Source organism: Dellaglioa sp. BT-FLS60 (assembly GCF_054941065.1).
The window spans coordinates 1-57,671 of sequence record NZ_JBSOLI010000028.1; the positions used below are offsets into that span (position 1 = coordinate 1).

At 36.9% G+C, this 57,671-nt stretch carries 49 protein-coding genes and 1 riboswitch (1 of these 50 running past the window's edge); of the genes, 11 read left to right on the forward strand and 38 right to left on the reverse strand.

Annotated features, from left to right (window positions below; genetic code table 11):
* Nucleotides 1-374: 374 nt before the first annotated feature.
* The 8 genes from serS to ACVQ8P_RS01870 form a co-directional block, all read right to left on the reverse strand.
* Nucleotides 375-1,643 carry a serine--tRNA ligase gene (gene serS / locus ACVQ8P_RS01835; protein ID WP_462297169.1) on the reverse strand — a complete coding sequence of 423 codons (1,269 nt, stop codon included), beginning with the start codon at nt 1,641-1,643 and terminating at the stop codon, nt 375-377.
* Nucleotides 1,644-1,920: 277 nt separating this feature from the next.
* A complete protein-coding gene (locus ACVQ8P_RS01840; protein WP_462297171.1) occupies nt 1,921-2,661 on the reverse strand; it encodes a M15 family metallopeptidase in 741 nt (246 codons plus the stop codon).
* A gap of 8 nt (nt 2,662-2,669) precedes the next feature.
* Nucleotides 2,670-4,100: an amino acid permease gene (locus tag ACVQ8P_RS01845; RefSeq protein WP_462297172.1), complete on the reverse strand. Its 1,431-nt coding sequence runs from the start codon at nt 4,098-4,100 to the stop codon at nt 2,670-2,672.
* A gap of 124 nt (nt 4,101-4,224) precedes the next feature.
* A riboswitch (Lysine riboswitch) is annotated at nt 4,225-4,407 on the reverse strand.
* Nucleotides 4,408-4,450: 43 nt separating this feature from the next.
* Complete coding sequence (gene budA, locus ACVQ8P_RS01850) at nt 4,451-5,164, reverse strand: acetolactate decarboxylase (protein WP_462297174.1); 714 nt, start codon at nt 5,162-5,164, stop codon at nt 4,451-4,453.
* A gap of 26 nt (nt 5,165-5,190) precedes the next feature.
* Nucleotides 5,191-6,870: an acetolactate synthase AlsS gene (alsS, locus tag ACVQ8P_RS01855; RefSeq protein WP_462297176.1), complete on the reverse strand. Its 1,680-nt coding sequence runs from the start codon at nt 6,868-6,870 to the stop codon at nt 5,191-5,193.
* A 137-nt stretch (nt 6,871-7,007) separates the two neighbouring features.
* The gene (locus ACVQ8P_RS01860; protein ID WP_462297177.1) at nt 7,008-7,541 is read right to left on the reverse strand and encodes an Rrf2 family transcriptional regulator; all 534 of its coding nucleotides are present in this window, start codon (nt 7,539-7,541) and stop codon (nt 7,008-7,010) included.
* 81 nt (nt 7,542-7,622) lie between these two features.
* Nucleotides 7,623-8,144: a GNAT family N-acetyltransferase gene (locus ACVQ8P_RS01865; RefSeq protein WP_462297179.1), complete on the reverse strand. Its 522-nt coding sequence runs from the start codon at nt 8,142-8,144 to the stop codon at nt 7,623-7,625.
* Nucleotides 8,145-8,164: 20 nt separating this feature from the next.
* Nucleotides 8,165-8,797, reverse strand: coding sequence for a phosphatase PAP2 family protein (locus ACVQ8P_RS01870; RefSeq protein WP_462297181.1), 633 nt, complete (start codon nt 8,795-8,797; stop codon nt 8,165-8,167).
* A gap of 187 nt (nt 8,798-8,984) precedes the next feature.
* On the opposite strand from ACVQ8P_RS01870, the gene ACVQ8P_RS01875 reads away from it, so the two are divergent.
* Genes ACVQ8P_RS01875 through ACVQ8P_RS01885 form a run of 3 tightly spaced genes read left to right on the forward strand, consistent with a single transcriptional unit; the run spans nt 8,985 to nt 11,304 of the window.
* Nucleotides 8,985-9,827, forward strand: coding sequence for a sulfite exporter TauE/SafE family protein (locus ACVQ8P_RS01875; protein ID WP_462297182.1), 843 nt, complete (start codon nt 8,985-8,987; stop codon nt 9,825-9,827).
* 1 nt (nt 9,828) lies between these two features.
* On the forward strand, nt 9,829-10,200 hold the full coding sequence (locus ACVQ8P_RS01880; protein WP_462297184.1) for a DUF1634 domain-containing protein: 372 nt from the start codon (nt 9,829-9,831) through the stop codon (nt 10,198-10,200).
* A 21-nt stretch (nt 10,201-10,221) separates the two neighbouring features.
* A complete protein-coding gene (locus ACVQ8P_RS01885) occupies nt 10,222-11,304 on the forward strand; it encodes an LCP family glycopolymer transferase (RefSeq protein WP_462297186.1) in 1,083 nt (360 codons plus the stop codon).
* 87 nt (nt 11,305-11,391) lie between these two features.
* On the opposite strand, the gene ACVQ8P_RS01890 is transcribed toward ACVQ8P_RS01885, so the two are convergent.
* The 3 genes from ACVQ8P_RS01890 to ACVQ8P_RS01900 form a co-directional block, all read right to left on the reverse strand.
* Nucleotides 11,392-11,592, reverse strand: coding sequence for a cold-shock protein (locus tag ACVQ8P_RS01890; RefSeq protein WP_112251328.1), 201 nt, complete (start codon nt 11,590-11,592; stop codon nt 11,392-11,394).
* Between the two features lie 166 nt (nt 11,593-11,758).
* The gene (locus ACVQ8P_RS01895) at nt 11,759-12,172 is read right to left on the reverse strand and encodes a helix-turn-helix domain-containing protein (RefSeq protein WP_462297188.1); all 414 of its coding nucleotides are present in this window, start codon (nt 12,170-12,172) and stop codon (nt 11,759-11,761) included.
* Nucleotides 12,173-12,226: 54 nt separating this feature from the next.
* Nucleotides 12,227-12,919: a VIT1/CCC1 transporter family protein gene (locus tag ACVQ8P_RS01900; RefSeq protein ID WP_462297189.1), complete on the reverse strand. Its 693-nt coding sequence runs from the start codon at nt 12,917-12,919 to the stop codon at nt 12,227-12,229.
* A gap of 207 nt (nt 12,920-13,126) precedes the next feature.
* On the opposite strand from ACVQ8P_RS01900, the gene ACVQ8P_RS01905 reads away from it, so the two are divergent.
* Nucleotides 13,127-13,654 (forward strand): hypothetical protein, encoded by a 528-nt coding sequence (locus ACVQ8P_RS01905; RefSeq protein ID WP_462297191.1) that lies wholly within the window; start codon nt 13,127-13,129, stop codon nt 13,652-13,654.
* 31 nt (nt 13,655-13,685) lie between these two features.
* On the opposite strand, the gene ACVQ8P_RS01910 is transcribed toward ACVQ8P_RS01905, so the two are convergent.
* The 7 genes from ACVQ8P_RS01910 to ACVQ8P_RS01940 form a co-directional block, all read right to left on the reverse strand.
* On the reverse strand, nt 13,686-14,072 hold the full coding sequence (locus tag ACVQ8P_RS01910; RefSeq protein ID WP_462297192.1) for a DUF956 family protein: 387 nt from the start codon (nt 14,070-14,072) through the stop codon (nt 13,686-13,688).
* A 108-nt stretch (nt 14,073-14,180) separates the two neighbouring features.
* Complete coding sequence (locus ACVQ8P_RS01915) at nt 14,181-15,098, reverse strand: PTS system mannose/fructose/sorbose family transporter subunit IID (RefSeq protein WP_462297194.1); 918 nt, start codon at nt 15,096-15,098, stop codon at nt 14,181-14,183.
* A gap of 24 nt (nt 15,099-15,122) precedes the next feature.
* The gene (locus ACVQ8P_RS01920) at nt 15,123-15,929 is read right to left on the reverse strand and encodes a PTS mannose/fructose/sorbose transporter subunit IIC (RefSeq protein WP_462297196.1); all 807 of its coding nucleotides are present in this window, start codon (nt 15,927-15,929) and stop codon (nt 15,123-15,125) included.
* Between the two features lie 38 nt (nt 15,930-15,967).
* The gene (locus ACVQ8P_RS01925) at nt 15,968-16,951 is read right to left on the reverse strand and encodes a mannose/fructose/sorbose PTS transporter subunit IIA (protein WP_462297197.1); all 984 of its coding nucleotides are present in this window, start codon (nt 16,949-16,951) and stop codon (nt 15,968-15,970) included.
* A gap of 554 nt (nt 16,952-17,505) precedes the next feature.
* Nucleotides 17,506-21,246: a helicase-exonuclease AddAB subunit AddA gene (addA, locus tag ACVQ8P_RS01930; RefSeq protein WP_462297198.1), complete on the reverse strand. Its 3,741-nt coding sequence runs from the start codon at nt 21,244-21,246 to the stop codon at nt 17,506-17,508.
* Nucleotides 21,239-24,808, reverse strand: coding sequence for a PD-(D/E)XK nuclease family protein (locus tag ACVQ8P_RS01935; RefSeq protein WP_462297200.1), 3,570 nt, complete (start codon nt 24,806-24,808; stop codon nt 21,239-21,241). The genes addA and ACVQ8P_RS01935 overlap by 8 nt, the downstream gene beginning before the upstream one ends.
* A gap of 462 nt (nt 24,809-25,270) precedes the next feature.
* On the reverse strand, nt 25,271-26,239 hold the full coding sequence (locus ACVQ8P_RS01940) for a ribose-phosphate diphosphokinase (protein WP_462297202.1): 969 nt from the start codon (nt 26,237-26,239) through the stop codon (nt 25,271-25,273).
* Between the two features lie 198 nt (nt 26,240-26,437).
* Between ACVQ8P_RS01940 and ACVQ8P_RS01945 the strand changes: the two genes are divergently transcribed.
* A complete protein-coding gene (locus ACVQ8P_RS01945) occupies nt 26,438-27,799 on the forward strand; it encodes a hemolysin family protein (RefSeq protein ID WP_462297204.1) in 1,362 nt (453 codons plus the stop codon).
* Between the two features lie 216 nt (nt 27,800-28,015).
* On the opposite strand, the gene ACVQ8P_RS01950 is transcribed toward ACVQ8P_RS01945, so the two are convergent.
* From ACVQ8P_RS01950 to ACVQ8P_RS01975, 6 genes are all read right to left on the reverse strand, one after another.
* Nucleotides 28,016-28,408, reverse strand: a complete 393-nt coding sequence (locus tag ACVQ8P_RS01950) for an LPXTG cell wall anchor domain-containing protein (RefSeq protein WP_462297205.1) — start codon at nt 28,406-28,408, stop codon at nt 28,016-28,018.
* 98 nt (nt 28,409-28,506) lie between these two features.
* Nucleotides 28,507-29,190 carry a WxL domain-containing protein gene (locus tag ACVQ8P_RS01955; protein ID WP_462297207.1) on the reverse strand — a complete coding sequence of 228 codons (684 nt, stop codon included), beginning with the start codon at nt 29,188-29,190 and terminating at the stop codon, nt 28,507-28,509.
* A gap of 49 nt (nt 29,191-29,239) precedes the next feature.
* Nucleotides 29,240-29,905, reverse strand: coding sequence for a WxL domain-containing protein (locus ACVQ8P_RS01960; RefSeq protein ID WP_462297209.1), 666 nt, complete (start codon nt 29,903-29,905; stop codon nt 29,240-29,242).
* A gap of 47 nt (nt 29,906-29,952) precedes the next feature.
* A complete protein-coding gene (locus ACVQ8P_RS01965) occupies nt 29,953-30,669 on the reverse strand; it encodes a WxL domain-containing protein (RefSeq protein ID WP_462297210.1) in 717 nt (238 codons plus the stop codon).
* A gap of 21 nt (nt 30,670-30,690) precedes the next feature.
* Nucleotides 30,691-31,311: a WxL domain-containing protein gene (locus tag ACVQ8P_RS01970; protein WP_462297212.1), complete on the reverse strand. Its 621-nt coding sequence runs from the start codon at nt 31,309-31,311 to the stop codon at nt 30,691-30,693.
* A gap of 229 nt (nt 31,312-31,540) precedes the next feature.
* Nucleotides 31,541-33,055: a hypothetical protein gene (locus ACVQ8P_RS01975; protein WP_462297214.1), complete on the reverse strand. Its 1,515-nt coding sequence runs from the start codon at nt 33,053-33,055 to the stop codon at nt 31,541-31,543.
* 249 nt (nt 33,056-33,304) lie between these two features.
* Here ACVQ8P_RS01975 and ACVQ8P_RS01980 point away from each other — a divergent pair, with 249 nt between their 5' ends.
* From ACVQ8P_RS01980 to ACVQ8P_RS01995, 4 genes are all read left to right on the forward strand, one after another.
* The gene (locus ACVQ8P_RS01980) at nt 33,305-34,747 is read left to right on the forward strand and encodes an amino acid permease (RefSeq protein ID WP_462297216.1); all 1,443 of its coding nucleotides are present in this window, start codon (nt 33,305-33,307) and stop codon (nt 34,745-34,747) included.
* 127 nt (nt 34,748-34,874) lie between these two features.
* Nucleotides 34,875-36,626, forward strand: coding sequence for a pyruvate oxidase (spxB, locus tag ACVQ8P_RS01985; RefSeq protein WP_462297218.1), 1,752 nt, complete (start codon nt 34,875-34,877; stop codon nt 36,624-36,626).
* 113 nt (nt 36,627-36,739) lie between these two features.
* Nucleotides 36,740-38,548 carry an oligoendopeptidase F gene (pepF, locus tag ACVQ8P_RS01990; protein ID WP_462297219.1) on the forward strand — a complete coding sequence of 603 codons (1,809 nt, stop codon included), beginning with the start codon at nt 36,740-36,742 and terminating at the stop codon, nt 38,546-38,548.
* Nucleotides 38,549-38,668: 120 nt separating this feature from the next.
* Nucleotides 38,669-39,502 carry an undecaprenyl-diphosphate phosphatase gene (locus ACVQ8P_RS01995; RefSeq protein WP_462297220.1) on the forward strand — a complete coding sequence of 278 codons (834 nt, stop codon included), beginning with the start codon at nt 38,669-38,671 and terminating at the stop codon, nt 39,500-39,502.
* Between the two features lie 63 nt (nt 39,503-39,565).
* Here ACVQ8P_RS01995 and ACVQ8P_RS02000 read toward each other — a convergent pair whose 3' ends face one another.
* The 6 genes from ACVQ8P_RS02000 to ACVQ8P_RS02025 all read right to left on the reverse strand — a co-directional run bounded on the left by ACVQ8P_RS02000 (nt 39,566) and on the right by ACVQ8P_RS02025 (nt 46,957).
* Nucleotides 39,566-40,270, reverse strand: a complete 705-nt coding sequence (locus tag ACVQ8P_RS02000; protein WP_462297222.1) for a hypothetical protein — start codon at nt 40,268-40,270, stop codon at nt 39,566-39,568.
* A gap of 113 nt (nt 40,271-40,383) precedes the next feature.
* On the reverse strand, nt 40,384-42,819 hold the full coding sequence (locus tag ACVQ8P_RS02005; protein ID WP_462297223.1) for an L-type lectin family protein: 2,436 nt from the start codon (nt 42,817-42,819) through the stop codon (nt 40,384-40,386).
* Nucleotides 42,820-43,063: 244 nt separating this feature from the next.
* A complete protein-coding gene (locus ACVQ8P_RS02010) occupies nt 43,064-43,666 on the reverse strand; it encodes a pentapeptide repeat-containing protein (RefSeq protein ID WP_462297224.1) in 603 nt (200 codons plus the stop codon).
* Nucleotides 43,667-43,687: 21 nt separating this feature from the next.
* Nucleotides 43,688-44,620, reverse strand: coding sequence for an alpha/beta hydrolase (locus tag ACVQ8P_RS02015; protein ID WP_462297226.1), 933 nt, complete (start codon nt 44,618-44,620; stop codon nt 43,688-43,690).
* Nucleotides 44,621-44,744: 124 nt separating this feature from the next.
* Nucleotides 44,745-45,497, reverse strand: a complete 753-nt coding sequence (locus tag ACVQ8P_RS02020) for a DUF4811 domain-containing protein (RefSeq protein WP_462297228.1) — start codon at nt 45,495-45,497, stop codon at nt 44,745-44,747.
* Complete coding sequence (locus ACVQ8P_RS02025) at nt 45,497-46,957, reverse strand: MDR family MFS transporter (protein WP_462297230.1); 1,461 nt, start codon at nt 46,955-46,957, stop codon at nt 45,497-45,499. Before ACVQ8P_RS02025 ends, ACVQ8P_RS02020 begins: the two co-directional genes overlap by 1 nt.
* A 182-nt stretch (nt 46,958-47,139) precedes the next feature.
* On the opposite strand from ACVQ8P_RS02025, the gene ACVQ8P_RS02030 reads away from it, so the two are divergent.
* Complete coding sequence (locus tag ACVQ8P_RS02030) at nt 47,140-47,595, forward strand: MerR family transcriptional regulator (protein ID WP_462297246.1); 456 nt, start codon at nt 47,140-47,142, stop codon at nt 47,593-47,595.
* 87 nt (nt 47,596-47,682) lie between these two features.
* Here ACVQ8P_RS02030 and ACVQ8P_RS02035 read toward each other — a convergent pair whose 3' ends face one another.
* Entirely contained in the window at nt 47,683-48,792 is a 1,110-nt protein-coding gene (locus ACVQ8P_RS02035; protein ID WP_462297231.1) for an NADH-dependent flavin oxidoreductase, read from the reverse strand.
* A gap of 188 nt (nt 48,793-48,980) precedes the next feature.
* On the opposite strand from ACVQ8P_RS02035, the gene ACVQ8P_RS02040 reads away from it, so the two are divergent.
* Complete coding sequence (locus ACVQ8P_RS02040; RefSeq protein ID WP_462297233.1) at nt 48,981-49,991, forward strand: DUF1002 domain-containing protein; 1,011 nt, start codon at nt 48,981-48,983, stop codon at nt 49,989-49,991.
* Between the two features lie 67 nt (nt 49,992-50,058).
* On the opposite strand, the gene ACVQ8P_RS02045 is transcribed toward ACVQ8P_RS02040, so the two are convergent.
* The 7 genes from ACVQ8P_RS02045 to ACVQ8P_RS02075 all read right to left on the reverse strand — a co-directional run.
* A complete protein-coding gene (locus ACVQ8P_RS02045) occupies nt 50,059-52,470 on the reverse strand; it encodes an L-type lectin family protein (RefSeq protein ID WP_462297234.1) in 2,412 nt (803 codons plus the stop codon).
* 225 nt (nt 52,471-52,695) lie between these two features.
* Nucleotides 52,696-53,292 (reverse strand): hypothetical protein, encoded by a 597-nt coding sequence (locus ACVQ8P_RS02050; protein ID WP_462297235.1) that lies wholly within the window; start codon nt 53,290-53,292, stop codon nt 52,696-52,698.
* A gap of 124 nt (nt 53,293-53,416) precedes the next feature.
* Nucleotides 53,417-54,187, reverse strand: coding sequence for an ABC transporter permease (locus ACVQ8P_RS02055; protein WP_462297237.1), 771 nt, complete (start codon nt 54,185-54,187; stop codon nt 53,417-53,419).
* Complete coding sequence (locus tag ACVQ8P_RS02060) at nt 54,187-55,083, reverse strand: ABC transporter ATP-binding protein (protein WP_462297248.1); 897 nt, start codon at nt 55,081-55,083, stop codon at nt 54,187-54,189. Before ACVQ8P_RS02060 ends, ACVQ8P_RS02055 begins: the two co-directional genes overlap by 1 nt.
* Nucleotides 55,084-55,227: 144 nt before the next feature.
* Nucleotides 55,228-56,253: a hypothetical protein gene (locus tag ACVQ8P_RS02065; protein WP_462297239.1), complete on the reverse strand. Its 1,026-nt coding sequence runs from the start codon at nt 56,251-56,253 to the stop codon at nt 55,228-55,230.
* 34 nt (nt 56,254-56,287) lie between these two features.
* Nucleotides 56,288-57,355, reverse strand: a complete 1,068-nt coding sequence (locus tag ACVQ8P_RS02070; protein ID WP_462297241.1) for a hypothetical protein — start codon at nt 57,353-57,355, stop codon at nt 56,288-56,290.
* A protein-coding gene (locus ACVQ8P_RS02075) for an ATP-binding cassette domain-containing protein (protein WP_462297243.1) crosses the window boundary here: on the reverse strand, nt 57,355-57,671 show its 3' portion. 577 nt of this gene lie beyond the right edge of the window; 317 of the gene's 894 nt are visible here — the last part of the coding sequence; its start codon lies beyond the right edge, outside the window; the stop codon is at nt 57,355-57,357. The genes ACVQ8P_RS02070 and ACVQ8P_RS02075 overlap by 1 nt, the downstream gene beginning before the upstream one ends.

Here is a 57,671-nt window from a genome sequence, read left to right on the forward strand (position 1 = left end):
TACTTGGTTGCTTTTGACAACTTTTATATCATATCAACCACGTCATGATTTGTCAAGATTTATTTTGAATAAATATTCATTTCATCTCGCCGTATCAATCAGCTTTATTAATATACCATCTGGTATACACCGTGTCAATACTTCATTGCATATAAATTAAAATAATTAAATTTACTTAGTTTTAATTATAAAAAAAGTATCTGTCTCATCATTAATGCATTATAAATATCTGTTGTTACTTACATTATTATGTCTTAATAAAGCCTTATAAACTAGTAATATACATCATTTTGAAAATTTAGAACACTAAAAAAGCATTGCCATAAAATGACAACACCTTCATATAATTTTTCAACAACAGTTTTGATAAAATCTTATTTAATAATAGCTAATCCACCCATATATGGTCGAAGAACTTCCGGAACTGTAACTGATCCATCTTCATTCTGATAATTTTCAAGAACTGCTGCCAATGTACGACCAACTGCTAGCCCTGATCCATTCAATGTATGAACAAACTGTAGTTTTCCATTATCATCCCTATATTGAATGTGTGCTCTGCGTGCTTGGAATGCCTCAGTATTAGAACAACTTGAAATTTCACGGTACATATTTTGTGCAGGTAACCAAACTTCTAAATCATGTGTCATTGCTGCTGAAAATCCCATGTCTCCAGTTGATAAAGTAATCACATGATAGGGTAAGCCTAATTTTTCCATGATTCGTCCTGCATCACTTGTCATTTTTTCTAGTTCCGCATATGAGTCTTCTGGTTTAGTATATTTTACCATTTCAACTTTGTTAAATTGGTGCAATCTAATTAGTCCACGTGTATCTCTCCCAGCACTTCCTGCTTCAGATCTAAATGATGGTGAAAGAGCCGTGAAATAAACTGGTAATTTTTCTGCTGGAATAACTTCATCTCTATAGTAATTAGTGAGCGGTACTTCTGCCGTTGGGATCAATGTTAGATTTTCATTTGTAATCTGGAAAACATCTTCCTTAAATTTAGGGAATTGTCCTGTTCCATACATTGACTCATCATTCACAAGGTAAGGCGGAATAATTTCTGTATACCCGTCAACAGCATGTTCATCAAGCATAAAATTATATAATGCACGTTCTAAACGAGCCCCCCAACCTTTGTAGTATAAGAAGCGACTACCTGATACTTTAGCGCCACGTTCAAAATCTAAAATATCTAAATTTTCACCGATTTCCCAATGTGCTTTTGGTTCGAAATCAAAAGTTCTTGGCGTTCCGACTTTTCTCAATTCAACGTTTGATTCTTCATCAGGTCCAACTGGAATCGTTTTGTTTGGCATATTAGGCAAGCGCGATGCCATATCTGTAACAGCTTCATCTAAAGTTTTTAATTGGTCATCAAATGCTTTAATGGCATCCCCAACTTTTTTCATTTCTTCAATTTGAGTATCAGCATTTTCTTTATTACGTTTTAATTGTGCAATAGCTTGTGACACATCATTTCTTTGTTTCTTCAATGTTTCTGTTTGAACAATGATATCTCTACGTTTACGATCTTTTCCAACCATTTCATCAATAAACTCCGGTTTTACCCCACGATTACCTAATTGTTCCTTCACTTCATCGACATTTTGACGAATCATTTTAATATCTAACATGTTCTATTCCTCCTTTTTTTGTATAAAAAAAGCCCACTCATCCACTAATTGGGACGAAAGGCTTATTTTCGCGGTACCACCCAAGTTCGACAAATAAACATTTGTCACACTCAAATTGATAACGGTCTCCCGTGTGGCATTACCCACCCACTTGTTCACGCCGGATTTTCAGCTTCGTAATTCTCACCACCATTACGTCTCTTAAGTGCCTACTTATAACGTTTTCCGTGTTTATTTATTATCTTAATAATAATCGTTGCTTCATTAAATTGCAAGTTTAATTCTTACCCTTTTCATTAAGCAAAGCGACGTACTCTTCCAATGAGAGATTATGCTTAACCATATACTTGGCATTCACTTTACCTACATAACGGAAATGCCATGTTTCATAATCAATTTTTGTTGATTTTTCTTTATCTTTTGGGAATCTCAAAATAAAACCATAGTCTACCGCATGATTTATTAACCATTTTTGGCCTTTATCTTTTGCGCTACTATTATCTAAATCACCATGTTTGGCATACCAATTTGATGACATTATATCGACTGCCAAACCGGTATGATGTTCACTTGATCCCGGTGCTGCTACATACTCTTTTGTTAATTTTTTAGCTTCAGTAACCGATTTCCCTGCTTTTTCATAACTTTTAATTGAATCTGAATAGACTTCTTTTTGATAACTGATTGACCTGTATCCAGAAACTAAGGATGCCTTATAACCAGCTGCACTAGCTGCCGCCGCAAATTCATTCAATGCATTCTCTATTTTTTTATTCACAACAACATTACCGTCTATTACCTGTGTAAATCCCAGCTCTTTTGTTAATTTATGATCAGAATTAACCAAGACTAAATTCCAATCACTAGCTTTCACATTTTTAGGTAAGTCGCTTTTGTGACTCTTTTTGGTAACTTTCACTTCTTGATGACTGGGTGCCGAATTTTCTTTCTTACCACACGCACCTAATAACAACACACACATAGCCAATGCTGTCATCATCCATTTTTTCTTAGTCAAAATGTACCTCATTTCTTTGATAAATTAACATCTTTCAACGGAATTAATTTGGTTTTATAACGTATTTTATAATATGTGTACAAAATAACGAACAATGGAATACTCATGTAACTGACTGAAATAGCTTCCCAGTCAAAATTCTTGAACGACTGAATATCTTGTCCAAGAATAACCAAAATACAAAGTACAAATGCTAGAATTGGACCGACCGGGAACCATTTTGCAGAGTATTTCAATTCTGACACGTCATGTCCTTGCGCCTTGAATGCTTTTCTAAATCTATAATGTGAAATTGCGATTCCTAACCAAGCAATAAACCCAGTTAACCCACTGGCACTCAATAAGAACACGTAGACTCTTGATCCAAAAATGCTTGCCAAAAATGTGAGTAACCCAATAAATGTTGTTCCCAACAATGCTGCCATTGGAATTCCACGACTATTTGTTTTCTTGAATTTTTTTGGTGCATAACCTTGTTGCGCAAGCGAATGTAACATCCGAGTTGATGCATACATCCCTGAATTGGCAGCTGAAAGCACTGATGTCAAGATAACTGCATTCATCACACTTGCTGCCGAAGCCAACCCGGCTCTTTGGAACACTAATGTAAACGGACTAATTGAAATATCTGAAGCACTTGACCCTAATAAATCTGGACTCGTATAGGGAATAATCGCTGCAATGATAAAAATAGCAAAAATATAGAATAAAAGAATTCGCCAAAAGACCTGTTTAATTGCCTTTGGAATACTTTTTTCAGGCGTTTCTGACTCACCAGCTGTGATTCCAATTAACTCAGTCCCTTGGAAAGAAAATCCAGCAACAACGAACACACTCAAAATCATTGGAATACCACCAACGAATGGCGCTTTTTTCATTGTGAAATTTTCAAGTCCAGTTGCGTGTCCACCTAAAATACCAAATATCGTTAAAACACCGACAATTAGGAAAACAATCACTGTTACCACTTTGATAATAGATAACCAATATTCCGTTTCACCAAATGATTTAACAGATAGCGCATTAATTGCGAAAATAATGACTAACGAAATCGTACTAAAAATCCAGCCCGGAACATTCGGTAGCCAAAATTGCATAACCAATGCGGCTGTACTAATATCGACGGCCAATGTAATGGCCCAGTTAAACCAATAATTCCAACCCATTGCAAATCCCATTGCAGGATCAACAAAGCGTGTTGAATAAACGGCAAATGAACCTGATACGGGTAAATAGGTTGCCATTTCACCTAAGCTAGTCATTAAGAAATAGACCATAATGCCAATTCCAACATAAGCTAGCAACGCACCACCTGGACCTGCCTTTGAAATTGCTGAGCCACTCGCAACAAATAATCCTGTTCCAATACTTCCACCTAAGGCAATCATTGATAAATGCCTTGTTTTTAATTCTCGGTGCATACCTTCTTGTTCTGCCATTTGAAATCCCCCCTATATTATAGAGGAGCACTCGTGATTTTTAAAATTGAGAAAAGAAAAGAGCCTTTTTGCACAACACTATTACGCGTTATACAAAAAGACTCAGATTAATAGACTCAGTCAAATCGTTATAAGCGCCCCGTAGCCTTTAGTGACCACGACAGTCCCTGACCTGTTAAGCCAAAGCCCAGCGGTTGCTAAAGTTAAGTTAGCTTCTGCTTCGGCAGTTCACCCTTTCTGTTTAATTCTTCAGCACTTAATTGCTTCATTAAACATAATGATGAGAACTGCATCCTCTTCTTTCGATAAGTCCTACTATAATCAATTCACTGAAACTTTGCAAGTCAAATCTAGTTTTCAGCTAAATTAATTGCGTCCTGTAATTTTTTAACATTCATTTCATTCTTTAGGAAATCTTCATTTTCAATTGGCAGGTGTTGTTCAATTGAACTAAATGGTTGCAACTCAACTGTTCCGTTTTCCAAATGATAGTCCAAAATATGTCCACCCATCTCTTTTTTATCAGATAAAAAATGAAGATGGAACCCTGCTGCACCAATTCCTTGGAACAAACTAGGCGTGAAATAACCAACAATTGTGCCGTTAATTTTTTCTTCACTAAATTCTGCTTGTTTGTCTGTTACAGTAGTCAATTCTGGGTAGGGTTTACTTTGCTTAGCTACCGAACGTGTATGCATTTTGCTAAACGTTCCTTTAATGACAATGCTAAAAAATAAGTTTTGATAAGGATATAATTCTAGCAATTGTTCTTCTAAGACGTTACCTGCCACATTTTCAAATTGAATAGCCACCTCTGGCTGATTAAAATGTACTGTCGCAAACGGTACAAGAACGTCATCAGTAAGTTGATTGATCTGACCTTCTGATGTGATTTGAAATGCTTTTCCATCTATCACAATCATTTCACCATCCAAATCACCAACCGTTCCAATACCATAATTGCCATGTTTCAATAACGTTTTAACCGGCAACGTTCCTTCATACAATCCTTCAATTAATGCTGCTAAAGTACCGTGTTGATAAACTGTATTTTTATCTTGCATTTGGCTAAACTCCTTTCGCAATTATTCTAGTATAATTGATCCATTAAAATTGATTGGCCTAATTCTTTGTTATCTTTGTAATCAACCGGTACATCAACAATCACTGGACCATCAGTTGCAAATGCTTCATCTAACGTCTTAGCTAAGTCTTGCGCTTTTTCAACACGCAGACCCTTTGCACCAAAACTTTCAGCATATTTTACAAAATCAACCGGACCAAAGTTAACCCCAGCAGATTTACCATATTTCATTTCTTCTTGAAATTTAACCATGTCATAGTGGCCATCATTCCAGATAATGTGGACAATATTCAAATTCAATCGAACAGCTGTTTCCAAGTCCTGCGCTGAGAATAAGAAACCACCATCCCCAGAAATAGACACAATTTGTGTATTTGGTCGAACTAATGCTGCAGAAATCGCCCAAGGTAGTGCGACACCTAACGTTTGCATCCCATTACTAAATAGTAAATGGCGAGGTTCATAACTTCTAAAGTGGCGTGCAATCCAAATATAGAAACTCCCCACATCAACAGTCACGGTCATTTCATCTGAAACACGTTTTTGCAATTCTTGAATAATGCTGAGTGGATGATTGACCAACGTTTCGTTTGTCACGACAGGTGCTTCATCTCTGGCTTGTAATTTTTCTTGCAATTCATCCAAATAGTCACGTGATTCAGTAGCCATTTGATACCCTTTCATGTAAGGCAATAAAAATTCAAGTGTTTGTGCAATATCGCCGACTAACTCTTTTTTAGGTTGAAAATTATGATCGATTTCTGAACGCATATCATCGACAACGACAATATTAGCTGTACTTTCAGCATTCCAGTTACGTGGTTCATATTCAATGGGATCATAACCTATCGTAATCACTAAGTCACTTTTCTTTAGTAATTGATCACCAGGTTGATTTCTGAATAAACCCACACGGCCAAAGAAATCACCAACTAATTCTCGTGAAATCACACCAGCAGCTTGGAATGTTTCGACAACAGGTAAATGTGTTGCTTCAACTAAGTTGCGAATAGCCTGCGTCACTTCAGGTGATGAAGCGCGCATACCCACAAGTAACACAGGTAATTTTGCAGTTTTAATTTCTTGCGCCAATAACGTACTTTCAACTGGACTAGCTGGTCCTAATTTAGGAGCCATCATTGGTTGAATGACTTTTGTCTTCACTTCTGAATCTGTTACATCTTGTGGCACACTAACGAAACTTGCACCTTGTTTGGCTGCTTCTGCTTCTTGATAGGCATTAGCAATCACTTCTGAAATATTCTCAGGTTCTTGCACTTCTGCACTATATTTTGTAATAGGTTCAAATAAAGCTGTATTATTCATGCTTTGATGCGTTAATCTCGTTAAATCTGATCGTTTAACTTGGCCAGAAATAGCAAGAACAGGATCGCCTTCTGCTGTAGCAGTCACAACCCCAGTTGCCAAATTACTTGCACCAGGACCAGAAGTTGTTAAAACAACCCCCGGTTTACCTGTAATACGACCAACACCAGCAGCCATAAAAGCGGCATTTTGTTCATGACGCGTAATAATTAATTGGGGTGATTTAGGATTTGTTGGGTGTTCTAATTTTTCAAAAACACGATCAATCTTTGCACCAGGAATTCCAAATACATATTTCACATCATGGTTAATTAAACTATCTACAATGGCGTCTGCGCCGTAATATTTTTTATCTGACATTATGTTCCCTCCGAATTTGTTTGACTACTTTTCATGATAGCATTTTCATAAAAAAATAACTATATTTTTAACTTACAAATTGTAAGTTTATACAAAAAAAGGCGTTATCTCACCCATTACGGTTAATAACGACCCATTTATTTATGATTTCCTGTCACATTTGCGACAATTTTTTGAATAATTAATTTACGTTGGCCACCGATATCTTCTTCATTCCAATTAATCAACGGAATTTCAGTTTCGCCAAACGTTGCGGAAATAAGTTGATAGACTGTTTGTGATTCTAAATAATTAGACCAGCGTTTGTCCGCTTCGGCAAAAACATTATTAATCACAACGGTTGCTTTTTCTGTATCTGGTTTAAATTCACGGAACACACGACCGATGAACCCAAAGTTCGGATAGGTTTCAATCTTACCTTCAGTAGCCACCACAATTTCTAACAAATTGATGTCTTTCGCATCCCTTGCTAATGTAAACCCACCATTATTACCCGAAACAGATTTTACAAGGCCTGCAACAACTAACTTACGCATAATTTTGCGTAGATATGTTTGTGAACCACCAAGTCGGACATTAATTACTTCCGACGAAATTGGAACGCCCCTGTTCTGTGTCGCTAACAAAGAAATAATGCAAGCTGCTTGTTCAAATCCTTTTGTTAATTGCATATTAGCCACCTCAATTGATTTTCAAATAGTTATGTTACAACGCATTAAGGATACCATATGTCGCTAATAATTGGTACTCCTTTATTTTAAATCAATTGCATATACCATTTCGCTAATTAACTTAGTTGGGCTAAACAGAAATGGCACTTCTCTTTTTTCAATAAATTGAAATTGTGACCGTTTTAAAACCTTGATAGAAGCCTCGTTTTCGGCAGTCGTAACACCAATCACGCGTTTCAAAGGTAGCTCACGAGCAACTAACAATAATCCTTGAACGGCTTCCGTCATTAGTCCTTGATTTTGGAAAGCAGGATTCAAGGCATAACCGATTTCTTTTACTGTCAGACTTGATTCTTGATTCTCATCAATCACTTCATACAAGCCAATATTGCCGACCACTTTTTGAGTATCCTTAAGTTCTATCGCAAAAATCCCTTGTTTTTGCAACGTTGCAATAAAGAGACTCGCTTCAACTAGTGAGCTCACTGGTACAAAACCAGCCAGTTGCCCCACATGAGCCAACTGAGTATATTCATAGATATCATCGACATCCGAATCACGTAATGGACGTACAATTAATCGGTTCGTTTCATATTGATTCATTTTTTTAGCCTCGATTTAAATTATTCAGATTTCTTTAGATGATTTAGAAAAGGATAAATACTCCGTGCAATCACAATCCAAGTTGTTGCTAAAAGAACTGATCCCACAGTATCTGTTGGGAAATGTGCTCGCAGATAGATTCTTGAAATGGCAATCATGATGACCCATAACACTAATAAACAATTAAGTAACCTATGTCGACTGGATTTAAATTCTAATGCCATAATACTCGTGACCGTTAAACAAAATAGCGCCACACCAAATGTGTGTCCGCTCGGAAAACTGAATCCACCGATGGACCCATGCCCCATTGGCCGCGGTCTCTGGACACTATTTTTAATTAATTTAACCAGCAAAGCGCCACTTAACATTGTCATCCCAGCCCAAATAGCAGGTAAAAAGCCACGTAGCCCACCTAAAGTAACAATTAAAATGACCGAATACATAAAAATCAGCGTCGGACTGCTTAGCCAACTGATTGCCCACATGATTTTCTGTAACTGCACTGTTGGTTGAAATCTGACCACTGCTACCACACTATTATCAATATAATGAAGGACAGCACTTTGGTTCAGCACTAACCAGGTCAGTATAAGGAATAGGCCACCACATCCAATCGCTAGCCAAATAAGCTTCTTTTTCTGATTAATCATCTCTATGCCAACTCCTTAATGACCGTCTATTTCATTCTCACAATTTATCATATTTCCTAATTCAATTAAAGTCGAAAATGACAAAGTTTAAATATTTATTCAGAAATCAACCGGACACTCACTTTTAAATAAGTTTGTGGTAAAATAAGACATCTTTATAAATTAAGAAAAGGGTTGGAAATAAATAATGAATACGCTACTACTCATGCTTGTCGCTGGTCTTGTCGCTGGGGCATTAGGATCCATCTTAGGGTTAGGCGGCGGAATCATTGTCACTCCCGTTTTAACTTTAATGATGGGTTTAGATATTAAATACGCAATTGGTGCCAGTATTATTGCTGTTATTGCAACAAGTTCAGGTGCCACAATTGCTTTTTTAAAAGATGACGTTTTAAATCTACGAGTTGCCATGTTTTTAGAAATCGCAACAACAATTGGTGCCGTTGGTGGCGCCATGTTATCAGGTGTCTTTAACACCTCAGTACTTTTCATCTTATTTGGCGCTTTCTTACTGCTTTCCGTTTACAATATGATCAAAAAGATTTTTGTTGGTGAAGAAGTTTTAAAATCAGCTGAACCAGATCGTTTATCAACAAAATTCAAATTGAACAGTTCTTACTATGATAAGCAGCTGAAAAAGCAAGTTGATTATCAAGTCGAAAATGTACCAGGCGGTATGGCAATTATGCTTGGCGCCGGTGTTGCTAGTGGCTTATTAGGAATTGGCTCTGGTATTTTCAAAGTTATGGCAATGGATACTGCAATGAAAATGCCATTAAAACCCTCAAGTTCCACAAGTAACTTAATGATGGGTGTTACCGCTGCTGCCAGTGCTACTGTCTACTTCTTCAACGGCTCAATCAGACCGGATATCGCGGTTCCATTAGCCCTGGGTATTTTGGTTGGCTCATCAATTGGCTCACGTGTCATGCAATATTTACCCGCAAAAATAATTCGTTTAATTTTCGTACCTGTTCTAATCTATGTCAGTGCTCAAATGATTCTAAAAGGATTCGGGGTGTCTATCTAATATGACTGAACACAATACCACATCAGCTGAAATGGCTAAAATTGAATTAATGATTGGTCAGATATTAAGAATCGGGGTCTTCGTTTCCGCAACTATCATGATTATCGGACTTATCTTATCATTAGTTACCGGTTCAACTGGCTATCCCGGCAATACTTTTCCAACTTCTTTTTCTGCCATTTTTTCAGGAATTGGCGCTTTGAAACCTTACGCAATTATGATGCTTGGCCTATTTTGTTTAATATTGACGCCAATTCTCCGAGTTGTCATTTCAATTTATGCATTCTATAAAGAAAAAGATTATTTATACGTTAGGATTACTGTTATTGTTTTAGTTATTTTAATCGCTAGCTTTTTCATTGGCGAACACTAATTAATAAAGGGGAACATTTTCATGTCAAGTCGTCGAGAAGAATACCAAAGGTCTCAAACTGAACAACCACATCTACGCGCAAATGATCAAGCGCCATTGCCAAAACGTGAAAGAAAAAGCAATCATAAAAATCCTCGTCGTCGCCGTTTAATTTGGCTCATTATTTTAATTCTTGTCATTTTCGGTGGTATTTATGCCTACAAAAAATACGCAAATGCTAAAAATGCGGCTGACAAAGTTTACACATCAGCCCAAATTACCAAAGCTAGAAACGTTTCAGACGTCTTAAAAAAAGGCCGTCCTATTTCAATCTTACTTTTAGGTTCCGATGATGGTGCCGTGGGACGTTCTAATAGCGGTGGTAGAACGGATACCTTAATTGTCGCTACACTTAATCCTAAAACAAGTTCCATGACTTTAGTGAGTTTACCACGAGATGCTGAAGTTGCTGTCTCAGGTTATGAATCAAACTTTCCAAGCAAATTAAATTCAGCTTATGCTTACGGCGGTATCGCAACTTCCGTTAAAACTGTTGAAAAGTTCTTGAACGTACCAATTGATTTCTACGCAACAATCAACATGGGTGGTTTAGAATCATTGGTTGATGCTGTGGATGGTGTGGATGTGAAGTCCCCATTGACTTTTACCTATGATAAGGCAAGTTTCAAAAAAGGCGTTAAAACTCACGTCAATGGTAAACAAGCCCTTGCCTATGCCCGTATGCGTCACGAAGATCCTTTAGGGGATTACGGTCGTCAAACGCGTCAACGTCAAATTATCATGGCTGTTGCCTTAAAGAGTACCAAGCTCCAAAACTTATTAAGCGAAAAGTTCCTAGACACAATGTCATCTCAAATGAAAACAGATTTAACATTCAATGATCTCGCTGTTTTGGGTACAAATTATCGCAAAGCCACACATCATTCTAAATCTGATCATTTACAAGGGACTGGCACAATGATTAACGGCGAATCTTTTGAAGTCGCCAATGAAACTGAAAAACAACGCATCACTGATAAATTACGAGCTTCACTTGATTTAGTCCATGCAGAAACTGGAAATACATTATTAAAAGATCAAAAAATCAACACAACTCGTAACTAATACAAAAAAAGGGTCGTCAATTAATTGACGACCCTTTTTCATATAAAAAACAACTCACCAAAACGGTAAACAGTTCATTTTTTTAAATTAGTCTTTGTTTACGTTTACTGCTTGGGGTCCACGGTCACTATCTTCAACGTCAAAAGTTACTTTTTGACCTTCGTCTAATGTTTTAAAACCGTCGCCTTGGATTGCTGAGAAATGTACGAATACATCGCTACCATCTTCGCGAGTAATAAAACCAAAACCTTTATCTGCGTTAAACCACTTTACTGTACCTTGTTCCATGAATAAAATCCTCCTTGTGCCTATTTGACACGTTTTATTTATGACTCTCGAATCGTCCCAGTTGGTATCGTTTCCGAAGACACTCACCAACTTCATTTGATTCGAGAAGCCACCTAAATTATATCACGTCCAATTACAAAAATAAATTCAAAAACACCACTTATCCTTAATTATTTTCATCTTCAAGTGGTAAGGCTAAATCATCATTTTCTTTCAAATGACGTGGTTGATATTTGCCCATTAAATAGCCCTGTATCAGTTGCATGACTTCGTAACGGTCATTTCCTGACAAAACTTTATCGCGATATGAGAGTGTTGCCGTCCGTGCGAATAAATCTTCAAGATCAACCATTTCATTACTCGTTTGACCTACTAAAAAATCAATTGAAACGTGAAAAAAATCAGCTAATTTTCTAACTTCCAAATATGAAGGCGTATTAATACCACGCTCCCAACTCCCAATTTGTGGGCCAGAATTCAAATTCTGCGTCGATTTTTGCGATTGATTCAACCCAACAGCTAATTGCGTCAATGTTAATCCACTACCTCTGCGCAATGCTTTCAGCCTTTCCGGAAACATAAACAACACCTCTTTTAGTTAAGCATACCTCTTTTTCAAAAAAAATGTCGGCTTTTACCCAAATAAACCACCCACATAATAGGTCACAACCATCGTAATTAACCCTACAACGACGTTTCTTAACATTGCATGTCGAATATTGTTATGCCCTAATATGCCACTCGTTGCACCCGTTAAAAGCAAGGCTAAAGCAACGCCTATAACGGTCATTGGAATCATAAATCTCGTGGGCAATAAGGTAATCAGGAGTAACGGTACTAATGAGCCAACCACAAATGAGACCATTGATGACATTGCCGCATGTCGTGGATTTAAATACTCGCCAACATCAATGTTGTTAACTTCTTTGCAATAATTTTCTAATTCATTTTGAGCCATTAATTCATTAACCGCGTCTGTTGCAACCACTCGTGATAGACCCTTAGCTTGATAAATATCAATTAAACGTTCAACCTCAAGTTCACGATTTTCTTTCAATTTTTTGGCAGCTAATTCAATCACTGATTTTTGTGTATCTCTTTGTGCAGAGACCGAAACGTATTCACCACCGGCCATTGAAAAAGCACCTGCAAACATGCCTGCTAATCCCGCTAAAACAAGATAGTATTTTCCTTGACTGGCACCTGCCATCCCCAGAATAACCCCCGCAACTGAGATAATGCCATCATTGGCACCTAAAACGCCCGCTCTTAAAATATTTAATTTAGTTGATAAAGCCATTCCGACTTTGACTGCGCGACTATCCATCAATTTATCCACTCCATTTCCAATAAATTAAGTATATGCCAATTGAGAACGATTATCAGTTAGTTTTAGTTATTCTATCAAAGAACCTGATTGCCTTATCTTAAATTGGGCGCAACCTTTCCCTTTTAACACTGGAAATCGAAAGAAACTGCATTTCAACCCATTATAGGCTATAATTAAAACAGTTGTTCGAAAGAGGTGAATCAGATGTCTGACTCAAAAAAGTATCCAATTAGTCCCTATTTTGAAATCAAAAGTAATCATCCTTGGTACCTTGATGCTGAAATTGAAGGATTAGCGCATTACAGTCAAAATTTCAAAATTGCATTGCAGAATATAACTAAAAATGAAAATATTAATAAGGGCTGGCGTGATGAAGATTTAGAAAAGAACATTCAGTTGCTACTCCTTATTGATTACGAAGAACTTGAGGTCTGGAAATACCCTGTTGATTTGTCATTTGATAACCTATCTTTAAAAGAAGATATTGTCTCATTAAGCGAAAACAGTCGTATTGCTCTTTATTTTGAGGACGATCAAGCAGTTATGCGTAAGCTTGGCTACCTACCAAAAGAAGATACCTTACAAGTGCATAATATTATAGCAAAACTAGCCGATTATAAGCTGGCCACTTATTTAACAGGTGGCCCTTATAAAAAGCTCACATTTGAAGATAATGAACTTGAAATTGAAAACGGATTTGAAGAATTCCGTTTGAACATTTTAATCTACTAAAAAAGCATTCTCAGCTGAGAATGCTTTTAATTTACTTATTTTTACCTTTTTTGCTAAAAATTGACTTAGCTGAGCGCTTTAGAATATCACTCATTCCAAGTGCTTGAACCATATTAGCCGGGTCAACATAGTTACGAATGGCCCGCAACACAATTTTAGGCTTTTTAGAGGCAAATGTAAATGTCCCACTTTTTTTTGTTTTAATAGCATAACGTGGAATCCAATGTCCTTTAAACATCACAGATGCGATAACTTGTTCAACCTCATCCCAAGGAATTTGGATATACTTACGGGTATCACTTTGATTGTAAAATTCAAACCCTTTATCGCCAATCATAATTTTCCCATAGTCCGCTAATCCTGTGAAAGCAGTCGCATCTATTGTTAAGTCTACTTTTGTATTAATTGATTGAACCATATCGTATCGACTCCATTTTCTGTTTTGACGTTGGTTAATTATACCGTGATTTAATTGATTAAACCAATTAAAAAAACTCGGGATATTTTCCCGAGTTCAGTTTTAATTTTATAGAATGTGAAGAACATGAGCACCAATACCAAATACGAATAAACCTAAAATGATAATGATTGGTGAAACTTTCTTCTTCAATAACCACATACATAAGAATGTAAGTAATAACCCAGCTAAACCTGGAATTAATTGATCCAAATTTTGTTGTAAGGTTGTTACTTTATCTGGTGTTAATGATAAACCTTTACCCAAGTTATATTGTGTTAAGGCTTCTTGAATACCTGCAGGTCCTTTTGGTAAATTAGCCCAGTCAATGAAAGCACCTTTGGCTAATTTAACTGTCGAAACCACTGGTGTGAACGTAATTGAAACCCATCGTTGAACCAAGGCCGCAAGAACAAACATCCCTAAAATCGAAGCACCTTTAGTGATATCTTTTAATAAACCACCTGAAAGATCTTCTGTAATTTTAGAACCAGCTTTGTAACCAAATTCTTGTGTATACCACATGAATCCCATACGGATAAGGTTCCATGCAACGAAGAAAATAATTGGTCCAAGAACATTACCACCAATAGCTAATGAAGCGCCTAAAGCACCTAACATTGGACGAACAGTAAACCAGAAAACGGGATCGCCGACACCGGCTAAAGGACCCATCATACCAATTTTAACACCTTGAACTGCAACGTCATCAATGTCAGCGCCGTTAGCACGATCTTCTTCAAGTGCTAAGGTAACACCAAGGATTGGTGATGCAAGATAAGGATGAGTATTAAAGAATTCCATGTGACGTTTTAAAGCTGACGCACGATCTTCTTTTGTTTTGTATAATTTTTTAATAGCTGGAATCATAGAGAATGCCCAACCACCATTTTGCATACGTTCGTAGTTCCATGAACCTTGAATGAACGTTGAACGCCATGCTACAGCTAATCGATCTTTTTTAGTTAATTCAATTTTATCTGCCATAATATTTTTCCTCCCTCTTCTAGTCTAATAGTCGTTTAGAATTTCGCCAAGTGGATCACCGGAACTACTGTTACCACCGCCACCATTTGATGAACCACCCATTTTTTCGAGGTTCAAGTAAATAAGAGCAAGGGCAACACCGATAGCACCAATAGCAATCAATGTTAATTGCGTAATAGCTGCGACTACGAACCCAAGAATGAAGAATGGCCATACTTCTTTTGTAGCCATCATGTTAATAACAAGTGCATAACCAACGGCAACCACTAATCCACCACCAATGGCCATACCATCAGTTAACCAAGCGGGCATTGAGTTCAAGAATCCGGCAACAGTTTTTGCTGGAATAAAGAGAAGTGCTCCTGCTGGGATAGCAATACGGATACCTTGCATACAAATAGCAAGAATATGCCATGCTTCTAACTTACGGATATTACCTTGTTCTGCGGCAGCGTCCATTGCATGAACAATAGGAACAGCCAATGTACGAACAACCATTGTTAAGAATAATCCGGCAACGGCTAAAGGAACGGCAACAGCGATAGCTGCAGGAACACCTTTAACACCTTGTCCACCTAATACTAAAATAATTGCTGATGCAACTGAAGCAAGTGCAGCATCGGGAGAAACAGCAGCCCCGATATTTGCCCAACCAAGTGCGATCATTTGTAATGTACCACCAAGAACAATTCCGGCAGTGAAATTACCAGTTACTAAACCGATTAAGGTACATGCCACTAGTGGTTGATGGAATTGAAATTCATCTAAAATTCCACCGATACCAGCTAGAAAGGCAACTAATACTACTAAAATCATTGATATAGCTGACATAATAAGCCTCCTAAATTAATTTCTTTTTATTGTGTTCTTTAAGCTTTAGATAATTCTTCCTTAGCTTTTTTAAGAATGTTAGCCATGTTATCTTTTGAATCATTAGGCACTTTACGGACATCAAATTTAACGCCTTTTGCTTCTAATTTTTCAAAAGTTTCAACATCTTCTTTTCCCATTGATAATACGTTGTTAACAACTACTTTACCAACTGAATGAGCCATTGAACCAAGGTTAATTTCGTCAAATGTCATTCCGCCATCCATAGCTGTTAAAACATCTTCTGGACTTTCAAAAAGAAGTAATGCTTTCATTCCACCAAAACGAGGGTCTTTTGAGACTTCAATCATCTTAGCAATTGGCACAACATGTGCAACAATACCAGGTGGTGAAGCTTGCTCGATTAGGTTTTTACGAAGTGTATCCTTAGCAACATTATCAGAAACAACGATAATGCGGTCAGGTTTAACTGATTTAGACCATGCTGTCGCAACTTGTCCATGCAATAAACGTGAATCAATACGTGTTAAGACATAATTGATTTTACCATCGCCGATAACAGTTCCTTCAGGAATTGAACCAGTAGGTGCGTTTGTTGTTGCAACAGTTGCTTCTTTTGGTGCTAAATCTTCTGGTTTAATCTTAACGCCGCCTTTTGCTTCACCTAAGATACTTGCAGCAATTTCTTGTGCAGAATCCATTGATAAACGTGCTGCATAAGCTTCAATTAACATTGGTAAGTTCAAACCTGTAACAATTGCCCATTTATCCTTATGAGCTTCAAACAAGCCGTTAGCTTGATTAAATGGTGAACCACCCCATAAATCGACTAAGAACAATACTTGCTCTGGATCATCAAAAGTAGCAATTGCTGCTTCAAGATGGGCTTTCAAGTCGTCTGGTCCTTCATTAGGCATGAAAGTGACTGCTTGAACATTCTCTTGTTCACCAAAAATCATTGAACCGGATTGCATGATGCCTTCGGAAAATTTACCGTGACTTGCAATTACAATTCCAACCATTTTTAAAACCTCCTAAATTTTTATCAGATTCTTTCAGAATTTTAGCAAAAACGCTTACATTTATAATATAAAAGCAAAAAATTTCAAAATCAACTTAAGCGTTTTGCCTCTGTCCATCCACAATCCAATTTAATTTTAAATGCCACGAAACGACAAATAAACTATCGTTTACATAACGTCTCTGTTGATAAGTATAGCACAATCATTACGATTTACTATTAAAAAATTAAATCTGTACACGTTTACAATTATACCTTTTAATTGAATAGTTACGCTATATCCATTTCTATAATGAGATTTTGAACGTTTACATGTCTTGTTTCATTCAAAATAAACCTATCTATACCAATTTGCAAAAAAAGTTGATCTATCATAGGAACTATTTCTATTTTTCGCTATAAAGCGACCTAAAAATAAGTGCAACTATGTTCTTAACCGATGTCACTCTCTATACTACAATCCTATTTTTTATAAAAAGATGAGTACTGATGCACATGCATCGGTACTCATCTTACTAAGATCTATTCAAATTTTTTTATTGTGACATTCTACATTTATACCTCAACTACATGATTAGCAGCCAAAAGATATAAATATTTATGGGCCACTTTCATGCCTGTCATACTCGTTAATGCCTCACCGTATAAATTCAATTGACCACGGTATCGAGTGGTTATTTTTTCAATTCCTTCTATAGTACTGTCTTTAGATACTTTATCTGTTTTATAATCGAACAACACTAATTCATCATCTTCAACAAAATAACCATCAATAATTCCATGAATCAAGACTTTTTCATTGGGTGACTCTATATTTTGAAACAACTCACTGGCTGGCAACAACATCGAAAAAGGGGCTTCACGTTGAACCGCACTTCCAGCCTTCAAAACAGATTTGCCCAAATCAGATTGAAAGAAATTAGCAATATGTTGCCCATTAATCAGCGCTGCAACCTCTTTAGTTAAGACTTTAGCCGCTACTAACCGCTCAATTTCAGTTTGAATCCCTGCTAAAGTGACTTCGCCCGTCAAATCGAGCTCCTGTAACACTAAATGCGTGGCACTACCAATATCACTACCCGTTGGTGCTGTTACCCCCTGCATAAACTTCGGTACAGCAAGCTCACTGGCCACATATCGATTACCTTGCCCGTCTACACTTAATTGATTCATTTCACGACTAGTCGGATCATCAAATAATCGTTTCACTTCTGATACTGCTTGATAAGCAGTTGTTTTAGTCAAATGCTCAAACGGGTATTGGAAATTCAAAACTTGCTCAATTTGATCAACATCAATATCACCAAACGTTTCAGGCATCTCGCTAGTTGTCGTTTCTAACCAATCTGTCTGCGAGACTTCTTCGCTAGCCACGCTCAGCTGTTTTAAATCTGTTTTCTGATAAAATTTAACACTAAATTGTGTTTCATCATCACTTAATAACAACGATGCTGCTGGCATATCTGATAACAATGCTGCGTCAAACAGTGGATGTCTCACCAACGCCATCCCAATCCAATCCATGAAGTTTTTAATCCCACTTCGTGCTGTCGCATTCAGCACAAGTTGCTGACTCTGGAATGCCTTTTGCCAATGATTAATTGCTGTTTTTTTATTCGCATAAGCACCCACAATAAAGAGGCGTTGTTCTGCACGCGTTAACGCAACGTACAACAAGCGCATTTCTTCAGCTTCCGATTTCGCAATGGCAGCCGATTTCACAATCATTTTTTGTAATGTATCCATCATGATACGATTTTCGGGATTCAAATAAGTCATACCAAGGCCAGCATGATCATCAATTAGATAAGGCTTGCGCATCCCCATTTGATTAAACTGATGCGTGGCATCCACAAGAAAGACCATAGGAAATTCAAGACCTTTACTCCCATGAATAGTCATCACTGACACCGCATTCTCCACATTTTGCACAGGTGCTTCAGCTAAATCTTTATCTCGTTCCTGCATTTTTTCAATGAAACGTACAAACTGAAATAACCCTTTAAAACTACTATTTTCGTAAGCGTGTGCCCGATTATATAACGCATGTAAGTTAGCTTGACGCTGACTTCCGGCTGGCATACCCCCAACGTAGTCCAAAAACCCAGTTTCTTCGTAAATCTGCCAAATCAAAGTTGCAATCTGATTTTCATGCGCAATTTCACGAAAACCTGACAATTGGCTCAAGAAACGATTTATTTTATTATAGAGATTTTTTGCGAAGCCACTTTCTTTAAACGCATTAAAGTTTTGATAGAAAGTCAATACTGCTTGATAGTAATCATCTGTCCGATTGCCGATACGCAGATAAGCCAATTGATTCTCATCCAATCCAACAATTGGCGACCGCAATACACTGACCAATGGAATATCCTGATAAGGATTATCAATAATCCGCAATAAAGCCATCATAATTCGCATTTCAGTCGTTTGAAAATAACTTTCTGCATCGTTCACGACAACTGGAATACCCATTTTTTTGAACCTATCAATAATTGCTAAATTATTCTTACGAGTTGGTACCAATAGCGCAATATCACGATATTCAACCGGACGTTTTTCTGAAGCGCTGCGATCAAAGATTTCCGTTTTATCCGCAATCAGCTCCTGAATTCGTTGCCCAATCAAAGCTACTTGCCCTTCTGACTTACCGTCAATTTCAAATTGCTCGTTAGTTGCTTCAGTCTCATCATCTGGATTATCGAAACGTTCAGGTTCATCAGATTCGTAAATTAAAACTTCAGCCTTCTGTTCAATGTCAGGATAGTACGACGCTCCAAAGGCTAACTGAGCATCGTCATCATAAGCCATTTGCCCAACTTTTTCGTCCATAATTTGCGTAAAAATTAAGTTAGTAAAATCCGTTACATTCTTCACAGAACGGAAATTTTCAGCCAAAATAATCCGGTTACCCTCGCTAGCTTTATTCTCATAAGCTTGATACTTACTCAAAAACAAACTAGGATCAGCCAGTCTAAACCCATAAATAGACTGTTTCACATCCCCCACCATAAACATATTGCCAGGGTCTTTCGTTGTAATTCGCGTTAATATTGCTTCCTGTAATTGGTTAGTATCTTGATATTCATCAACCAGCACTTCTTTATACTTAGCTTGGAGTGCCGCTTGCGTTTGAACAGATGTCTCCGATTCACTCGCCAAAATAGTCAATGCTAAGTGCTCCAAATCATTAAAATCAAGTATGTGACGTTGGCGTTTCTCTTTGGTAAAGGCGTCACTAAATAACCCAATCACATCGACTAATTTTTCAATCAATTTTTTGGATTCCGTCATAATTTCCAACGTTTTCGTTTCATTTAGCACGAAAAATTGTTCAGATAAATGAGTTAACCTTTTTTTTATACCATCTTTCAGTTCTTTAATCCGGTCTTTCGCTATAACCTGTTCGTCTTCTAAGTTTTTTGCTGGTACGCTTGGTGCACGCTTCAGCTTATACCCACGAATATTATCACGGAGCTGATTCCAAGGCGCATCATTTTCAACAGATTGAATAATAGGCAAAAACTGCTGTCTTTCTTCTTCAGTCACAACAAGATGTTTATTCAAGTCAAATCGAGTTGCCAAATCCAACGCTGTTTTCAAATCAGCTTGAATTTGCGTTAAATCAGCTTGAACTAATGGTTTAATATTCGTTTGGTAGAAAGGACTACCAACCAAATCATCCCCCACATCGTACGCTGTAGATAAACTAGCCAACCAAGCAGCAGGGTTGGGTTTCGAACTCGCAAATGTAAATAAGCTGAAAACGAGTTCAGATAATCCCTCATCATTGCGGTCGTTTGAAAAATTTTGCGTTAAGCTTTCAAAAACGGCATCATCCGCAGCATACAGTGTTTCACGTAATTCTTCCCAGACGTTTTCTCGTAACAAAGCAGCTTCCGTCACATCTGTTAACATTCTAAAAACGGGATCCAAATCAATCACATAGTAATAACGTTTGATTAATTGTAGACAGAAGGCATCAAATGTACTGATATTAGCAACTGGTAATTGCATGAGTTGTTCCATTAAATATTGTTTTTGTGCTTGATTATCAGCTTCATTGATTGCTTTTTGTAAAGCCACTTGAATTCGTTGCCGCATTTCTTTGGCAGCGGCTTCCGTAAAAGTCACAACAAGTAACTCATCAATAGTCGTTTTATTTAAGATTTTTTTTATCACACGTTCAACTAAAACGCGGGTTTTCCCTGAACCAGCAGAGGCCGACACAAGTATATTCGTCCCACTTTCATCGATGGCACGTTGTTGGTTAGGTGTAAATTCAAATTTACTCAATCGTATCGTCCTCCCCATCTGTCAGGCGTTCTTTGATGTCTTCCCAACTTAATTTACTAATTTCATGATAATTATTTTCAGGTAACATCGCGTCAAATTGAAAAATTGATTTATAAGGCGAATACTGCAAAGCCGTTTTTTTCGCATTCCAACGTGCAGGACTTAAGGCCGTTGTCCCTGAAAAAATATCGTTCGCTGCTTTCATAATCAACTTTTTATTATGTCCTAAAAGTAAATTCAAATCTTCTTGTGTAATCAACTTCTTTGAACGAGATGAAGGCGACGTAAACCCTTTTTTCGTTTTTCTAAACGGATAAATCATTGAATAACCCGTTGATTCATCTGCAAAATCTGTATCCAGATTACCAAGCAACTGGTCATCTTCCAATAATAAACCATCCATTTGATTCACTTTTAACAAGGTATCAGATAACCCATTTTTCTGCACATCTTCAATTTTCAACTTAGGATTTTGTAAATGCATGTAAACTGCGCCAGCTGCTAACGTCTGCAGATCATTCTCTGGTGCAATCATATCAGCATTTTCAATCAGAGCTTGTAAATAAGTCAGCATTTGCATGGATAATCCATAAAAGGCATCACTAAAATCAAATTTTCGAATACCTGATTTATAATCAATAATTCCGAGATATTGCTTTGAATCAACTTTCATATAATCAATGCGATCAATTTTACCGCGGACTTTAACTAAATGTCCTTTAGGTAATTCATAAGCTAAGGCTTTCAATCCAGATTCAGCCCCAACATGTCCAAATAGGACTTCCGTTTTTAGCGGTTTCATCTTAGTTTGTTGACCTTGTTGCCACATGGCATGCGTCACTTGTTTTAATAATAAGTTTAATTGTTTAGCGATGTAGCCCATGCGGCTTGAACTACCAAGAATTTGGAATTGTGGTAACTCTCGCATATCTTTTAAAATCACATTTAAATAATCATCTAATTGTTCTTTAGACACATCAGCATAAATCTGGTTGGCGTCAGTAACGACTTTCATCAATTCATCCAATCCCATATGGAAAAACTCACCCGTACTTGCAGGTGATAGTTCAAAAACATCACGTTCTTTCAATTTTAAACCGTATTGTAAAAAATATTCGAACGGATTATTATAGAACGTTTCCAATTTTGAAATTGACGTATTCATCTGCGTCCCGTATAAGTCAGTCACAATTTCTGGGGTTAAATTAACGGGCACATTTTTATAATCCAAACTACCTAATAACTGTTTCGTCAACGATCCTATTTCCAAATCAGCTAACAATTGACGTAAAATATATTGCCAACTATTGGGCATTGGCGATAAAGTCGTTTTCGCAAGATGAGACACTACCACCAACGATGATAAGGTACTCCGCTTCGTCCCAATAAAGCCAAGTGCTGACTGTTCTGTCAGTTCAGGACTAGCTGCTAAATGTTGAACAGCTAAATTAAAGTGCGCTTTAATCATCATGAGATAAGGTGACGGATTTAAATTCTTTTCGCCATCATTCCCACTTGGATATGAAAAAATAAGTTGTTCACGGCTACCTAAAAAAGCAAGATAGTTCACAAATGGTTCAGCCGCCATTTGACTGATAGCAGAATCTGATAAATATTGATCATCAGATAAGTGATCAGCCATTTCTACGCGGTCATTATCCGTTAATAATTGCATCTGACTTACCTGTTCCGGCATAACCATATCCGTTGACCCAATCATAAAGGTCATTTTTCGATTGTTCATTTGAACCATCCCTGATTCAGAAATAACGACTTGATCCAAAGTAGAGGGAACTTGTGAATAACTTGCCCCTTCAAAACCAGCTTGAATCAAAGCCATAAAGTCATCAACATGGAACGTTTGTGTCCCTAACGTGTCCACATATTCATCCAACATTCCCACAAAAGTCTGCCAAGTTTGTTCGGGCTCTTCAGATTGAGCCACATTTCCAGCAGCCAAATAGCGATCACGCCAACTTAATAACCGCTGTGTGACACCCTGTTCAACAAGGAATTGATAAATAATCTTGGCGCCTGCTTCACCTGTCTTCGCTTGATCCAATTGCTTGAAAAAAGGTGGCAACGCCTGCTTTACAAAATGTCTAATTTGATTTATTTGCGTTGTAATTGCTTGATCCTTGTCCGTCTGTTGCTCATCTGCATCTGTGAAATCGAATCGGTAAAAAGTCCAATCATCTTCACGTAACCATTGAGAACCAGAAAAGCCATATTTTAAGACCATATTTTCAGTTAAATCAACGGCACTACGATACTGCTCAATTGGCATTACCCTATTTTCACTTTGTGGGATTAATAATTCTGTTTTCAATAAACGCATCATTGCGCTATATTGGTAATGCTTCGCTTTTACTTCAAATAATGCAGCTAATAATTCAACTAATGGATGATCGGCCATCGCATGCTGTAAATCGTTAAAATACGGTACTTGGAATTCATTGAATACTGGTGGGATCACCGTTTCATAGCTATCTAAATGACGTGTTAAAATCATAAAATCACGGTAGCGATAACCTTGCGTTGCCACCAACTGCCTTATTTTTGTTGCAACTTGTCGAATTTCGATATAACGACTATCTGCTTCAAAAATTTGAATCGAATCAGGCTGAGCCAACACTTCCGATTTTGATTTAACTAACCGTCTCGACGCAATCCAAAAATCTTCTAACCGGGATAAATCTGGATTCTGATTATCTTTAGTTTCAGCGTAACTATCTGTTAATACTGAAACCTTAGCTTGATGGGCTTTGGCAATCAAATTGACATATAAACGACTTGATTTATAAAATAAATCAGACTTCTCTACAACCTCATGCGCATGACCTTTATCTAAAACCAACCCGATGGTTACTCGCTTTGCGCCTTTAATTAAGGCCGTCACAAGTTCTTGTTCTTGCGCCGTGAATTGTGAAAAATGGTCAATGTAAAAATAACTCGTCTTTAAACGATCATCTGTTAAATAACGACTCAATTCCGCTAATAAATCATTATTTTCAATATAACGATTAGCCATCGCAGCATCAAAGGCACGATAAATAATTTGTAAGTCATGTAATTTAGCACCTAAATCACCTGTTGTTGGAAATGATTCAGCAATTTGCGCTAAATCCTCAGCGGTGACACAGCCAACTTTGAGTTCTTTCAGTTGACTCACTAGTTGTGAAATAAACCCTGTTTGCGTTTTTTCACCTCGAAAAATGGTTAATTCTTCTTCATGTTCTGAAATAAGATGATAGACCAACATGTTCAATCCAGATTGTGACAACCGTGGTATCTGGTAATACGGTGTATTTTTCAAAAAGAACCATGCCAATCGGGTAAATGATAAAACTTGAACATTCGATTGTGCAAAGAGATTTTGTTCAGCAAGTTTTTCTGCCCCTAACGCTTCAAGAACACTAACTTCTGCTTCAAATTTAATATGATTAGGAACGAGATAAAAAAACTGCGCCGTTGGATCAGTCACTTTTGATTCTTTTAACTGCGCAACAAGACTTTTTTGATGATCTGTACTCGCTTTCCCTACGACAAATTTCAAACTCATTTTAACGCCCCTTTTCATCCACTAAATCGTTCTTATTCTACTAATATACCATATTGCTATTTCTCATTTTGCTTCCTCTTTACCTAACTAATATATGCCCAATATATATATAAAATAGAACTAATAAGATCTTAAATAACATTGGAGAAAGACGACTATCATTAGCAGATCATAAGGTAACCGACGTGTTTTCATCTGCCTAAATGATACGGAAATAATTGAAACATAAAAAAGAGAATCAACAGAGTATTAATAACTAACAAAAAAATAGGAACAATTGATTGTAATTTCTTAGACATAAAAGAACCTCCAGTAGTTGTTATGCAAAACAAGTATACCATTGAAAACTTTTAAAATTTGTTCGGATGAGACTCATCATTTAAGCTAACAATAATTAGCAAAAGCCAAAATAAAAACCGCTAGCAAACTCACAAAAGTGACTTAACTAACGGTTTATTTAATTTAATCTTTTGCTGTGAATAATTTATCAACTGAACGGTTTTTATGAATCAAATCAATTGCTTGACCAAAGAGATCAGCAACTGATAAACGAACTAATTTATCAAGCTTTTCTGCTTCTGGTACAACAATACTATCAGTCACAATGACTTGTTTAATATTATCATCAGACAAAGCTTCAATTGCGCCATCTGACATAACAGCATGCGTTGCACAAGCGTAAATGTCTGTTGCACCTGCAGCTTTAAGTGCACGAGCTGCATCTGTCATCATTTTACCAGTATCAATCATATCATCGATAATGATACAACGACGCCCTTTGACATCACCAATAATAGATGTTGCTGCACTATTGTCAGCAAAGTCAGAACCACGTTTATCGACAATGGCAATCTGAGCTTTGAGCTTTTCAGCCATATTACGAGCACCTTTAACACTATTATGATCCGGTGAGACCACAACAACATCATCTGTAATACCTTTTTCAATAAAGTATTTTGCTTGGATTTCCAATGACACTAAATGATCCACTGGAATGTTGAAGAACCCTTGCAATTGAGCAGCATGGAGATCAAGTGTAATGACACGAGATACGCCTGCTAATTGAATGAAATTAGCAACTAACTTAGCTGTAATAGGTTCACGTGAACGTGCCTTACGATCTGAACGTGCATACCCATAATAAGGCATCACAACATTAATGGTCCCGGCACTGGCACGACGTAATGCATCAACCATAATCAAAAGTTCCATTAAGTTTTCATTAACAGGATTTGAAATTGATTGGATAATGTAAATATCTGCACCACGAATACTTTCATCGATGTTAATTTGAATCTCGCCATCACTAAAATGTTTCACGGATGCTGTAGAAAGGGGTGTATTTAAAACGTGAGCAACCTTCTCTGCTAACTCTACGTTAGAATTAAGTGCAAATAATTTTAATTGACCTTTTGCGAATTGACCCGACATGATAGCCTCCGTTATTATTCTATATTTTTTCTTTATTATTCTATTATAATGAATTTACGTGTAAATTACTATCATCTGTCTAAAAAGTTTTACGATTATCTGAATACTTATCCAAGAGCAAACGACACAGCACCTATTTAATGGTAAAATAGAGGAACACGAGTTTAAAATACAAATTAATTATGGAGGATACAAAAATTGTCTAGTGGTACAGTTATCATCAATTTGCTTGTCATCTTGGTGACGTTAGCTGCAGCAGCGTTCTTCGTTGCCGCAGAGTTTGCCCTCGTTCAAGCACGTCCAAGTGCTATCGAGGCTGATATTGAAACAGGTACCGGAAATCGTAAAAAGCAAGAAAGAGCACTAAAAATGCTTGCTCATCTGAACGAATATCTCTCAACAACACAAGTTGGTGTCAGTGTCGCCGGTATTATCCTTGGTTGGGTCGGTGAAAAAACCATTGAATTCTTGCTAGTGGATGTTCTCAAAATCTTTCATTTTGCATCAGAATCAGGTTTAAATATTATTGGGGCAATCGTTGGTGTCCTAATCCTGACCTATGTTGAAGTTGTTTTCACGGAAATCGTTCCTAAAAACATTAGTATCGATATGCCAATCAAAGTTTTAATGGTTGTCCTCACACCATTACGTTACTTCCATCTCGCCTTTTATCCATTAGTTTGGTTATTGAATAACTCAGCAACACGAGTTGCCAAAATGATTGGTATTACGCCAACCGATGAAAACAGTGAAGTCTTTACCCAAAAAGAAATTCTAGCCTTATCACAAAATGCCGTTTCAGGTGGTGAACTTGATCGAGACGATTATGTCTACATGCAACGGGCTTTTGATTTAAACGATAAAATTGCCAAAGATATTATGGTTGATCGAACAAGTCTCTACGTCGTTGATATTACGGATACCGTTCATGATGTTATCAAGGACTACTTACATCAAGGTTACAGCCGCTTCCCAGTGGTTGCTAATAATGATAAAGATAAAATTCTTGGTTATGTTTATATCTATGATTTGGTTAGACAAGCCGAGATTGATGATACGATTTTAATTAGTAAGATGCTTAGATCAATCATTACGGTTCCAGAAACAACACCTATTAGAACCTTGTTAAGCCAAATGATTAGTAAACAAACACCTATCGTAGTTGTGCTTGATGAATATGGTGGGACAAGTGGGATCGTCACTGATAAAGATATCTACGAAGAACTCTTCGGAACAGTTAAAGATGAAATCGATGACGTTTCAAGTGAGTATATTATCAAAAATGATGACGGCTCATACAATGTCAGTGGTAAAACTACTCTATATGATTTTGAGCGCTTCTTTAAAATTCAGAATAAAGAAATGAAAGCGTCAGAAAGTGTGACACTTGCTGGTTTCATTCTTGAAAATCATAAAGTTAAATTAAATGCTATCATTCAATTCGATGTCTTTGAATTTAAGATTATTGAATTCAAACGTAACTACATTGATTGGTTCCAAGTAAAACACCTACCAAACCCAGTAGAATCAACTGAAGAAACAATAGCTGATAAAGATTAATAAAAAAATAAAGGCTACTAATGACAGATTTTTTATCATTAGTAGCCTTTATTTTTTGGTTCATTATTAACTAACTCTAAGGTGCATCTACCAACGCTTATGATTTTAAAAATTTTAGCCAATATCATTTACGTATTTTGAGTACAATTAAATTTTAAGCAAAAAAAATCTGTTATCAAATAACAGATTTCTTAATGACAAAGAACCACTATTTTTCTATGCGTCTTCTTGCTTTTTATCACGTTTAATGTAAAAAATAAGTAGGCCACTAAGGACTAGGATTAGTCCAACCATTGTAGCAGCAACTGATTTGCCTTCGTTTGTTTGTGGCAAGACACCACCTACAACTGAAGATGAAGAACCAGTACCCGTTTTAACATCAGCCTCTTTACCGGCAACAGCTTTGTTACCAGTAGTTGTTGCCCCACCATTCCCATTACGATCAGGAATTTGGTTATCACTAGGCTTAGTCACTTTATCTACTTTTTTAATCGTAACGGTTGCTTCTGTTGTCCCAGCATAAGTTGTTGCAGCATTAACTCGCTGATTAACATTAAAACCGATAAATCCCAAGAATAACATTGTCATTAACACAATGATTTTTTTCATGAAATCTCCTTCCAAAATAGATATCTTAATTCAAGAAAAAACATTACACAGTGAATGACCACTAGTATAATGTTTAAAATTAACCAGATTAATTATCTTTATTTAGGAGCATCTTTCAATGTCCAGTTCATCGTTGATGAGTATGATTCAGCTTTAGCAACACCAGTAGGGATTGTTAATGAAATATCTGTTTTTTTGATATTATCAACTGTAATACCACTACCAATACCATTCTTAGCAGTAAGAACAGCTTGTGCTTTATCATTCTCTGTCAAACCAGTTGAAACAGCTGTAACAACGCCTTCTGCAGCGTCAACAACTGAGACATCACCTTTACCAAGTTCAACTTTTGCACCCGTTAAAACATCACCATTTTTGGCTACAAAATCACTTGCTGCGACATCAAGTTCCCAGCCAGCATTTGTTCCACGAATATCACCAACTTCAAGAGAAAGCATATCAGTTGCATTAACTGTTGTTGCTTTTGAAGTAGGGATTGTAAGATCAGTCCCAAAACTAATTGTGTCTGTTGCGTACACAACTGCAAGGTTACCTGTATTACCCGTATCACCAGGATCACCAGGCTCCGTTGGACCTGTTGGGTCTGTTGGATCAACTGGGTCAATTGGTTTTGTTGGATCTCCTGGAATAAATGAAACTGAAGCATCTGTTGATGCACTTCCATCTGCGTTACCTGCAGCGCTAACGTTGCCCGAAACGACAAGTCCAGCACCTAAAATAGTTGCTGATAATAATGTACTTGTTAGAACTTTTTTCATCATTAAATTCTCCCCTCAGAATCTTTATGCTTTAAAAGAATTAATTTTTAAATTATGCTTTTGGTCCACTAGCAAGTGTCCATGTTAATGTTGATGAGTAAGCCACACCAGCTTCAGCACTACCAGCAGGAACTGTTAATTTAACGCCAGCTTTGTCAATTGTATCAACGTTCGTTCCGGCACCAGTACCTTTAGCAGCGCTAAGAACGACACCACTCGTAGTTGTATCTTTAAGTTCATCAGTAGTAGCTGGTGCTGATGTTCCACTAGCAACAACATTTGAGCCAGCATCTAACGAAAGTACTGCTCCTGCTAGTTCGCCCTTGTCGCCAGTTAATTGGTCAGACTTAACTGAAAGATTCCAGCCAGCATCTGTTCCTCGAACATCCCCAACTTCAACAGCAACATCTTTATCAGCTGGTAAGACATCTTCTGTTGTTTTAATTTCATTTTCTGTACCAAAACTAATTGCTTTAGTAGCCCAAATAATTGCAAGAGCACCAGAATTACCAGTACCATCACCAGGATCTGTTGGATCTGTTGGATTTGTTGGATCAACTGGAGGAATTACTGTATTGTCATCCCCAGCTTTAAATTGAACACCTGTTGTTGTTGTTGCTGGATCTGGTACTTTATCAGCACTCACTTGACCTGATACTGCTAAACCAGCCCCCAAAATTGTTGCTGATAATAAGGCACTTGTTAATACGTTTTTCATGATTAAATCCCCCGATTTTTTTAAGTTTACTATTCTTATTCAGTTACTTATACTCCAGGTGTATCTGTTAATGTCCATGTAACGAATGCTGAATATTTTCCGACCTTTGCAGAGCCAGCAGGAATTGTTAAAGTTGCGTCAGCAGCAGCAATTTTATCAACTGTTAAACCAACACCTTTATCTTTACCAGCTACAGCTGATAATGCAGTACCAGTTTTCACAACAGTATCTGCCTTAGCAGCTGTAGCTTGGTCTCCACCATTAGCAACAGTTACAGTACCAGGTGCGAAAGTTAGTTCAGCACCCTTAAGTACTTCGTCGTCATTTGTAAAGTCACTTGCTGAAGCATTAAGTGTCCAACCAGCTGCTGTACCACGAGTATCAGCAACTTCAACAGCTACGTAATGATTTGCGTAAAGAGTTTGTTTGGCAGAAGAAATTTTAACAATAGGTGCATTATCTTGTGAACCATCACCAACTGTTTTGTCTGTACCAAATGAAACAGTTTTAGTAGCATATGCAATTTCTAATGGACCAGTTTCACCAGTACCACCATCACCACCATCAGGATCTCCATCACCAGGATCAACATCTGGGTCCGTTGGATCAACTGGTTTTGTTGGGTCTGTACCAGCTTCGAATGTAACTGATCCATCTGTTTTTTCACTTTGTGGATCTGTAGCAGCACTTACGTGACTTGAGATTGCTAGGCCAGCACCCAAAATTGTTGCTGATAATAAGGCACTTGTTAGAATTTTTTTCATAATATTATTCCCCCGAATTTATTATTTAGGTGCGTCTGTCAATGTCCATGTCAATGTTGTTGCGTATGCTGCAGCATGTGCAGAACCACCAACAACATTTAAAAGAATACCATCAGCTGCATAGCTAACTTTAGTCGTTCCTGCACCATCATTTTTTTCTTTTTCTGCTGTTGCATTAATACTTGCGCTACCATCCAAAAGGTTATCTACACCCGTAGCAGTAATATCATCAGTTGCGATGTCACCATTCAATACTGAACCCTTTGGTAAAACAAGTGAAGCACCTCCTAATTCTGCGCCATCACCTTTACCATCACCATCACTATCAACTTTTAATGGTGTTCCCGAAACAGAAACATTCCATCCGGCAAATGAACCACGAAGATCACTAACCGTTACATCAAGACCTGATTTTGCTGGAAGACTAACATCAGCTGCTGAAATCTTATTTGTTCCAAAATCAAGACCTTGAGTTGCATCCTTAATTTCTAATGAACCACCACCATCAGGATTTTCCCCTGCTTCGAATGTTGCTGTTGCAGTAGTTTTCTTTCCTGTGTCAGCAGCTGATACGCTGTTCATTGTTCCAAGACCCACAACTGCAGCCCCCAATAAAGTTGTTGCTAATAAATATTTTTTCATAATAATATCCCCCCGTACTGTTTATTTGTTTATCACCATAACAGAAGTATACCGGAAGCATTTAACTTAAAACTGTCAACTTTTACTAGTTAAGTGTAAAATTTTGACATTTCCAACCAGCACACTCGTTATTTGTTCTCTGGATACTCTTGAAAGTAGCTAATCTAGCTGAACTAGACTGACTTTGAAAGAAATACCTATATCCATTTCAATGCTTCATTCCTATTGTTTATGGTGCACTTACTAACGTCCAGTCTAATTTAGCTTTGTAAGTTTGTGCTTTTAACTGAGCTGGATCAGCCTTCAATAGAACACCGGTCCCAGCTTCATAAGTTGTATCAATACTATCTTTTACGCCGGTACCCGTTGTGACATCAACACCAGTGCCATCGATAACCTGTCCATTATCTTTTGAATCACTTTTAAAAATCAAAGCATTAGGATCAGTACTACCATCAGTCCCCTTCAAGCCATCAGTCGCAACCTTCAACTTCCAACCGCCAGCATTAACTGCAGCCAAGTTAACATTCAACCCAGCTTGCGGACTCATTACTGTTGTCTCACTTGGAATTTTGATTGCCTCACCGAAATTAAGATTACTGATACTGTTAATTTGCAAAGTTGGTTTAACAACGACATCATCAGCAACATGAATTTTAAAGGTCTTTACATCAGATGTATTCTTTTGATCATCTTTTGTATAAACTGTCATCGTGTGATCACCTTTTGCTAAATCCTTCATTGTAAAGTTATCTTTATGGTTGTTATCTTTATCAGTATTGTCATAACTACCCATTTCGACTTCTTTACCAGTAACACTATCTTTATAGTAAGTTGTTAATTTGGTTGCATACTCATTTGCCTTAACGGTGTAGTTCAAGGTGTATTGTGGATCAGCAGTTGGCACATCAACTGTCGTTGGATCATCGTCTAAATCCACTACCGGAGCTGGAATTGTAACCTTTGTTGTTGCTGTTCCTGTAGTACTCTGAACGCCATCAGCTACTCGTTCTGCAACAACGCTATAAGTATTTTTTCCTATTTTAAATAACTTATCAGGTACCTCACCGGTAAACGATGCTTGCTGACCATCATCGGATAAAGTTTTCAGTCCAAACTTATTCCGTGGAAGTCCCGAATCATTATTACCTAAGTCCTGCTTATTACCATCTGCATCCGTAAATGTAGCTGTAAATAAAACATCCTTTAACCCTAATTCTGCACCATGTGCTTCATCGGAGTAAAATCCCGAATATGATTGCGTTGCATCATCATCTAAATCCGCAATGCTAAGTTCCGTAGGATATTCCACATCATCATCTATACCATTCATAAAGATGACACTAGTGTCATCTCGAACCGCAGCCCCAGACTTTTTTACAGCTTTCAAACCTGTACGCTTATCTGCCACTTTTTTGTTACCTGTTGTCGCCGTAGCAGTATCTGCCTTGGTTGTGGTCGTTACCGTTTTATCGGCCTTCGTATTATTAATTTTTTTATCCAACGAATCTTTTTTAGTGTCAGCACTCACAACAGCAGCTTGATTTGTTTCTGTTGCGTCACTAGCAGTTTTAGCAGAATCTTCTACTATACTTGAACTTGCATCACCAACAACACTTGATGATTGCTTGTTCAATGCCATGACATCACTAATCGTTGGCGCTGCCTGGATTGTTTGTTGAAACGCCCCTAATCCAATAAGAATTGGCACTGATAGCAGCATTGCTTTAACTTTTATGTTCATAGTACCGTTCCCCCCATTTATCACTGCTACTATGATACATGATGTTTTCTAATAAAAACCGTCAAAATTTTAGGTCTTACTTGCTTTTTTTGACATTTGTCTTTACACCCCTTTAAAAACGCCCTTAAATCAAAAATCGATTGTGCTTTCATTACCTTTTCTTTATAATTAGACTTATCTTATTTCATTTTAAAAATGAGTGAACATAGATAAACAAAACGTCACTTAATACAATGGAGGATTCTTACTTTGCTTGAATCAGAAAAAACGTTACGGTGGTATAACGTCGCGTTAGTTGCGTTCGTTTCCGTCTGGGGACTCGCAAATGTTTTTAATAACTTTGCAAACCAAGGCTTAACCGTTATTACATCATGGATTTTGATCATGATTTTCTACTTTGTTCCTTATACAATGATTGTTGGACAATTAGGTTCAACTTTTAAAGATGCAGAAGGTGGGGTATCTTCTTGGGTGCGGGCAACTTCAACTAAGAGACTTGCCTACTATGCTGCTTGGACTTACTGGATTGTACATATTCCTTATTTAGCTCAAAAACCTCAAAGTATCTTAATTGCTTTCAGTTGGTTATTTAAAGGAAACGGTAATTTCGTTAACGATACCTCTGCAATGACTGTCTCAATTATGGGCTTGGTCATCTTTCTCTTCTTCTTGTGGGTAGCCTCAAAAGGGGTTGCAACCATTAGTCGAATTGGTAGTGTCGCTGGTACAGCAATGTTTATTATGTCATTATTATTCATTCTTTTAGCTGTCACAGCACCCTTCATGACAAGTGCGAAAATTCAAACACCTGATATGGGTGCCATTAAATCATATCTCCCTAATTTCAACTTCGCTTATTTCACGACAATCTCAATGTTAGTCTTTGCCGTTGGTGGTGCTGAAAAAATTTCACCTTATGTTAATAAAACAAAAAACTCAGCCAAAGAATTTCCAAAAGGAATGTTAGTCCTAGCAGCCATGGTTGCCGTCTGTGCAATTCTTGGTTCATTCGCCATGGGCTTCTTATTCAATGGGAATAACATCCCTGATGATTTAATTACCAATGGCCCTTACGAAGGTTTCTTACGTCTTGGGACTTACTACCACGTCGGTAACTTATTCATGATTCTCTACGCAGTTGCCAATGCAATGGCTCAAATGTCAGCTCTTGCTTTCTCAATCGACGCACCTCTAAAAATTCTTTTAGGTGATGCAGATGCAAACTACATCCCTAAAGCTTTATCAAAACGCAACAAAAAAGGGACGCCAGTTAATGGTTATGCCTTAACAGGTATCCTTGTCAGTATCTTAATCATTGTTCCCGCAATGGGAATTGGTAACATGAACGAATTATTCAAATGGTTATTGAACTTAAACGCCATTGTTATGCCTATGCGTTACCTCTGGGTATTCTTCGCTTACATGTTATTGAACAAACAATACAAAAAATTCAAATCGGAATACAAATTTGTTAAAAATCCGGTTGTCGGTTACATTATTGGGGCATGGTGTCTTCTCTTCACAGCCTTTGCTTGTATCTTAGGGGTTGTGCCTAAGATTACCTATGCAGATAACCCATCAAGCTACATTTTCCAACTTGCATTAAACATTGCAACACCTATTATCTTCGTTGCTCTAGGTTTAATCTTGCCAGCAATTGCACGTCATACAAACAAAAAAGAAGCTAAATAAACACACTGAAAACACGGTTCTTAAAGAATCGTGTTTTTTTAGTCCCTTTCTTTTGTAAACGTTATCATTAAATGGCATAATAGGTTGTGCAAGATACTTATTCATTAATGAAAGTGGGGATTAAGTTATGTCAGAAAAAATCAAAGCATCAATTGCCATGTTGAAAGTATTACAAGATTGGGAAGTTAAAAATGTCTACGGCTTACCTGGTGGCTCATTCAATACAACAATGCGCGCTCTAGAAGCCGAAAAAGAACACATTAATTATGTCCAAGTACGCCATGAAGAAGTGGGCGCAATGGCTGCAGCTGCAGAAGCAAAACTAACCGGTAAAGTTGGGGTTGTCTTTGGTTCAGCTGGTCCCGGTGCCACACATTTATTCAATGGTTTATACGATGCTCAACAAGATCATGTCCCTGTGCTTGCTTTAATCGGACAAGTTGCTTCGAGTGCTATGAACATGGATTCCTTCCAAGAAATGAATGAAAATCCCATGTTTGCCGATGTTTCTGTCTACAATAGAACGGTCATGACACCTGAAAGTTTACCCCGTGTCATTGACCAAGCCATTCGAACAGCCTACCAATACAAAGGGGTTGCGGTGGTCACGATTCCCAATGACTATGGTTGGATGGATATCGACGCTGATAGTTATTACGCATCAGGTCACAATTATGCAGCACCCATTTTACCCGAACCAGATGATACTAAAATTAAAGAGGCTTTGGCCCTTATCAAAGAAGCAAAACAACCTGTTTTATTCGCTGGAATTGGGACAAAAGGGGCTACTGATGAAATTATCGCCTTTTCTGAACACTTTAAAATGCCCGTTATTATTACAGCCATCAATAAAGGAACGGTCCCAGATAGTTATCGCGCAAACTTAGGGTCAACTTACCGCGTTGCAACAAAACCTGCTGATGAAGCCATTGCTGCCGCTGATTTAGTTGTCTTTGCGGGTGCCGATTTACCTTTTGCACAAACAAAGAAAATCTTAAAACCAAATATGAAATTTATTCAAATTGATATTGATGCTTCGAAAATTGGCAAACGTCATGCTGTTGATGTCGCTTTACTCAGTGATGCTAAGAAAACGTTAGCTCGTTTCGTTGAATTAGCTGACGCACCTGTTGAAAGCCGTCCATTCTTCGATGCAACAATTGAAGATATGGCAAATTGGCGTGCTTACCTCAAAAAATTCGAGGATAAAACAACAACGCCACTTCAACCTGCTGCCGTCTTTAAAGAAATCAACAAACATGCCACTGGCGATGACATTTTCGCAATCGACGTTGGTAATGTCACAATGAATAGCTTACGTTATTTGGATATGAATCCTAACCAAAAATTCACAACATCTGCTTTATTCGCTACAATGGGTTACGGTATGGGGGCAGCAATCGCTGCTAAATCAGCCTATCCTGACCGCCAAGTCTTTAACCTTGTTGGGGATGGCGCTTTTGCCATGGTGGTTCAAGATCTATTAACCCAAGTGAAATACAAACAACATGTGATTAATGTTGTCTTTTCTAACCAACATTTTGGTTTTATTCAAGATGAACAAGAAGATGAAGATCAACCTTTCTATGGAATTGATTTCAATGATGCCGATTGGGCACAAGTTGGAAATGCTATGGGTGCCATAGGTATTCCCGTTTCTACTCATGACGAATTGGTTGCCGCATTTGAAAAAGCTGAAACTTCAGAAGGTCCCGTTCTCATTGATGTCAAAATTACTGACGAACGTGCCATTCCAGTTGAAGATTTGGCCGTTGATCCAAAAAACTTCTCAGCAGAAGAAATCGCTGCTTTCCGTAAACGCTACGAAGCAGAAGACTTACTTGTCTTAGATGATTTAATCGAGAAATACTCAAAATAATGCCCTCACGAATTATGAAGAACTTATCTCATTTGATAGGTTCTTTTTTTATTCATTAGACCCTAGATAATGGTACAATACTAGGCATACAAACCTTATAGGAGGCTACGATTATGACAAAAAATCACCAACTTGTTACTCGAAATGAAGTTCCCGAAGCATTAACTTGGGATTTAACGGCCCTTTATCCAAATGACATTGCTTTCCAGACGGATATTGACTTGGTTCGTGACCTCGTTCAAGCATTCGATATTGCTTATCATGGTCATCTAACCGAAACAGTGCCAATTTGTGACGCCTTTAATGCCTTAGAAGACATTTACACGCGCTTATCACATATTGAACATTATGCCTTTTTGCAGCAAGCCGTCGATATTACGAATCCAACTGCCAACCAATTAATGCGTGATTTTGAAGCCTTATCTGCTGAAATTTCTACAAAATTAGTTTTCTTTGATATCGAATTATTAAAATGCCCAGTAACTATTTTAGATAAAGTCGTTACGGCTAATCCAAAATTAAAAGCCTACATTCGCCAATTAAAGAAACAAAAAGCCTACCAATTAAGTCCAGAAGTTGAACAAGTACTCGCTACTTTCCAACCTAACTTCTCTGCACCAGAAGCAATCTACGGTCAAGCACGAGCGGCCGATATGGATTTTGCTGATTTCGAAGTTAACGGGGTCACTTACCCCATGTCATTTGTTTTATATGAAAATACGTATCAATATAATCCAGATATGGCCGTACGCCACGCCGCATTCAAGCGTTTTTCAACGACTTTAGCCCAGTATAAGCACACAATTGCGGCTAATTATTATAATCAAGTGTCACTAGAAAAAAGGATTGCCACTTTACGTGGTTATGATTCCGTTTTCGATTACTTATTAGCCGAACAAGAAGTTGACCGTTCATTATTCAATCGTCAAATCGATACGATTATGACTAAGTTAGCACCTGTTATGCAGAAATACGCTGCACATATTAAAGACGTGCGTGGCTTAGACAAAATGACCTTCGCCGACTTACAAATTGATTTAGATCCTGATTTTGCGCCAAAAGTTTCAATCGAAGAAGCTAAAAAGTATGTCAATGATGCCGTTGCCCCACTTGGTACAGATTATCAAGCGATGGTTGCCCGTTCATTCCCAGAACGTTGGGTTGATTTCCCACAAAATATCGGTAAAGAAACTGGGGGTTTTGAAACAACTCCTTATGGTAAACATCCCTACATTTTAATGTCATGGACAGATGAATTAGCTGACGTTTACACGTTAATTCATGAGCTTGGGCATGCTGGTCAAGCTATCCTGACACAAGATAACCAATCAATCCTTGGTAGTGAGCCATCTACTTACTTGGTTGAAGCGCCTTCTACGTTCAATGAATTATTATTAACGCGTTCGATTGAAAATCAGTCAACAGATCCTCGCTTAAAACGGTTTGCTTATTCAAAAATGTTAACAAATACTTATTTCCATAATTTTGTGACCCATTTACTTGAAGCAGCTTACCAACGTGAAGTCTACCAATTGATTGATGCTGGTCAAGGATTCGACGGCGACCAACTAAGTGACATCAAACGTCATGTACTCGAAAAATTCTGGGGACCCGATGTTGAAATCAATGAGGGCGCTGAATTAACTTGGATGCGCCAATCACATTATTATATGGGACTGTACTCATACACTTATTCAGCTGGACTTGCCATTTCAACGCAAGCTCATTTGAATTTATTAAAAGATCCTGAAGTCGCAACTGAATCATGGCTCAATTTTCTAAAACTTGGTGGTGAATTAGCCCCAATCGAAGCTGCCAAAGTTGCTGGCGTTGATATTACAACTGATGAACCGTTGAACCAAACGATTCAATTTTTAGATGAAACCGTTGATAAAATCATTGCTTTAAGTAAAGAAATTTAACTTCTACAAAAACCTTAAACTTAAAAAAGTCTAAGGTTTTCTTTAATTTTAGTGTTTTTTCATATTAAATTGGTTATACTAAAAAAAGTTAAAAAAAAGTTTTGGAAGGAATCTGTTTTTATGAATATTATTGAAATGATAAAGGTTATTGTTTTAGGGGTCGTTGAAGGGATAACAGAATGGTTACCGATTAGTTCAACGGGGCATATGATTTTAGTTGATGAATTTTTGAAACTCAAAGAGAGCGCTGCTTTCATGGATATGTTTCTTGTTGTGATTCAACTTGGCGCTATCATGGCGGTTGTTGTCCTTTATTTCCACAAGTTAAACCCATTTTCACCTCGTAAATCTCAATTAGAGAAACGAGACACTTGGTCATTGTGGAGTAAAGTCATTGTTGCCGTCTTACCAGCCGCTGTGATTGGCTTAGTTGCTGATGACTGGATGACCGCGCATTTGTATAATTTCCCAGTTGTTGCTTTAATGTTAATCATCTACGGTGTGTTATTCATCGTTATCGAAAACAAAAAAGCTAACACAACCCCATCAATTACGACATTTAATCAAGTTAGCTATCGAACTGCTGCATGGATTGGTGTCTTCCAAGTCCTTGCCTTAGTTCCCGGAACATCACGTTCTGGTGCAACTATCTTAGGTGCTATTCTTTTAGGAACATCACGTTTTATCGCTGCTGAATTCTCATTCTTCTTGTCAATTCCAGTGATGTTCGGTGCCAGCTTACTTAAAATTTTCAAATACTTCCATAGTGGTCATAGTTTTACTGGTGATCAGACGTTTGCCTTGGTTCTCGGCTGCGTGGTGGCCTTCGTTGTTTCAATCGTCGCTATCAAATTCTTGATGGGCTACATTAAATCAAAAGATTTCAAACCATTCGGTTGGTACCGTATCATTTTAGGTGCTTTATTATTAATTTACTACTTCTTCATCAAATAAAAATTAACTCGATACATAAATAAAAAACCAAGGAAAAAATCATGATGATTTTTTCCTTGGTTTTTATTTTGCTTTAGGTTTAGTTGTCGACTTCTTCTTAGCTGCAGGTTTCTTAACAGCCGTCTTCTTAGCCGTTGCTTTCTTAACAGCGGGTTTCTTTGCCGCTGTTTTTTTCTCGGCTTTAACAGTCGTCGCTTTTTTAGTTGTTGCTTTCTTTTTGGCAGCTGGTTTTTTCTTAGCAGCCGTTTTCTTTTTAGCTGGTGCCTTCTTTTTCTTTTCAACGACAACAGGTTCTTTTTCTTCAATGACCGGTGGATTCTCTAAGAAAGCCACTTTTTCAGCAATCATTGTTGTCATTGTTACATTATAATCACTTGGATTTTCTAAATAACTAGTAGCTGAGGTCACCTCATCAATTCTCAACTTAGACACATTAAGAATAGGTGATTCAACGATTAAATAAACATTAATGTCAGCTTCATCTGAGACCTCATTAAAGAATCCCGGCATTTTTTTGTAATAACGGAAAGGTAAATTAATAATATTCGTTTCCAACGTAAAAATAGCCGTTCCTTCTGGGTATTCAATCATTAATTGAATCTCAGCTAACTTTTTATCACGCAAGCTTTTTTCTAAAGCCGCATAGCTTTTTGCAAATAATGCTGGTATCCCAACAGATTGAACTTCTGCTGGTGTTGCTGTATAAAAAGTCTTATCATAAGCTTCTTCTTCGATGGCAGTCATAAATTCTTCAACGATCATTTTCATTAGTCATCCTCCAGATTCGGTATTTCTTTCTAGTCCATCATATCCTAGATGGTTATAATTGCAAAATAAAAATAAAAAAAGATCAGAATAAAAGCTATTCTGACCCTTGATTATTATGAAGCTGGTGTGTGACTTAATGTCCATTTAACTTCTGCTGTATATGAATCCTTGTGAACTTGGCTTGGATCAGCCTTAATTAAAACACCTGCATCTTTGGTCCATGACTTTGTTGTCATTGTTTGGCTCGATGCCCCTGACGCTATCTCAATACCGGTTGAATCCAATGTCTGCAAAGTATCTCCAGATTTATCTCGATAAACAATGGCACCTTTAATTGTATTGCTATCAGAAGTAAGATCAGTTGCTGAAGCTGTTAACTTCCAAGTTCCAGGCAACGATGTTTCTAAATCAACTGAGAAATCAGTTGGACGAGACAAGACAGTTGTCTGTGCTGGAATTTTTTGAAGCCCAAAATCTAAATTACCAACTGTTGTTATCTCTATTTTACCAGAAACAACAACCGTAATTTTTTTCACATCAGATGTTAATGGTACATCATCTGAATCAGTGGCATAAACACTTAACACATGTTTACCAACTGATAACGTACTTGGTAAAGCATACGTACCAGAAATCAATGTATTTATTTTAGTATTATCAAATGTATCCATCAAGACGGGTGTGTCCTTTCCTTCTTGATAGTACGTTTTAATTGATGAACTATCATCTTGTACTTGATATTTCAACGTATAAGGTGCATCAACTGTTTGCCCTTCATCGGTTAACGTAAATACTGGTTTTGAGTTAACTTTGATTGTTGTCTCTGCAACCTCAGATTTATCCCCATACTGATCAACTGCGTAAACAGTATACTTATTGTTTCCATGCTTTAAATCAGCAGCAGGCACGTTGTCTTCAAATTTACCAGTAGCACTAGTCAACGTGATTGTTGGATTTTTCGCAATTGCTTTACCGTTGATTGTTGAATAAAATGTAACTGCATTGCTTGTTGTTGCTTCATTTGAAGAAGTCAATGTCCCTGTAACTAAGGCATCGGCTCCCTGATCAACTGATGGTTCATTCAACCCACTAATTGCTAACGTTGTTGTTGCACCAATTGTAAAACTTGCATCTGTTGAAGACACAATGGCATTTGTTCCATTAAACTCACTAGCGGCACTCGTTACAACTGTATCCTTGGCAACTTTATTAGCCGTTCCGAACATCGAAATAACGGCCCTAGGACTTTTTTCAGTTAAACTGTGACTCAATTTTTTCTTAATTACATCCAAGCTACTTGTTGGATTAAATGTTTCTCCAACCCCAGTCGCATCACCATTAGCATCATAATACGTAATTGTCCCTGACTTTAAGCTTATGTCATTAGGAACCTTCAAATCAGCTTCAATTGAATGCCAATCTTGCAATCCACCTTTGTAGTCCAATGTTGTTTGGAAATTAAGCGCATCGCCACCCGCAACATAGCCACCATTGGTAACATCTTTTTCTTTTTGAGTATTATCGATAACTTTTTGAGTTGCTTTAGCTGAAACTAAATTAGGCACTTGTTCAAACATAGCTAAGTTAGTTTCGAATTTAGCACCAGTAGCACCAGTAAAGCCCCAAAGTACTAATCCATCTGCTGCATTAAATTTCGTTTTATCAATAGCCACCATTGCTGATGAACCCGTTTGTTTTGCATCTGTTGTTGGATTTTTATCATCAATCGTGTAAGTCATTGAACCAGGCTCCGTTGGGGAATTAGATACGTATTTGAGTGTTACATGATGCCATTCACCATTAGATAACCAGGAATTTGATCCCTTATCAATAACCCCATTATGTATCATTTTGTTATAGTGAGTGAATATTGTAGAACCCTGGGTATATTTGTATGTCTCTGGCTCTGCTGGATACCCACTTGCCAGATGGTCACCCGATGCTCCGTCAATGTCAAACCCACTTCCTTTGCTATTTGTTTTATTCGCATGTGTATCAAATTCAAGTGCCCAACTATTTTTTATTGCACTATTCTGAATATCTTTACCACCTGTATCAATTCCCCAAACACCTAAAGATTCTCCACCACCTGAAATTGCGCCAATACCTTTATCTCGCTCTCTATCATTTTGTAAGACAAGTGCCATCCCATCCCCAGGATCAGAATTACCAGGTAAACTTTGGTTACCAAAATACATCCACATTGATGTTGTACTACTCTGATTCAAATTAAATTCATTACGGGGTGTCGACCAAATTGAAGCAAGCTGATTTTTTGTTGCATCCGTTATTTTAACAACTGACTTAGCGGCTGATTCAGACCCAGCATCCACTACATTACCAGCTTCATCAAGTGTCACAACACTTGAATTATTTGTAAAGCCGCTAGCACTCCCAGTCCCTGGAGTAAAGATATTCTCCATTGTAATACCATGCGGTGCCTTTTTGATTGCACTATCATAATCACCGTTAGCACTCACTGATTTTCCAATAAAGATTAACGCCATTAACGTTGTTATTAATAATGTTCCTACTTTTAATTTTTTCATTGTAATGCCCCCACATTCTCTTTAAATATATTGATACATTATATATATATTTCGTCTTATTAACTGCTTAACAACAATATACCATAGCTTATTTCAAAAGAAAATCAATATCTACGCGTTAACTCACAGAAATTGACATTCCATAGAAAGCGTTACCAATATATGCCGTAAAAATAAGCTTTCAAAAACAGACCGACACCTGCGAAATATTAGCTTCGCTGGTTCGGTCTGTTTTATTATAGGCCTATTTTAATTTAATTCCCAATAAAGCCACCAAAATTGTCGCTTGGTACGCATTAATTGTTAATCCACGTACTAATTTTGGATCTAGTACAACTGTTTCGAATTCACTCTGTGAGAAATCGACGGTCTTCATATTCGTTTCGATAAAGTCACAACCTTCAATATTACTCTCAGGGAATGTCAGACTCTTCTTAATCTCAACAGCTTGAAAACTAGCTTCCTTTAAATCACATCGCCTAAATTCAACAGTTTGAAAATGAGCAACACTAAAATTTGAATAACTTAACTGACAGTCTTTAAACTGCATTTCTTTAAAAACGGTCCGATTAGAGAAATCGCACCCCATCATACGACAGCCTTTGATTTCACTACGAAAAAAATAACTCTCATTAAATTCAGCGTTCAAGAATTCACAGTGATCAATCACAACGTCCAACCATTCACTGCGAACAAAATCAGTTTGTTCAAAAATACAGTGGTCAAAAGTCACTGAATCAACTTTAATTGGCTCAACTGACGCTTCAATTGTACAGTTATGGTAAGTTGTCTCAAAAATAACCTCATCAAATGAAAGTGTTTGTCCCTCTATAACTTGATTATTCAAAATAAATTAACCGTCCTCGTTTTATTTATCTAAATTGTCATTCATAAAGTTTACCACTTTTTTAGCATAACGTTTTGGATTCTTACTGAATGCTTCCGCATGGTCAGCATCTTTCACGACCCATAATTCTTTCTTACCAGCTGAAGCTTTATAATTGTCATAAACCATTGACGTTGGCACAAACCCATCGGAATCGCCATGAATAAATAACGTAGGCAATTTATTTTTCTTTAATTGTTTCACTGAATCTGCTTCTTTAAAGGAATAGCCTGCACGCATTTGTGTGACCCAGCTTGATGTTGTAATCAAAGGTTCTTTGGGTAAGTTAAATTGTAATTTCAATTGGTAAGCTAATAAATCTTCCACATTAGTGTAGCCACAATCTTCAACAATGGCTTTAACTTGTGAAGGTAATTGTTCCCCACTCATCATCATGACGGTAGCACCACCCATGCTGACACCAAATAACCCAATTTTTTGATTTGACCCTTTATCAGCGATTAATTTTTTGGTCCACTTAACATAATCTAAGCGATCTTTCCAACCAAAGCCAATATAATCACCCTGACTCTTACCTTGTCCACGGTCATCAGGGGCTAAGACGTTATAACCTGCTTCATGGAATAATTTAATGTATGATGCCATACTTTCTTTGTCACCCATGTAACCATGCGCCACAACAACTGTTTTAGTTGATTTCGTAGCAGCAGGCACATAATCAGCGACCAATTTCAAATGACCACCTGCTGATTGTTCTGTCCACGTTTCTTTTTTCGTCCCTTTCAACCATTTCTGTGCCTCTAATGTTGTCTTAGACGTGCTACTTGATGTCCCAGTTAATGTTTTTTCTGTATTTTGGATGGCATAGTGATACAGGTAGAAGCTTGCTCCAGTAATCGCAACCGCAAATACGACCAAAATGCTGACAATCCAAATAATAAGTTTCTTTTTCATGATTAAAGACTCCTTTATAATGTTAATGACATTAACATATCATACCATTTGTCTCGTCTAAATTCATGTTTAGATAAAAAAATAACCTTGATAATTTTAAAATTATCAAGGTTATGCCCACTAATTACTTAACTTGTTTCACTTCTTGTAATACTTTTTGCATTACTTGTGCTTTAGTTTGTGCTTCAAAAGCAGCAGTTGCTTGTTTCACAATCTTAGCTTGATCCGCTTTTGAGATTGCTGCATTTTTCATCATTGCATTGGTAACAGCTGTCTTAACAAATGTTGCGCCGTCTTTTGCTAATTGCGCTTTACCAGCCTTAGTTGTTAATTTGGCTTGTTCAGCTTTAGCAATCTTAGGCATTGCTTTTGCTTGATTGGCTGTTAACACAACAACGTTTTTCTTAACGTAGAATGTATTCGTCCGCTTTATTAAAACTTTGTTGTTATCAGTAACGCCGAATAATAATTTGTAGAAATTATTTTTGTAAACCCAACGTGTTTCTTTAACCACTAATTTGTTACGCTTAGCATTTTTGACAATCTTGCTAGTCGTTTCATCTGTTTGTGTCTGTTTGGTTTTCTTTTGTGAAGCCGAATTTTTGTACACGACTACTTTTTCAACACCATTAGTACCAATTGGTTGGTACACAAGTAGATCCATAGCTTTCGATGTTGATGCTACTTTCTCAGTTTTAGTTGTTGTGACTTTTTCCATGCCATAATGTGTGCTGTAATTAGCAACAATCATCCCACCAAATACAATCACACAAAGTGCGAAAATACCACCTAATGTATAACTAAGTGCGTTATTTTTGATTAAGTTCCATGTTAGGAAGAATAAAATAACGGCAATAACTAATAAAATAATAATCATTATTTTGTACCTCCGTTACTTGTTACTTGTTTTTTTGATTTTAAGAAGAATGCAAAACCAAGACCGATGACACAGAAGACAATTGCGATTGAAAAGGCAGCTTTGTAACCGCTCAATGTTGCATTAATCGCTTGGTTCTTGTAAGCCAAAGGATCTGCTTTAAGTAATGATTTACCAGGTAAGGCATCTGTTGTCACATTTGTTAAAACAGAAACCATGACAGCAGTAACGATTGAACTGGCAATTTGACGTGCTGTATTATTAACAGCTGTCCCATGTCCCATCAAATTAGATGGTAATGCGTTCATACCAGATGTTGTTGTAGGCATCATCACCATTGAAATACCGAACATCCGGATAGCGTACATGACAACAATATATAACGTTGGTGTGTCTTTTGTTAAAAAAGCAAAAGGAATTGTTCCAAGCGTTAGTAAGAACATACCACCGGTAGCCAATTTCTTAGCACCATATAAATCGAATAAACGACCTGTGAACGGACTCATAACACCCATCATCAATGCACCGGCTAACAATGTTAACCCTGATTGGAAAGCACTATCACCACGAACAGTTTGTAAGTACATTGGCAAGATCATTTCAACACCGATCATAGCCATATTTACAATTGAACTTAACAATGCAGCAATTGTGTATTCTTTAGAAGCGAATACGTGCAATTCTAAGAATGGTGTTTCCATTGTTAATTGACGCCATACGAAGAGTGCGATAAAGACCACTCCGATTGCTAAGAAACTCAGAACTGAAGCACTCCCCCAGCCATTATCCCCAACCGTTGAGAATCCGTATAATAAACTACCGAATCCAATTGTTGAAACAATTAATGATAAAATATCAATTTTTGATTTGTGTGTTTCAATAACTGGTTTCATAAACCAGAAAGAAGCCACAAGAACAACGGCAACAATTGGAATAATCATTCCGAAAAGATCACGCCATGTTGCATTATCAACAACCCAACCTGAAAGCGTTGGCCCAATAGCAGGTGCTAGTCCAATAACCATCCCAGCAAGTCCCATTGAAGCCCCACGTTTTTCTGGTGGGAAAATTGATAACATAATCGTTTGTAGCAATGGCATTGTTACCCCAACACCAACAGCCTGAACTAAACGTCCAGCAAGTAAAAAGCCAAAGTTAGGCGCTGTGTATGCCATAATTGTCCCAAGTTCAAATATTCCCATAGCGCCGATATATAACCATTTTGTGTTAACACGGCTACTTAACCAAGCACTAACTGGAATTAAAATCCCATTAACCAACATGAATCCTGTTGTTAACCATTGAACAGTTGACGTTGTCACATTAAAGTTCTTCATTAACGTTGGATAAGCTGTTGCTAAAATCGTTTGATTCAAAACCGTACAGAATGTACCAATTAATAAAATAGCAATTAACATGGTACGATTATATGGTTTTCCTTTTGCATCTAGTCCATTCATTTATATGACCTTCTTTTCCTCTAAAATAGCTTCGGTTACTAATATAAGACTATTTACAAAGTATGTCAACCATCTTGACAAACGTTTTAAAAAATATATAATCAATATAGTAAATATAACAAGGTTAAAACCGTTATCATTAATTAGAATTTTTATTCAGGAGGTAAATTTATTTGGCAGATATGAATGATATTGCAAACATTCAAGATTACGCAAAAAGAATGGCCGTCATTATGAAAAATGACACGTTCTCTATCGGAATCGGTGAGATTGCTGAAACAACAGGCCTGACACAGAGCCAAATTAGATACTGGGAACAAAAAGGGTTCATTTCTTCTATTAATACGAATAAAAATCAAAATAGAAAATATGCTTACCATACCTTATCGATTATTCGCTTAATCAAATCTTACTTGGACTCTGGATTCACGCTCAAAGTAGCAGCCGAAAAAGCCAATGCTCATAAAGAAATGGGTAAAATGGTTCGTCAAATATTTACGGATCGCTTCGTTGGTGTTGAAGAACTTGATGGCTTACCTTGTATTAATCTCGGTTTCTTCGATAAAGAAGAAACGCAGACAATATACATTGTGATTCATGATGACTCAACTGAAATCAAAGTTGTTCCGGTAAAATAAATAAAACTTTCAACACTCACTAAAAATTAGAGTGTTGAAAGTTTTTTTAATTTTTACTGTAACGACGTGCACACCAAAATGGTCCGGTTAATCAACCAACCTTTCAGGCATCATATCTTCTAAAAATTCAACAGCACCATCGCTGACCATTAATTTTTCTCGATCACCTTTAGCCAAAACTCTTTTGATTGTATCTTCTTTTCCATCAAACATCTTAGACGTCCAGTTAGGATCAATTAAAAGAGAACGACCAACCGCAACTAAATCTGCATTTCCTAAGACCGCGTTGACATCCTCTCCAGTACGAACATTACCAATACCAATTAAAGGAACTCGGCCATTAATTTTTTCTTGAACATAAGCCATTCTTGTTTTTTCATTGAAACTTTTATTTCTCGAAATACTATTATACTTACCCAATGAGATATGTAGATAGTCTAATTTTTTATCCGCAAGTCTATCAATTAAAACCATTGTATCTTCCATACTAATACCCGGATTTTCAAATTCTTCGGGTGAAAAACGATAACCAATAATAAACTTTTCAACATCCGACTGATCAACAACTTCAATAACACCATTAACGACATCATCGATAAATTTAAATCGCTTATCAAGCGTGCCACCCCATGCATCATCACGTCTGTTTGAATGTGGTGAAAAAAATTGTTGTAGAAGATAGGTATTCGCTCCATGTAATTCGACACCGTCAAATCCAGCTGCAATTGCTCGTCTTGTTGCTGATTTAAAAGATTCAATAATTTCTAAAATTTCAGTTTCAGATAATGCCTGAGGCGTTTCCGCATTTGGACGTTCTGCTGCAATGGCACTAGCCGAAACTGTTGATTTCCCTCTAAGAATACTTGAATTCGTCATTCGTCCTGCATGGAAAATTTGTAAAATAGCTTTACTTCCCTCTTTTTTGATAGCAGACGCTAATCTTGTTAATCCAGGAATGAACTTATCATCATATACAGCAAGTGAGCCTTCCCAACCTTTTCCATTCGCTTGTACACTGGTAGCGGCAGTAATAACGGCACCAACTTCACCTGAATGCAGCGCATAATAATCCGATTCGTCATGTGTGACAACTTCATCATAATAACTCATTTTTACAGTCATTGGTGCCATTAAAATTCGATTTTTCAATTCTAAACCCCTACCAAATTTAAATGTATCTGTCATATTTTTTGTCATGGTTACTCTCCTATTTAGTTATTAATTTAATATTGTAACTTATCGTTAGGCGCATTGTCTCACTTAATTAAAAACTTCTCCATTTTAACAATCCTTAATTTTTTCTATTATTTAGACCCATTTAACAACCTTTTCTTCCCAGATTGGTATAATAAAATTAAAATAATAACAATTGAGAGGTTCCTACCATGACATTCAAAAAATTAATTTACACGGCGGCAATGACAACATTAGCCGTCCTTAGCTTAGGTTCAGTTGCTCATGCTGCAACTGATGACTCATCAAGTTCTGCGTCATCAACAACAGGCACAACCACTAACTGGTCGAATCCAGTGGTAACACTAGGATCAAGCCTAACAGATTCACAAAAATCAGGCACACTTTCAACGTTAACCTCAAGTTTAGACGGTAATACCTCTTACTCGACCTTAACCGTCAACGGCGCAACCTTAGTTAAATATCTCAATAGTTCAGGTGGGACATTCACCACAGATTCTGGCGTTTGGTCTTCTGCGATGGTTCAAAAAACCAGCAGCGGTTCTGGAATTAACGTTAAAATTTTAGATTATAATGGCGCGAACAATATTACAACCATTACTGAAAATCAATATAAAAATGCCGCACTAACAGCTGGCGTAACGGATGCTAATATCTACGTGACATCTGCCACACCCATTGATGGATCTGGTGCTTTAGCTGGTGTGTACGCCGCCTTTGCTCAAAACGGTGATACTTTGAACACCAAGCAAGTGACTGCTGCGCAAGATGAAATGTCGACTTTAAGTGATATTACACAAGCCAACAAGAATAAAGATGGCTATACTGATTCACAATTGAACAATGCCGTAGCCGGTGCTAAACAAGACATGGCTAAAAAAGGGAGTTCAATTACAAATAACCAAATTACAGTGATTGTGAACAATCAAATTACAAATAATAACTTAACAAATGTCATCACTGATAGCCAAAAACAACAAATTGTCGCTACCTTAATTAAGATTCGAGATTCAGGTGCTTTAGATTCATCAGATTTTAAATCACAAGCAAGCAAAGTCGCAACAAATATCCAAGATGGCGCTAAAAATATTTTCAGCAAATTAAATACTTCTGGAAATCGTAACTTCTTACAAAAAATTTGGGACGCTATCGTCTCATTCTTCAGCGCTATCTGGTCAGCTATTAGCTCATGGATTTCATAAATAGAATTGAAAAAGCACACTACTTTAAACTAATTAAAGTAGTGTGCTTTTTCGTATGATCACTTAATTAACTTGCTGAAGCGTCTGTTAACGTCCATTCAATTTTAGAAGTATAAACTTCATCTGCATGAATTTCACTTGGTGCCACATTCAATAGAATACCTGAATCTTTTGACCATGTTTTTGCAATTGTCTCTATTTGTCCAACACCACTATCAATTGTTGTACTTGTCGCATTCAGTGGTGTTAGCTCTCCTTTATCAGAATCACGGAATCCAATAGTTGAGTCTTTTAAAGTACTGTTATCACTCTGTGCCGTTAAAGGTCCTGCCGTCGCAGATAACGTCCAATTTTTTGCTGCTGACGTTTCTAAATTGAGCGTATAGTCTGCTGTACGATCTAAAACACTTGTTTGAGCAGGAATTTTATTCTTAAAAGTAATCGTATCATCAGATGACACACTCAACGATCCGATAACAACTGTTATTGTTTGATCATTGGAAGTAGCACCAGCAGAATCAACAGAATAAACGGTTAATACATGACTACCAACTGCAAGTTTAGACTCATCCAACGCAACTGTATGATCATCTGTAGAACCTGGTTTACTATTATCGTATTTTTCTAGTTGAACAGGCGTTCCATCTTTACCCTCTTTGTAGTACGTCGTAATAGTTGCACTATTATCGACAACTTGGAACGTAAATGTATAAGGTGCAATAACTGTTCCCTTGTTATCGTTCAAAGTTAAAACTGGGTGGATATTAATTTTTTTAGTATCATCTTTATCCGTTTTATCTGTTGTATTGCCATCTACATCTGTTGCTTGAACTGTATATGTCTTTTCACCAGATGTTGTTAATTTAGCCTTTGGTACCGTTACACTAAATGTCCCATCTGTTGCGACATCGCCTTCAATGGGTGTCTTATCGCCACTAATCGTGACACTAGCTTTAGCACCTTTAGCAATATCGCCGCCCAAACTAGATTTGACAGTTCCTGTGATTGTTGCATCCTTACCATAATCAACATCGATATCTTTAAGATCATCGATTGATAACGTCATTTTAGGTGCGGCTTCAATCGTATAACTAACCGCATTTGAATCAATCATTGCGTTACTTCCGATTATCTGTCCTGCTGGACTAGTTTGTGGTGTATCTTCGGTCACAGGTCCGACAGTTCCAACATATGCTAGTTTCCCATTTGGATTGTTTTTAGAAAAATCAGTACCAAATGAAGTACTACTATCAGGACTTTTACCCTCTCCTAAAATATTGGGCTTATCGTCATTCAAGATAGTTTCTGTCCATTTAATATTATCAGCAGGATATTTTAAATAAGCAGCGGGCCGCTTCCAATCTTGTTTTCCATCTAAATAAGTTACTTTAGTTGTAAATTTTAGCTCGTCACCACTATAAACTATCCCTGTTCCATCAGCAGGGAGATCCTTATTATTTTGAGTTACATCTGTAATAGTTTGTACAGCTGTCGCATTTACAAGACCAGGTACTTGTTCAAACATTACTAAGTTATTTTCGTAATTATACCCAGTAGAACCTGTAAAGCCCCAACGAATTTTACCATTTGTTGACTTAAATTTTGATTTATCAATTGAAACTGTTGCTGTTTGTCCGGGTTGACTTAAATCTGTAGTAGGATTCAATGGTTTTATCTCTGAAACTGGGGCTTTATCATCAATCGTATATGTCATTGACCCATTTTTCGCATCAATTGATTTGTAATTAATTGTGACATGGTGCCATTTAGCATTTGATAAATAACTGTTGTACTTAATACTACCTAAATGATTTTGACTATAATATGCCGTTGCCCCTGTCCCTCTAAGGACATAAGTGTCAGCCTCTGCTGGATAGCCACTAGCAAGGTGGTTACTATCCGCTAACCCAAAATCAAACCCATTAGTCGAATTTCCACCATTATTCGTATGCGTATCAAATTCCAGAGCCCAACTATTTTGAATCGCTGATTTAGCGACATCTCCTGCTGATTTAGCACCAGCATCATCCCCCCAAACACCTAATGTTTCACCAGCAATAGATGAAATGGCAGCATTCCCTTTTGAATCATTTTGTAAAACAAGGGCCATTCCATCACCAGCACCAGCAGTATTACTGCCAAAATAGATCCACATAGAAGCTTTATCATCCGTATTAATATCAAATGAATTAGTGTCTGATGACCAAACTGCTGCTTTTTGGTTTTTATCATCCGTAATCTTAACCAATGATTTTGACGGATTACTAGATACTGCATTCTTAGCGTCCAATCCAACCATCCCACTACTTGTTGTAACACCAGCCCCCGTACCCGTTTGGAATAACCCAGTCATTAGGATCGATCGAGGGGCATCCTCAAGCGCATTATTATAATCTGAAGCACTAACACTTGAAATATTAACTAAAAACAACAAACCCATAGATACTACCGCTAATTTTATCTTGTTATTAATTTTCATACCGTTCTCCCCATTGTCCGTAAGTTTATTTATCTATAATATCACGTTAATAGAAATAAATCGTATCAATAAAAGGGGGAGTACTCACAATTTATGACATTATTTCCAAAAAGGTTGTTAACAACTTAATTTCAGGCGACACCCATTTCCAACAGATATAACCATAATTTATCACTGATAGCCCTTACATTAATTTATACCATGGATAACTATTAGATTTTTAGCCTAATCAAGCCCATTTTCTGTCAAAAATGCCATAAATTGGTCTGTACATGTTTCTATATAATCATCTATCGCTTTCTTTGAAATTAACTGAGATGTTGTGATTTGTGATTTGTCTAAAAAATCTGAATTTAAATCATTAATGATTTCTGGTATATCAGCATCTACTATTTCAGTGACTCCTGTCACAATTGATGGGACATTACCAATAGGTTTCAGCTGATATTTTTCGATCAGTTTACGATTAAAAAAATGAAAATCTAAATAAAATTTCTTTAGCGCTTGATCTTTAGTATCTGCTTTATTTTCAAGAATAACCCTTTTGTAAATCGTTTTTAGCCATATCTCATCAGAGATTAAGTGTAAGTAGTAGCCAAGTTTAAAAGGACTCAATTCCTTACCATATTCACTCAAAAAAATATCAGGGAACATATCATGTTCGCCGTCTGCTCTTATTTTCATAAAATGCGTTAATTCTTTGGGTGTTTTTGAATTTTTATTGACATCTGGCGCAATACTCCCAATCAAAAAATCAAGTCCAAGATTAGTTTGATTAGAAATATGATTAGCTATCGCATAGTGCATCATTCTTGATCCCATAATTATCTCCTTAATCATTAATAATAACCTTATTGTAGGTCCACGTTTTGTTTAAGTAAAGCGGTTGCATTTGTTTGTTAAATAAAAAAGCAACATCAAATTTATCATTTGACGTTGCTCTTATTTAGACATTTTTACGTTTGAAAACTAGGTAGCCTAAGAATAAGAATATGACCGCATAGCCTAAGTTACCCCAAATTAATTGCTCAGTTGATAACTTCGTCAATGCTTCATATGCTTTTCCAAGTGATAATTGATTGCTTAAATTCATCATGTTAATGGGGTTCCACTTCATCCAATCCCACTTGGCAATTGCTAGCACTTGGATGCTTGAAACAATCGATGTTAAAAAGTAAAAACCAACCCCAGCAGCAATTGATGCGCCAGAACTATTAAAGGCACTAGCCAACAATAACACTAAACTGATAATGAGCCATAAGTTAACAAAATTACCTGTCAGTAATGTCATTAAAGCATGGACAGCCGTTTGATCTCCCACTTTTGATGATAATGAAAAGTTAGGTAGAAATAGTAATTTTGCCACAATTGCAGCAACAAAAAGCAACACATTAAGATAAATTGAATAGAGAAAAACAGTTAGCCATTTACTTGCTAAAACAGCCCCTCGTGAGTATTTCCGATAGAGCAAATCTTTAATCGTCCCAAATTGTGACTCCATAGCAACAACTGTACTAGCAGTTGCAATCATAATAAGGAAAAGTAAGAATATTGCCCCGAAGCCTTGCACGAAAAGACCTTTAGCATCAAAAATGGTTGGATTCATTTTTGTGACAATTGCTAATCCAAAAATAAAAATAACAAGTAAAGCTGAAATAATTGGTGTTGATCTCTTTTTTAATAACTTGAATAGTTCTTGTTTAACCAAGGTTACCATTAGGCTTTACCTCCATCTTTTTGATCTAATAAATTGAGTAACGATTCTTCCATATCATTTTCTTGATGTCTCACATCATTAATTTGTATTTTATTATCGTAAAGAACTTGGATAATAGCGGCTAAGTTATCCTCGTCATTCATTTTAATCTTGACTGACCGATCAACTTGTAATTCATAGTTGGCAGCTTTGAGAATTTCTTTAGCCTTTTCATTTTCTGTTGTTGTTAACAAAACGTAATGATTATGCCCTTCATTCAATTCCTCAGCAGACATCACTTGAATAATTTTACCTTTATTTAAAATGATAAAATGGTCAACAATTTTTTCTAATTCACCTAGAATATGGCTTGAGATTAGGAATGATGTCCCACGTTTTGATAATTTCAAGACGAGTTCACGCACATCTCGTGTTGCTTGAGGATCAAGGCCATTCATTGGTTCGTCCAAAATAATTAATCTTGGTCTGTTTAATATGGCCAACGCAATCCCTAATTTTTGTTTCATCCCTAATGAATATGATTTTGCTTTACGATTGATATACGAGGTCATATGCAAATCGGCAACAATTTCATCTAATTCTTCTTTTGTATTCTTCTCAGAGAATAATTTCAAATGGTCATAGCCACTTAAAAATGGATAAATGCCAGGATACTCAATTAAAGCCCCGACCTCTTCTAGCGCTTGGTGGCTTGTCGTTGATACGATTTTACCATCAATTGTAATTTCTCCTGTTTGGTAACTAACCAAACCAAGAATTGATTTCATAATTGTTGTCTTACCAGCACCGTTAGCACCAACAAGTCCAACTATCTCACCTTCTGAAATTTTAAAATCAATTCCTTTAAGGACTGTCTTTTTGCCAAAATTTTTAGTCAAATTATTTATCGTTAACATTTCTTTCAAGTTGAATCCCTCCCAATAGTTGTTCTTTTATTTCTATAAATGGTAGTTTAGCATAACTCTCTTGTCATACATACTAACAAGTTTGTAAGGTCAAAATAAGACCCTATTCGTTTTGAATAGGATCTTATTTAATCATTAGGCTTTATTTTTTGAAAAAATTCGTTGTAATTTTTGTTCCACACTTTGTGGACGGAAAATAACGATATACGCAGTGATAAATGCTATGATGCCAGAAATGATTGTGCCCCAGATAATAGTCTTCAAATCATTTGTTTCTGAAAAAAGTGAAAAACCAATCACAAAAGCAACATAACCTGTAGTTACAATCAGCGCAGGTATCTTTAAATAATCAAATTGCAGGTACGGATTATTGTGTTCTAAGGATAATTTGTTAAAATAATAGGCCGCAATGAGCCAAGTCATTACCCCTAAAATGAGATAGATCCCGGCCTCATTCCAGGCAGACGTGGTCGGATTATAAATTGATTGTTCAATCAGAACAGTTGAACCAAGAAATCCAAAAGTTGTTAATATAGCCAACAACTCCGGACGTACTAAAATACCTATAACTAAGCCCACACCATATAACGCCATTAATGGCGCCAACGATTGAAGCATTAATATCAACATACGCATTTGCGATACTTTCATGTATTCACTAGGTATCGCAACTTTTATTGCCACAATATTAATGATTGAACAAACGACAATTGATAGAAACGCCGTTCCAAAGATGAGACCCACCTTTCGCCAAAAAATACCTCTTCTGGAAAATGGGCTTGAAAATAGAAATTCATTATAATTTGTTTTTAAATCATATAAATTAGTAAAAAGACCCAAGACTACCAGACCAAGCCCACAAAATAACATAAATGAATTGCTATTAAAATCTATTTCTTCGTAGGTTGCACCCATTTCCTGTTGATATTTTTGATATGCTGCTTGATCTAATGAGCCCACTGGTTCATGTTCTTCTTTTGCATCTGCTTTTGTCTCTGCTACAAATGTTTGATAAGTCGAATCTCTTTCATTGCTTCTTTTCATATCTATTGTGCTGCTTGTCGTTGCCAAGGCCATTCCAATAACTGCTCCTATGATTAATGCGATAAAAGCCGTATATCTTCGCCAAATGAGCTTATTTAGCCTTTTATTTACTGTCATAATATCTACCTCTCAGCTTTTTATAGTGATTATACTAGCGACGCTTTGAAAAAATAGTTCGGACGTTTTGCCAGATGTTTTGAGGACGATAAATGACAAGATAACCAATAATCAACGTTATAACACCACTAATTAAACCCGTTCTTATCATCTCACCCATTGTTTCATAGCCACGACCTTGTGCCCCATAAATCAACCCAATATAGATAGTTACAAAAATAAGTAATGGTTTTTTCAGATAATTAAACTGCAAGTAAGGGCCCTCTTGCTCTAATGATAGTTTTTCAAAGAAATAAGCGGCTGCCCACATCATTAACCCAGCTGAAATAACAAGGATAACCAAGGGGAGTTGCACATTTAAAAATCTGTGACTTGCACTTGATGCTGCTGAGTAATCAAGAAAATTTTCTGGTCCATTCCTTAAAAAGTTATTCGTAAATAAAACACAAGTTCCAAGGAACCCAAGTGCTGTTAATACTGCAGCTAGAACTCCATTCACTAAAACACCCACAATCGTTCCAACCGCATAAACAGCAAGAATGATTACCAGATCAACTATTATATCCCATGCAATAAACAAACTTGAGATGTAAAAGAAATGACTTGAGATTAGCATCTTAGCTATTAAAACATCCGCTAACATGCTAATAAGTAAAGAAACAAATGTTACTCCTAACAGTAACCCCATTTTTTTCAAAAAATAACGTTGTCTTGAAAAACCACTCGAAAAAATAAATTCATTAAATTTTGTCTGTAAATCATATAAACTTGTAAACAGTCCTACGCCCACTACCAAAAAAATAAAGACGGTAAACGTACCATTGCCTGCTGCAAGGGTGAATGAATCATTATATCCCAATCCCTTTTGATAGTCTCTATATTCTGCTTGACTCAAGTCAGGTTTCACTTTATTTTCTTTCGCATACGATTTAGCGTCTGAAACAAAATGTTGATAGGTTGTCGTTTTTTCTGCTTCTTTTACGGCATTAATAGAACTAACCGTACTGAACAGCGAAAAACCAACAATTAACAGCACAATCAATGCCACAAACCATTTATACCTCTGCCAAACAATTTGATTCAATCTTTTATTTGCTGTCATTATTTTTCACCTTCAGCATTTTCTTTAGCCGACAGACTTGCTCGGAATAAATCTTCTAAAGTTAAAGGTAATTCTTCGAATAAGGCTGGCTTTTCAGCTTTAATTTGAGCTTCAAGGTCATCTGAATAATGTTCAAATAAAACCGTGACAACCCGTCCTTGAATACTAATTGCGCGACTATTTTCTTTTATAAATGCTGGAATTTCTATTGATTTAAAAACTAATTGCACTTTACGTGCCTCAGAACGTGTATCTTCTAAACGATAGTCGCTGACAATATGAGTTCCTTTTAACACAATTGCGCGATCAATAAGGC

Excerpts from the sequence above, each read along its gene's own strand:
- serS (WP_462297169.1), bottom strand. The coding sequence starts at position 1,643 with ATGTTAGATATTAAAATGATTCGTCAAAATGTCGATGAAGTGAAGGAA.
- ACVQ8P_RS01845 (WP_462297172.1), bottom strand. The coding sequence starts at position 4,100 with ATGGCAGAACAAGAAGGTATGCACCGAGAATTAAAAACAAGGCATTTA.
- budA (WP_462297174.1), bottom strand. The coding sequence starts at position 5,164 with ATGCAAGATAAAAATACAGTTTATCAACACGGTACTTTAGCAGCATTA.
- alsS (WP_462297176.1), bottom strand. The coding sequence starts at position 6,870 with ATGTCAGATAAAAAATATTACGGCGCAGACGCCATTGTAGATAGTTTA.
- ACVQ8P_RS01860 (WP_462297177.1), bottom strand. The coding sequence starts at position 7,541 with ATGCAATTAACAAAAGGATTTGAACAAGCAGCTTGCATTATTTCTTTG.
- ACVQ8P_RS01865 (WP_462297179.1), bottom strand. The coding sequence starts at position 8,144 with ATGAATCAATATGAAACGAACCGATTAATTGTACGTCCATTACGTGAT.
- ACVQ8P_RS01870 (WP_462297181.1), bottom strand. The coding sequence starts at position 8,797 with ATGATTAATCAGAAAAAGAAGCTTATTTGGCTAGCGATTGGATGTGGT.
- ACVQ8P_RS01875 (WP_462297182.1), top strand. The coding sequence starts at position 8,985 with ATGAATACGCTACTACTCATGCTTGTCGCTGGTCTTGTCGCTGGGGCA.
- ACVQ8P_RS01880 (WP_462297184.1), top strand. The coding sequence starts at position 9,829 with ATGACTGAACACAATACCACATCAGCTGAAATGGCTAAAATTGAATTA.
- ACVQ8P_RS01885 (WP_462297186.1), top strand. The coding sequence starts at position 10,222 with ATGTCAAGTCGTCGAGAAGAATACCAAAGGTCTCAAACTGAACAACCA.
- ACVQ8P_RS01890 (WP_112251328.1), bottom strand. The coding sequence starts at position 11,592 with ATGGAACAAGGTACAGTAAAGTGGTTTAACGCAGATAAAGGTTTTGGT.
- ACVQ8P_RS01895 (WP_462297188.1), bottom strand. The coding sequence starts at position 12,172 with ATGTTTCCGGAAAGGCTGAAAGCATTGCGCAGAGGTAGTGGATTAACA.
- ACVQ8P_RS01900 (WP_462297189.1), bottom strand. The coding sequence starts at position 12,919 with ATGGATAGTCGCGCAGTCAAAGTCGGAATGGCTTTATCAACTAAATTA.
- ACVQ8P_RS01905 (WP_462297191.1), top strand. The coding sequence starts at position 13,127 with ATGTCTGACTCAAAAAAGTATCCAATTAGTCCCTATTTTGAAATCAAA.
- ACVQ8P_RS01910 (WP_462297192.1), bottom strand. The coding sequence starts at position 14,072 with ATGGTTCAATCAATTAATACAAAAGTAGACTTAACAATAGATGCGACT.
- ACVQ8P_RS01915 (WP_462297194.1), bottom strand. The coding sequence starts at position 15,098 with ATGGCAGATAAAATTGAATTAACTAAAAAAGATCGATTAGCTGTAGCA.
- ACVQ8P_RS01920 (WP_462297196.1), bottom strand. The coding sequence starts at position 15,929 with ATGTCAGCTATATCAATGATTTTAGTAGTATTAGTTGCCTTTCTAGCT.
- ACVQ8P_RS01925 (WP_462297197.1), bottom strand. The coding sequence starts at position 16,951 with ATGGTTGGAATTGTAATTGCAAGTCACGGTAAATTTTCCGAAGGCATC.
- ACVQ8P_RS01935 (WP_462297200.1), bottom strand. The coding sequence starts at position 24,808 with ATGAGTTTGAAATTTGTCGTAGGGAAAGCGAGTACAGATCATCAAAAA.
- ACVQ8P_RS01940 (WP_462297202.1), bottom strand. The coding sequence starts at position 26,239 with ATGTCGGGTCAATTCGCAAAAGGTCAATTAAAATTATTTGCACTTAAT.
- ACVQ8P_RS01950 (WP_462297205.1), bottom strand. The coding sequence starts at position 28,408 with ATGAAAAAAATCATTGTGTTAATGACAATGTTATTCTTGGGATTTATC.
- ACVQ8P_RS01955 (WP_462297207.1), bottom strand. The coding sequence starts at position 29,190 with ATGATGAAAAAAGTTCTAACAAGTACATTATTATCAGCAACTATTTTA.
- ACVQ8P_RS01960 (WP_462297209.1), bottom strand. The coding sequence starts at position 29,905 with ATGAAAAACGTATTAACAAGTGCCTTATTATCAGCAACAATTTTGGGG.
- ACVQ8P_RS01965 (WP_462297210.1), bottom strand. The coding sequence starts at position 30,669 with ATGAAAAAAATTCTAACAAGTGCCTTATTATCAGCAACAATTTTGGGT.
- ACVQ8P_RS01970 (WP_462297212.1), bottom strand. The coding sequence starts at position 31,311 with ATGAAAAAATATTTATTAGCAACAACTTTATTGGGGGCTGCAGTTGTG.
- ACVQ8P_RS01975 (WP_462297214.1), bottom strand. The coding sequence starts at position 33,055 with ATGAACATAAAAGTTAAAGCAATGCTGCTATCAGTGCCAATTCTTATT.
- spxB (WP_462297218.1), top strand. The coding sequence starts at position 34,875 with ATGTCAGAAAAAATCAAAGCATCAATTGCCATGTTGAAAGTATTACAA.
- pepF (WP_462297219.1), top strand. The coding sequence starts at position 36,740 with ATGACAAAAAATCACCAACTTGTTACTCGAAATGAAGTTCCCGAAGCA.
- ACVQ8P_RS01995 (WP_462297220.1), top strand. The coding sequence starts at position 38,669 with ATGAATATTATTGAAATGATAAAGGTTATTGTTTTAGGGGTCGTTGAA.
- ACVQ8P_RS02000 (WP_462297222.1), bottom strand. The coding sequence starts at position 40,270 with ATGAAAATGATCGTTGAAGAATTTATGACTGCCATCGAAGAAGAAGCT.
- ACVQ8P_RS02005 (WP_462297223.1), bottom strand. The coding sequence starts at position 42,819 with ATGAAAAAATTAAAAGTAGGAACATTATTAATAACAACGTTAATGGCG.
- ACVQ8P_RS02015 (WP_462297226.1), bottom strand. The coding sequence starts at position 44,620 with ATGAAAAAGAAACTTATTATTTGGATTGTCAGCATTTTGGTCGTATTT.
- ACVQ8P_RS02020 (WP_462297228.1), bottom strand. The coding sequence starts at position 45,497 with ATGATTATTATTTTATTAGTTATTGCCGTTATTTTATTCTTCCTAACA.
- ACVQ8P_RS02025 (WP_462297230.1), bottom strand. The coding sequence starts at position 46,957 with ATGAATGGACTAGATGCAAAAGGAAAACCATATAATCGTACCATGTTA.
- ACVQ8P_RS02030 (WP_462297246.1), top strand. The coding sequence starts at position 47,140 with ATGAATGATATTGCAAACATTCAAGATTACGCAAAAAGAATGGCCGTC.
- ACVQ8P_RS02035 (WP_462297231.1), bottom strand. The coding sequence starts at position 48,792 with ATGACAAAAAATATGACAGATACATTTAAATTTGGTAGGGGTTTAGAA.
- ACVQ8P_RS02040 (WP_462297233.1), top strand. The coding sequence starts at position 48,981 with ATGACATTCAAAAAATTAATTTACACGGCGGCAATGACAACATTAGCC.
- ACVQ8P_RS02045 (WP_462297234.1), bottom strand. The coding sequence starts at position 52,470 with ATGAAAATTAATAACAAGATAAAATTAGCGGTAGTATCTATGGGTTTG.
- ACVQ8P_RS02050 (WP_462297235.1), bottom strand. The coding sequence starts at position 53,292 with ATGGGATCAAGAATGATGCACTATGCGATAGCTAATCATATTTCTAAT.
- ACVQ8P_RS02055 (WP_462297237.1), bottom strand. The coding sequence starts at position 54,187 with ATGGTAACCTTGGTTAAACAAGAACTATTCAAGTTATTAAAAAAGAGA.
- ACVQ8P_RS02060 (WP_462297248.1), bottom strand. The coding sequence starts at position 55,083 with ATGTTAACGATAAATAATTTGACTAAAAATTTTGGCAAAAAGACAGTC.
- ACVQ8P_RS02065 (WP_462297239.1), bottom strand. The coding sequence starts at position 56,253 with ATGACAGTAAATAAAAGGCTAAATAAGCTCATTTGGCGAAGATATACG.
- ACVQ8P_RS02070 (WP_462297241.1), bottom strand. The coding sequence starts at position 57,355 with ATGACAGCAAATAAAAGATTGAATCAAATTGTTTGGCAGAGGTATAAA.